Origin of the sequence: Paludibacter jiangxiensis, assembly GCF_001618385.1 — a bacterium.
GTDB classification, from domain to species: Bacteria; Bacteroidota; Bacteroidia; order Bacteroidales; family Paludibacteraceae; genus Microbacter; species Microbacter jiangxiensis.
Genome location: NZ_BDCR01000003.1, coordinates 519043 through 576713, shown reverse-complemented (window position 1 = coordinate 576713; position 57671 = coordinate 519043). Strand labels below are relative to the sequence as shown.

The 57671-nt window shown below is 43.9% G+C and carries 43 protein-coding genes (2 of these 43 only partly in view); 30 read left to right on the top strand and 13 right to left on the bottom strand.

Translation table 11 applies throughout. From position 1 onward, the window contains the following. The 16 genes from PJIAN_RS08915 to PJIAN_RS08840 all read left to right on the top strand — a co-directional run. Window positions 1-485, top strand: partial view of a phosphoenolpyruvate carboxykinase (ATP) gene (locus tag PJIAN_RS08915; RefSeq protein ID WP_068704176.1) — the 3' portion only. It extends 343 nt beyond the left edge of the window; 485 of the gene's 828 nt are visible here — the last part of the coding sequence; its start codon lies off the left edge, out of view; it ends in the stop codon at window positions 483-485. 71 nt (window positions 486-556) lie between these two features. Further along, window positions 557-823, top strand: coding sequence for a PqqD family protein (locus PJIAN_RS08910; protein ID WP_068704174.1), 267 nt, complete (start codon window positions 557-559; stop codon window positions 821-823). After that, window positions 820-1242 carry a lasso peptide biosynthesis B2 protein gene (locus tag PJIAN_RS08905; RefSeq protein WP_068704172.1) on the top strand — a complete coding sequence of 141 codons (423 nt, stop codon included), beginning with the start codon at window positions 820-822 and terminating at the stop codon, window positions 1240-1242. The genes PJIAN_RS08910 and PJIAN_RS08905 overlap by 4 nt, the downstream gene beginning before the upstream one ends. Window positions 1243-1273: 31 nt before the next feature. Further along, window positions 1274-3139, top strand: coding sequence for an asparagine synthase-related protein (locus PJIAN_RS08900; protein WP_068704170.1), 1866 nt, complete (start codon window positions 1274-1276; stop codon window positions 3137-3139). 75 nt (window positions 3140-3214) lie between these two features. Continuing rightward, window positions 3215-4243 (top strand): nucleotidyltransferase domain-containing protein, encoded by a 1029-nt coding sequence (locus PJIAN_RS08895; protein ID WP_068704169.1) that lies wholly within the window; start codon window positions 3215-3217, stop codon window positions 4241-4243. Beyond that, on the top strand, window positions 4233-5963 hold the full coding sequence (locus PJIAN_RS08890; protein WP_068704163.1) for an ATP-binding cassette domain-containing protein: 1731 nt from the start codon (window positions 4233-4235) through the stop codon (window positions 5961-5963). The genes PJIAN_RS08895 and PJIAN_RS08890 overlap by 11 nt, the downstream gene beginning before the upstream one ends. A gap of 782 nt (window positions 5964-6745) precedes the next feature. Then, window positions 6746-13117 (top strand): Ig-like domain-containing protein, encoded by a 6372-nt coding sequence (locus tag PJIAN_RS08885; protein ID WP_068704162.1) that lies wholly within the window; start codon window positions 6746-6748, stop codon window positions 13115-13117. Between the two features lie 45 nt (window positions 13118-13162). Then, window positions 13163-14128 (top strand): PorP/SprF family type IX secretion system membrane protein, encoded by a 966-nt coding sequence (locus PJIAN_RS08880; protein WP_068704160.1) that lies wholly within the window; start codon window positions 13163-13165, stop codon window positions 14126-14128. Window positions 14129-14165: 37 nt separating this feature from the next. Beyond that, complete coding sequence (locus PJIAN_RS08875) at window positions 14166-16373, top strand: OmpA family protein (protein ID WP_068704158.1); 2208 nt, start codon at window positions 14166-14168, stop codon at window positions 16371-16373. Between the two features lie 191 nt (window positions 16374-16564). After that, window positions 16565-18412, top strand: coding sequence for a DNA mismatch repair endonuclease MutL (gene mutL / locus PJIAN_RS08870; protein WP_068704157.1), 1848 nt, complete (start codon window positions 16565-16567; stop codon window positions 18410-18412). Window positions 18413-18786: 374 nt separating this feature from the next. Next, window positions 18787-20748, top strand: a complete 1962-nt coding sequence (locus PJIAN_RS08865; RefSeq protein WP_172795597.1) for an LTA synthase family protein — start codon at window positions 18787-18789, stop codon at window positions 20746-20748. Window positions 20749-20946: 198 nt separating this feature from the next. Next, entirely contained in the window at window positions 20947-22596 is a 1650-nt protein-coding gene (locus PJIAN_RS08860; protein ID WP_068704683.1) for a diphosphate--fructose-6-phosphate 1-phosphotransferase, read from the top strand. 83 nt (window positions 22597-22679) lie between these two features. Next, window positions 22680-23165 carry a 2-amino-4-hydroxy-6-hydroxymethyldihydropteridine diphosphokinase gene (gene folK / locus PJIAN_RS08855; protein WP_068704154.1) on the top strand — a complete coding sequence of 162 codons (486 nt, stop codon included), beginning with the start codon at window positions 22680-22682 and terminating at the stop codon, window positions 23163-23165. 193 nt (window positions 23166-23358) lie between these two features. Next, a complete protein-coding gene (gene mscL / locus PJIAN_RS08850) occupies window positions 23359-23787 on the top strand; it encodes a large conductance mechanosensitive channel protein MscL (RefSeq protein WP_068704152.1) in 429 nt (142 codons plus the stop codon). A 92-nt stretch (window positions 23788-23879) separates the two neighbouring features. After that, a complete protein-coding gene (locus PJIAN_RS08845) occupies window positions 23880-24293 on the top strand; it encodes a DUF4878 domain-containing protein (protein WP_068704150.1) in 414 nt (137 codons plus the stop codon). Window positions 24294-24410: 117 nt separating this feature from the next. Further along, window positions 24411-24788 carry a hypothetical protein gene (locus PJIAN_RS08840; RefSeq protein WP_068704145.1) on the top strand — a complete coding sequence of 126 codons (378 nt, stop codon included), beginning with the start codon at window positions 24411-24413 and terminating at the stop codon, window positions 24786-24788. A gap of 75 nt (window positions 24789-24863) precedes the next feature. Here the strand turns inward: PJIAN_RS08840 and PJIAN_RS08835 are convergent, their stop codons facing one another. The 8 genes from PJIAN_RS08835 to uvrA all read right to left on the bottom strand — a co-directional run bounded on the left by PJIAN_RS08835 (window position 24864) and on the right by uvrA (window position 34292). Beyond that, complete coding sequence (locus tag PJIAN_RS08835; RefSeq protein WP_068704144.1) at window positions 24864-25913, bottom strand: DUF4831 family protein; 1050 nt, start codon at window positions 25911-25913, stop codon at window positions 24864-24866. 1 nt (window position 25914) lies between these two features. Continuing rightward, window positions 25915-27447 carry a bifunctional ADP-dependent NAD(P)H-hydrate dehydratase/NAD(P)H-hydrate epimerase gene (locus PJIAN_RS08830; RefSeq protein ID WP_068704143.1) on the bottom strand — a complete coding sequence of 511 codons (1533 nt, stop codon included), beginning with the start codon at window positions 27445-27447 and terminating at the stop codon, window positions 25915-25917. 77 nt (window positions 27448-27524) lie between these two features. After that, on the bottom strand, window positions 27525-27956 hold the full coding sequence (locus PJIAN_RS08825; RefSeq protein ID WP_172795596.1) for a DUF2750 domain-containing protein: 432 nt from the start codon (window positions 27954-27956) through the stop codon (window positions 27525-27527). 73 nt (window positions 27957-28029) lie between these two features. After that, the gene (locus tag PJIAN_RS08820) at window positions 28030-28932 is read right to left on the bottom strand and encodes a PhzF family isomerase (RefSeq protein ID WP_068704141.1); all 903 of its coding nucleotides are present in this window, start codon (window positions 28930-28932) and stop codon (window positions 28030-28032) included. Between the two features lie 60 nt (window positions 28933-28992). After that, window positions 28993-30078, bottom strand: coding sequence for a 5-aminoimidazole-4-carboxamide ribonucleotide transformylase (locus PJIAN_RS08815; RefSeq protein WP_068704140.1), 1086 nt, complete (start codon window positions 30076-30078; stop codon window positions 28993-28995). Between the two features lie 386 nt (window positions 30079-30464). After that, window positions 30465-30878: a 2-thiouracil desulfurase family protein gene (locus PJIAN_RS08810; RefSeq protein WP_068704138.1), complete on the bottom strand. Its 414-nt coding sequence runs from the start codon at window positions 30876-30878 to the stop codon at window positions 30465-30467. 56 nt (window positions 30879-30934) lie between these two features. After that, entirely contained in the window at window positions 30935-31285 is a 351-nt protein-coding gene (locus PJIAN_RS08805; protein ID WP_068704136.1) for a DUF3147 family protein, read from the bottom strand. A gap of 205 nt (window positions 31286-31490) precedes the next feature. After that, window positions 31491-34292, bottom strand: a complete 2802-nt coding sequence (gene uvrA / locus PJIAN_RS08800; RefSeq protein WP_068704134.1) for an excinuclease ABC subunit UvrA — start codon at window positions 34290-34292, stop codon at window positions 31491-31493. A 354-nt stretch (window positions 34293-34646) separates the two neighbouring features. On the opposite strand from uvrA, the gene PJIAN_RS14975 reads away from it, so the two are divergent. The 8 genes from PJIAN_RS14975 to PJIAN_RS08765 all read left to right on the top strand — a co-directional run bounded on the left by PJIAN_RS14975 (window position 34647) and on the right by PJIAN_RS08765 (window position 43494). After that, complete coding sequence (locus tag PJIAN_RS14975; RefSeq protein ID WP_172795595.1) at window positions 34647-34808, top strand: hypothetical protein; 162 nt, start codon at window positions 34647-34649, stop codon at window positions 34806-34808. Window positions 34809-34811: 3 nt separating this feature from the next. Continuing rightward, window positions 34812-35348: a GNAT family N-acetyltransferase gene (locus PJIAN_RS08795; protein ID WP_068704133.1), complete on the top strand. Its 537-nt coding sequence runs from the start codon at window positions 34812-34814 to the stop codon at window positions 35346-35348. A 117-nt stretch (window positions 35349-35465) separates the two neighbouring features. Continuing rightward, entirely contained in the window at window positions 35466-35939 is a 474-nt protein-coding gene (locus tag PJIAN_RS08790) for a hypothetical protein (RefSeq protein ID WP_068704132.1), read from the top strand. Between the two features lie 160 nt (window positions 35940-36099). Beyond that, window positions 36100-36438 carry a heavy-metal-associated domain-containing protein gene (locus PJIAN_RS08785; protein WP_068704126.1) on the top strand — a complete coding sequence of 113 codons (339 nt, stop codon included), beginning with the start codon at window positions 36100-36102 and terminating at the stop codon, window positions 36436-36438. A 96-nt stretch (window positions 36439-36534) separates the two neighbouring features. Then, window positions 36535-40365 (top strand): efflux RND transporter permease subunit, encoded by a 3831-nt coding sequence (locus PJIAN_RS08780; protein ID WP_068704121.1) that lies wholly within the window; start codon window positions 36535-36537, stop codon window positions 40363-40365. Window positions 40366-40416: 51 nt separating this feature from the next. After that, the gene (locus PJIAN_RS08775; RefSeq protein ID WP_172795594.1) at window positions 40417-41799 is read left to right on the top strand and encodes a TolC family protein; all 1383 of its coding nucleotides are present in this window, start codon (window positions 40417-40419) and stop codon (window positions 41797-41799) included. A 78-nt stretch (window positions 41800-41877) separates the two neighbouring features. Further along, a complete protein-coding gene (locus tag PJIAN_RS08770) occupies window positions 41878-43269 on the top strand; it encodes an efflux RND transporter periplasmic adaptor subunit (protein WP_068704117.1) in 1392 nt (463 codons plus the stop codon). Between the two features lie 18 nt (window positions 43270-43287). Continuing rightward, on the top strand, window positions 43288-43494 hold the full coding sequence (locus PJIAN_RS08765) for a heavy metal-binding domain-containing protein (RefSeq protein WP_084252340.1): 207 nt from the start codon (window positions 43288-43290) through the stop codon (window positions 43492-43494). A 69-nt stretch (window positions 43495-43563) separates the two neighbouring features. On the opposite strand, the gene PJIAN_RS08760 is transcribed toward PJIAN_RS08765, so the two are convergent. Beyond that, window positions 43564-44763 carry an L-serine ammonia-lyase gene (locus PJIAN_RS08760; RefSeq protein WP_068704115.1) on the bottom strand — a complete coding sequence of 400 codons (1200 nt, stop codon included), beginning with the start codon at window positions 44761-44763 and terminating at the stop codon, window positions 43564-43566. Window positions 44764-45428: 665 nt separating this feature from the next. Here PJIAN_RS08760 and gnd point away from each other — a divergent pair. The 6 genes from gnd to PJIAN_RS08730 all read left to right on the top strand — a co-directional run bounded on the left by gnd (window position 45429) and on the right by PJIAN_RS08730 (window position 50938). Beyond that, window positions 45429-46325 carry a phosphogluconate dehydrogenase (NAD(+)-dependent, decarboxylating) gene (gene gnd, locus PJIAN_RS08755; RefSeq protein ID WP_068704114.1) on the top strand — a complete coding sequence of 299 codons (897 nt, stop codon included), beginning with the start codon at window positions 45429-45431 and terminating at the stop codon, window positions 46323-46325. A gap of 12 nt (window positions 46326-46337) precedes the next feature. Then, complete coding sequence (zwf, locus tag PJIAN_RS08750; RefSeq protein ID WP_068704113.1) at window positions 46338-47867, top strand: glucose-6-phosphate dehydrogenase; 1530 nt, start codon at window positions 46338-46340, stop codon at window positions 47865-47867. Beyond that, window positions 47864-48565: a 6-phosphogluconolactonase gene (pgl, locus tag PJIAN_RS08745; RefSeq protein ID WP_101750739.1), complete on the top strand. Its 702-nt coding sequence runs from the start codon at window positions 47864-47866 to the stop codon at window positions 48563-48565. The genes zwf and pgl overlap by 4 nt, the downstream gene beginning before the upstream one ends. A 41-nt stretch (window positions 48566-48606) precedes the next feature. Beyond that, complete coding sequence (locus PJIAN_RS08740) at window positions 48607-49299, top strand: helix-turn-helix transcriptional regulator (RefSeq protein ID WP_153802533.1); 693 nt, start codon at window positions 48607-48609, stop codon at window positions 49297-49299. Continuing rightward, entirely contained in the window at window positions 49286-49843 is a 558-nt protein-coding gene (locus PJIAN_RS08735; RefSeq protein ID WP_068704110.1) for a response regulator transcription factor, read from the top strand. Before PJIAN_RS08740 ends, PJIAN_RS08735 begins: the two co-directional genes overlap by 14 nt. A 729-nt stretch (window positions 49844-50572) precedes the next feature. Beyond that, window positions 50573-50938, top strand: coding sequence for a hypothetical protein (locus tag PJIAN_RS08730; RefSeq protein ID WP_068704109.1), 366 nt, complete (start codon window positions 50573-50575; stop codon window positions 50936-50938). Between the two features lie 112 nt (window positions 50939-51050). Here the strand turns inward: PJIAN_RS08730 and PJIAN_RS08725 are convergent, their stop codons facing one another. The 4 genes from PJIAN_RS08725 to hflX all read right to left on the bottom strand — a co-directional run. Then, complete coding sequence (locus PJIAN_RS08725; protein WP_201787355.1) at window positions 51051-52172, bottom strand: mandelate racemase/muconate lactonizing enzyme family protein; 1122 nt, start codon at window positions 52170-52172, stop codon at window positions 51051-51053. Between the two features lie 117 nt (window positions 52173-52289). Beyond that, window positions 52290-55010: a pyruvate, phosphate dikinase gene (gene ppdK, locus PJIAN_RS08720; protein WP_068704108.1), complete on the bottom strand. Its 2721-nt coding sequence runs from the start codon at window positions 55008-55010 to the stop codon at window positions 52290-52292. 699 nt (window positions 55011-55709) lie between these two features. Further along, window positions 55710-56597, bottom strand: coding sequence for a S66 peptidase family protein (locus PJIAN_RS08715; protein ID WP_172795593.1), 888 nt, complete (start codon window positions 56595-56597; stop codon window positions 55710-55712). Window positions 56598-56636: 39 nt separating this feature from the next. Further along, window positions 56637-57671, bottom strand: the 3' portion of a protein-coding gene (hflX, locus tag PJIAN_RS08710) for a GTPase HflX (RefSeq protein ID WP_068704106.1). The gene runs 183 nt beyond the window's last position; 1035 of the gene's 1218 nt are visible here — the last part of the coding sequence; its start codon lies off the right edge, out of view — the gene reads right to left on this strand; it ends in the stop codon at window positions 56637-56639.

Here is a 57671-nt window from a genome sequence, read left to right as displayed (position 1 = left end):
CGGTAACAGCTGCTTTTTGCCAACAAGGGGCACGGTTTATTAACGATGATATTACACCGGTAACCATAGACGAGTTCGGAATTTGGATTATGCCGATCCGAACGCGAATCAAATTATGGGAAGATGCCTTAGCAAAACTCTCTATTGGGACTGAAAATTTGGAAAAGATCCGACCTTCCATGCAGAAATTCTATGTTCCGGTAGAAAATAATTGTCAGGAAAAACAGAAATTAAATACTCTGGTTGTGCTAGGGATTCACGATAAAGACCGGTATGAAGTAATGAGGCCTGTAGGTATGGAAAAATTCAACCTGTTGCGGAGTCATATCTATCGAAAAATTTATCTGAAAGGAATGCCTAAAGCAGAACGGAACCTCTTTTCGCAATTGCTAAAACTATCCCAATCGGTAGAGGTTCTGCAGGTCTTGCGCCCTCAAACAAGCAGTATATATGCTACCATGGAATTTATTCGGGAACAGTTATAACGAGGTGAGTGTTGCTGTGCCGTGTTTCGGGGAACAATCATTATTTACTTAGTCGAAAAATCATATACAACATGATAGAAAAATACTGCAAAAACCGTCAAATTATTGATGGTGAATTAGATGACAACCAGGTGATGATGCATCTTGAAAATGGTAAGTACTTCGGCTTGAATCCTGTTGGGAAAAGGATATGGGCGTTGCTGGATCAGCCCAAAAGTTTTGAAGAAATTATTGGCGTATTAATGACCGAATTTGAGGTAGAAGAGAAGATTTGTCGGAAAGAGGTGCTGGAGTTTTTGGATAAGGCTGTTAAATTCGAAATTGTTCAAAAAGTATGAATCGGTTGATTAGCTTACTGAGACTACCAACCCGAGAGAAGACGCTATTTGCAGAAGCAGTAGCGTTTCTTTTTTATGCTAAACTACTGCTATTTGTTCTCCCATTTAAAGATTGCATCAAACAATTTAAGATACTTCCACCTGTATCTGTCCCTGTCGATTTGAACGAGGCGCAAGTCATTGGTAGGGCAATATCGCGAGCCAATAAACTTGCTTTCTGGAAAAACAGATGTCTGGTAAGTTCTTTTGCCGCTCGCTTAATGCTCTCCCGACGGAATATTGCTTCGGTACTCTATTTGGGACTCCGGTTCGAAAACGACACTCAACTTAAAATGAATGCTCATGCTTGGTTGATGGTCGGTGAGTTGTTGGTAACACCAAAAGGTAGCGACGGGTATAAAGAAATATTTCGCTTCTGAAACGGGGCTTATGGCTAAAACTAATTGAACTATGGGTTTTATTTTTGGTATTGTAAATTTGAAGGGCGGTGCTATCAACCCGGAGAACGTCCGGAAGTTGGGAAAAGCAGTCCAGTGGAATGATTTTGAGAGCAAGATCGAAATAAATAGTTCGTACGGTTGGGGATATTGTTGGAACAAGAAGCGAACGCCGAAAGCTGGAATTTATACCAGCGAACGAGTTGCCGTGTTATGTGATGCCCGTATCTATAACAGTGAAGAATTTAAGCAGTCGTTTGAATTTGAACAACCGGAAGAAGCCTTTGCAAAAGCTTACCTGACATGGGGTGCTGGTTTTGCCGATAAATTCAATGGCGATTTTGCTGCCGTGATTATTGATTTTCAACAGCAGAAAGTCCTTTTGGTGCGTGACCATATTGGCGTACGTCCACTGACTTATAGCGTCAAAGAAGATTTATTAATATTTGCTTCTCATGAGTTTGGTATTGCAAAATCAAATCTGGCTAATAATACTTTATCTGAAGAAGCTTTAGTGAGAAATTTTAATTTACATAAAAGGAAAAAATATAAACTCACAGTTTTTGAGCACATCAAAAAAATTATTCCCGGATATGTGACAAATATAACTACAGGTAAGATAGTAAATACGAAATATTGGTGGCCAGAGAAAATAAGGACAAATAGGGGTCTTACTTTTGAGATGGCTGTGTCTTGTCTGCGGAAGTCTTTGATGAAATCAGTTCAGGTTCGAATGGAACAGGGAACAATTGGAGCTCATGTCAGTGGTGGAATAGATTCATCCGGGGTGGCTGCTATCCTTGCAGACAACATTGATAACAAAGCACGAATGAAAGGGTATTCCTGGTCTCCTGAATCAAAAGATGGAGATATCGATGGCTTGAACGAAAAAGAACTGGTGGATGAGTTTGCAGAGCAAAAAGGGATAGAGGTTGCCTATTTATCATACAAAGATTCGGCTAATATTGATGATTTTATTTTGCCTGAGTTTGAACAGATGCCTATTGAAATCCACACAATGCGTCAAGCTTGCAACGATGATATCAGTACGCTTTTCAGTGGATGGGGTGGAGATGAATTTGTGTCGTTAAGTTTGAGAGGATCCATTAATCATATTGTTTTTCGATTGAAATTATTGACTCTTTTCCGCTGGATTAAACGTTGGGGCTTAAAAGCGACAATAGGCAGAGTTCGTGGTGAAATATTACCTTCTATAGTTCCTTTTAGATTGTCGGAGATGGCAGTTTATAAACAAAATGGATGTAAATTTTTTCAGTCACACTTTGTAATAAAACACTGGAGAGCATTCTTTTTTCATACGGAAAAAAATATTTATGGGTTTGGAGATAGAAAAGGTTTCATGTTCAGACTTCTTTATCGATATCATCTTCCACAGAGAATGGATTCATGGGCTTTATTTGGTGAAAGGTATGGAATCGAGTATAAGTTTCCGCTTTTGGATAAAGATTTATTAGAATTTTGGATGACAATTCCAATTAAATATACGATCGAACAGATGTATCCCAGGCTTTTATATAGAGAGGCACTGAGAGGCATATTGGTTGACTCTGTTAGGTTAAGGCAAGGAAAAGAAGAAGCTGTGTTTTATAAAAACTGTGTAGATCGAGATATCCGCATAAAGAAAATGTTGGAAAAAAGTCCGAATTTATATACGACTTCGTCATTTTTGAGTTTTTTTAATGCGAATGAATTTTATAAATGCACAGTTAAAGAACCAGAAGATATGAAAGCATTTATTGTGGGAATGTATGATATCCGTTTCTTCCTCAGGTATAAAGGTTTGGTGGAAAAATATGTTGCTACCAATCCATACTGTATGAAGAAACATAAGCAGAATAGCGATTCGGAAAATTTGTGACGCAATAGAGCTTCACGGAGAAACTATCCTCAAAAAACATATCTTTGTATAGAAAGAGACATCAATACGTTATCCATGATTAGCGAAACTTTTACCAGAGAACGACTTCATGACCGACACCGGTTGAGCCATCAGCAAATTGATGGTTTGTTGGGAGAGAACAGGAGTCGGGAATTTCTGGCTGAAAAGATGCAGGTCTTGAATAAGATTCGCTATTTTATTCAGATTGTTGACCTGTTACAGCAGAACCAAATAGGTTTTATTTGCCTGAAAGGGCCGGTGCTTTCGCAACAACTATACGGAAATCCTTCGCTTCGTCTTTCCCACGACGTAGATATTTTGCTGACAGACAGGTCGGATATGACAAAAGTCAATAGCTTGCTAACGGAACACGATTATGTGGGTGTTGATAATTTATCATGGCCGGAGGAGTTATCCCGCCAAAAGATATTGATGGATTGTGTTCATCATTTGGCATATGAGCACAAGGCAAATCAATTCATGGTGGAAATCCACTGGTCGGTTTCCGAACCTTTCCCCCTCAAGGCAAAAATATTCAGGCAGATTGCAGAAAATAACCGTCAACAAATAGCATTTGGTGGTCGTGAAGTGGCGGTCTTTGCGCCAGAACTTAATTTGTTATATCTGGTTATCCATGGCTCTAAACATGGCTGGCAACGATTGAAATGGCTGGTTGATATCAAAGATTTTCCTTTTGAGACTATTAATGCCGACAGATGGCATGGTCTCGTGAGGCAATTGAAAGCCGGGCGGATGGTGTCGCAAATCGGATTCCTATTGAATTATTTTTTTCAAATCAATCAACCTTTATTTACGCAAATTCCAATTCCCCGTTTGCTGAAATCATATCCATTGGCATTAATTGATGAGGAGGTGCTACTCCAGCGTCCTATAAGTGATGGTATTGTAGGTATAAGATACAAATTTTTGTTGTGCAATACGTTGTCTTACAAATGGCGGGCATTCCTAACATCGGCTATTATTCCGATTGATTTGTTCAGGATTAAATCTTCTTTCCGAATTGTTTACTTTATCTACCGGCCCTACAGCTATATTAAACGCAGATTGAACTATGCAAAATAGCCGCCAGATTTTACATAGTTTCAGCTATTTTTACCGCAACAGACCTCTTCGGCTGGTTGGCGTTTTTATCCTTACTTTGCTGTTGGGACTGAATCAGGGCATATCCATTGTAATGCTTATTCCGTTGTTGAGCATGCTAGATAAAAGCTCACCGGCTTCTTCTCACAATCAGGTGGCAGACTGGATGAAAGGGATCGGCGAAAAATGGAATATCTCATTTTCGCTGGAGTTTATATTGATATGCTTTGTTATATTGCTCTTAATCATAGCTCTGCTCGGTTATTTGAAATCGAAGTGGCAATCGGAATACGAACAACAGTTTATCCATACGCTTCGTAGCCGGTTGTTCAGAAAAATCGTCTTGTCCGATTGGCAGCATCTAACCGGTAAAAGCCGGCATACCCACATTCAAATTCTCTCTTCAGAGATACCGAAGTTATCGGTCTATTATTTTGCCCTGATGAATTTAATCACTTCCCTGATATTAATCGGAGCAAATATTGCGCTTTCGTTTCTGGTTTCGGTTAAGTTCACGTTCTTGGTGTTGCTTGTGGGTGGAATTTGCTTCCTTATCCTCAAGAAATTCATTTTGCGCTCGCTTTCGTTAGGTGGCTTGAATATTGGGATTTTTCGTCAGATGTCGAAACAAATTGACGATTTCTGGACGATGGTGAAACAAGCCAAAGTGCATAATGCAGAAGCATTTTATTACCAGAAATACAGCGAAATGAACGCCCGCATGTTTTCGTTACAGCAAAAGCAAAATAAAAACAGAGCACTGTCTCAGTTTGTTTTCACCATCACAGGTATTATTGGTCTTGTTGTCATTATTTATACCGGATACAGGGTCGATTCAATGCCCCTCACTTCAATTTTTGTGCTGATCCTGTTGTTTGGCAGGCTATTCCCGCTGTTTACAAGTTGCAATAATTATCTGGATATGATGGCGACTAATCTTCAGTCGGTTAATCTGGTGATTGCAACAGATAATGAATTGGAAGATAAGTTCTTTGGAGAATTGTCTGTGCCACCGGCTAATGGCTTGAGCGGTAATATCCGATTTGAAGACATAACATTCGCATATCGTTCCGGCACTCCTGTTTTTGAAAAAATGCGACTAGAAATTCCCAATTGTGCCATTACGGGTATTATAGGGCAATCGGGGAAAGGGAAAACTACTTTGCTTGACCTTCTTACCGGGCTTTTGCAACCAACGGAGGGCGTAATTCTGGTTGGAGAAAATCAGCTTCAAAAAGATGAATCGGCCAACTGGAGGCAGCATGTTGGCTATTTGACCCAGGATGTTTGCTTTGTAGACGGAACTATCCGTGAAAATCTGGTGTGGGATACTCCGTATAAAGTTACTGACGCGCAAATAATGGAGATGCTGTCCAAAGTAAATGCCCTTGATATTGTTTTACGCGAAAAAGAGGGACTTTCTGCTAAAATAACCAATTTTCAATACCATTTTTCGGGAGGAGAAAGGCAACGTTTAGCGCTTGCACGTATACTGTTGAGGTTCCCTAAACTGCTTCTGCTGGATGAGGCGACTTCTGCCCTTGATAAAAAGACAGAAGGCCACATTATGCATTGTTTAAGTGTTTTAAAGAAAGAAATAACGATTGTGTTTGTGACACACAGGGAGAGCTTAATGCCTTATTTTGACCAGATAATTGATCTTGATGCCCTTGTGGTAAAGTCTGTAAAGAGCATAAACTGAAATTTTCTATTCGTATATTTTATTGAATTTATAATTTTGCGTGTATCTTTGCAGTAAGTAAAGCAAATATTATGTAAATATCTCATTCACTTAAGGTCTTTCCCGATCTTATAGTATTGAGTTTTTTTGGTTTATTGAAGATTATTGATGTTTATTCGGATATTTTTATTATCCGGGGTGTTGTTCCACGTTTTAGTGAATCTATTAACTTTCTTGAAGCGTGGAAATGCCGGTAAAATCTTCATTCTGCACTTTTTAATAATCTAGAGTACATTCCCCAAAATCCTAAGAGAAATAAGATTTATTCTTGTTTAAAGACGTTATTGTTTTGTCCTTTTTTGAGTGCAAATCAATTATTTGTGTCTTTATTAATGGACAAATAATAGCTTGTTTCTTTAGAATGTTTTCTGCTTGCATAATTATCCTGCCTATACAGGTTACGTGATAGTAGACTGCATGGAATTGTTGGTATCGAAAAATAGAGAGTCTCCCACAAGAAAAACGATTGCCTGTTTCGGGTAAATACCGAAATGCAAAGAAATCTCTGGTATAAAAAGATATTTCTTTGGTATATAATCTGTTATCTTAATCACTGCTATGGACGCGTTGATACTTATTTAAGATAGCAGTTGCAAAATGATAAGGCTTATTTATAGCTTGATCGGATGAAAAGTCGTATAAATTTTAAAAAATCAGTTGATATGGGGGGGTATGCTGGAGGTCTAAGATTCTTTCTTTTGTTAGCATTCATATGCTTTGAAAGCGAATGTTCATTCAATAGAATGTTTGGGCAAACGCATGTAGAGGCCGGCTTATCGGCTGTTGCTTTGAAACAAAATACCGCTTTTTCGTTTTCTCCACTTTCTACTCGAAGAACCAATGTATCAGAAGCAAACCATGATCCTGTAGCTTCGGCAGCTTCTGTTACTACTCTCGAAAATACTCCGGTTAACGGTAGTGTCACCGCTACGGATGCTGATGGCGATGTGCTGACATTCTCAAAAGTCAGTGATCCGGCACACGGTAGCGTAGTGGTAAATGCAGATGGTACTTTTACATATACCCCCTATCTCGATTATTCAGGATCTGATAGTTTTGTCGTGGGAGTAACCGATGGCAATGGCGGATCTGCTACTGCAACAGTAAACGTAACTGTAAATCATGTAAATCAAGTACCTGTAATTACTATCAGGCAAACGACCATGGAAGATAGTCCGATATATGATAGCGTTAGCGCTTCGGATGATGATGGTGATAATATGACTTTTAGTAAGGGTATTAGTCCTTTACATGGAGCACTTATAGTGAACTCTAATGGAGATTACCTTTATACTCCGGATAAAGATTTTAATGGAAAAGATAGTTTTACTATTACAGTCAATGATGGTAACGGGGGTATCTCAACCGTAAAAATTGTTGTGACGGTTCTTCCGGTGAACGACGATCCTGTTCTGACTGCAACACCAGTCACGACGCAGGAAGATACGCCTGTTAACGGTAGCGTAACCGCGACGGATGTAGATGGAGATGTGTTGACCATCACAAAAGATAGTGATCCTTTACATGGTACTGTAGTATTTAATCCTGATGGGACATACGCGTACACTCCGGCGCAGGATTATTATGGTGATGATAGTTTCACGGTAAGCGTTAGCGATGGTAATGGAGGTACGGCTACCGCAACGGTTACAATTACTATTACATCGGTAAATGATGCACCTGTTATTACCGCAACACCAGTTACGACACCAGAAGACACTCCTGTAAACGGAACTGCCACTGCAACCGATGTGGATGGAGATGTATTGACCTTTGCACTAGGAACAGCTCCTGCTCATGGAACGGCGGTGGTAAATTCAGATGGCTCTTATTCTTATTCTCCGGCAAAAGATTATAACGGAGACGATAGTTTTACGATTATTGTTAGCGATGGCAACGGTGGAACAGCTACAGCAACGGTAACAGTTACTATTACTCCGGTAAATGACGATCCGGTCCTCACAGCGACGCCAATCACAACACCGGAAGATATTCCTGTTAACGGCAGCGTAACGGCTACAGACGTAGATGGCGATGTGTTGACCATCACAAAAGATAGCGATCCTATTCATGGTATGGTGGTTTTTAACCCAGATGGAACATATACGTATACTCCGGCACAAGATTATCATGGCGATGATAGCTTCACGGTAAGTGTAAGCGATGGAAACGGAGGTACCGTCACCGCCACGGTAACAGTCACTATTACTTCGGTAAATGATAATCCGGTTCTTACAGCACCATCAGTAACCACAGACGAAGATACCTCTGTTAACGGCAGCGTAACGGCTACAGACGTAGATGGAGATGTGTTGACTATCACAAAAGATAGTGATCCTTTACATGGTACAGTAGTATTTAATTCCGACGGCACATATACCTACACCCCGGCGCAGGATTATCATGGCGCCGACAGTTTTACGGTCAATGTCAGTGATGGAAATGGAGGTACTGCAACCGGAACGGTTTCGATAACAGTAATCTCAGTAAATGACGATCCGGTTATTACGGTAACACCGGTTACGACGCAGGAGGATACCCCTGTAAATGGTACCGCTACTGCTACGGATGTGGATGGAGACGCGTTGACCTTCTCCAAAGGAAGTGATCCATCTCATGGAACGGTAGATGTTCATTCAGATGGAACATACACGTACACTCCGGTAAAAGATTATAACGGGGACGACAGCTTTACGATCAGCGTTAGTGATGGAAATGGAGGCGTAGCTTCTGCCACCGTTACAGTTACTATTACTCCGGTGAATGACGCACCGGTTCTTTCGGATACACCGGTTACGACGCAGGAAGATACACCTTTGAATGGTAGTGTAACCGCTACCGATGTAGATGGAGATGCCCTCACCTACTCGAAAGACAGCGATCCATCACATGGTACTTTGGTATTTAATTCTGACGGCACATATACCTACACTCCGGCGCAGGATTATCATGGCGCCGACAGTTTCACAGTAAGCGTTAGCGATGGCAACGGAGGTACTGCTACCGGAACGGTTTCGATAACAGTAATTTCAGTAAATGACGATCCGGTCATTACGGTAACACCAGTCACAACACCGGAAGATACCCCAGTAAATGGAACCGCCACAGCAACCGATGTGGATGGCGATGTATTGACCTTTGCCGTAGGGACAGCACCATCTCATGGAACGGTAGATGTTCATTCAGATGGAACATACACGTACACTCCGGTAAAAGATTATAACGGGGACGACAGCTTTACGATCAGCGTTAGTGATGGAAATGGAGGCGTAGCTTCTGCCACCGTTACAGTTACTATTACTCCGGTGAATGACGCACCGGTTCTTTCGGATACACCGGTTACGACGCAGGAAGATACACCTTTGAATGGCAGTGTAACCGCTACCGATGTAGATGGAGATGCCCTCACCTACTCGAAAGACAGCGATCCATCACATGGTACTTTGGTATTTAATTCTGACGGCACATACACTTACACCCCTGCAACGGATTATCATGGCGACGATAGTTTCACTGTGAGTGTCAGTGATGGCAATGGAGGTACTGCTACCGGAACGGTTTCGATAACAGTAATCTCAGTAAATGACGATCCGGTCATTACGGTAACACCGGTTACGACGCAGGAGGATACCCCTGTAAGTGGCACTGTCACTGCAACCGATGTGGATGGAGACGCATTGACTTTCTCCAAAGGAAGTGATCCATCACATGGAACGGTAGATGTCCACTCAGATGGCTCTTATACTTATACCCCTGCAAAAGATTATAACGGCGACGACAGTTTTATGATCAGTGTTAGCGATGGGAACGGAGGCACCGCCACCGGCACTGTTACGGTTACTATTACTCCGGTAAATGATGATCCTGTTCTTGCTGCAACACTGGTTACCACTCAGGAAGATATACCTTTGAATGCCAGTGTAATCGCTACCGATGTAGACGGAGATGCCCTCACCTACTCGAAAGACAGTGATCCATCACATGGTACTTTAGTATTTAATTCTGACGGCACATATACTTACACCCCAGCGACGGATTATCATGGCGACGACAGTTTTACGGTAAGTGTTAGTGATGGCAATGGAGGTACTGCCACCGGAACGGTTTCGATAACAGTAATCTCTGTAAATGACGATCCGGTTATTACGGTAACACCGGTTACGACGCAGGAGGATACCCCTGTAAGTGGCACCGCTACAGCAACCGATGTGGATGGAGACGCACTGACCTTCTCTAAAGGAAGTGATCCATCACATGGAACGGTAGATGTCCATTCAGATGGCTCTTATACTTATACTCCTGCAAAAGATTATAACGGTGACGATACCTTTATGATCAGTGTTAGCGATGGGAATGGAGGCGTAGCTTCTGGCACCGTTACGGTTACTATTACTCCGGTAAATGATGATCCGGTAACTACGCTGTTGTCAGTGTCCACACCTGAAGATACTCCATTGGTGAGCACAGTCATGGCGGGCGCAACCGATGTCGACGGGGATGTTCTTACGGTTACCGGCTTTACCATGGATGGGACAAATTATTTGCCAGGAACGGCAGTGGTTATTTCGGGGAAAGGTACATTTATCTTAAATGCCAACGGAGATTTTACTCTTACTCCCGATAAAGATTATAATGGCGCTGTGCCTTCAGTTACTTATACAGTGGTTGATGGGAACGGAGGTACTGCGGTCGGAACTCTAAATCTTACCGTTATTGCGGTAAATGACGATCCTGTCATTACGGTAACACCGGTTACAACACAGGAGGATACCCCTGTAAATGGCACCGCTACAGCAACCGATGTGGATGGAGACGCATTGACCTTCTCCAAAGGAAGTGATCCTGTACATGGAACGGTAGATGTCCACTCAGATGGCTCTTATACTTATACTCCGGCAAAAGATTATAACGGTGACGATAACTTTACGATCAGTGTTAGTGATGGGAATGGAGGCACTGCATCAGCCACCGTTACAGTTACTATAACTCCGGTGAATGACGCCCCGGTTCTTATCGCAACACCGGTTACTACGCAGGAAGACATACCTTTGAATGGCAGTGTAACTGCTACGGATGTAGATGGGGATGCCCTCACTTTCTCGAAAGACAGTGATCCATCACATGGTACTTTGGTATTTAATTCTGACGGTACATATACCTACACCCCGGCAACGGATTATCATGGAGACGACAGTTTCACGGTAAGTGTTAGCGATGGGAACGGAGGCACTGCTACCGGGACGGTTTCGATAACAGTAATCTCAGTAAATGACGATCCTGTTATTACGGTAACGCCGGTTACGACGCAGGAGGATACCTCAGTAAATGGTACTGCTACAGCAACAGATGTGGATGGAGACGCATTGACCTTCTCCAAAGGAAGTGATCCTTCTCATGGAACGGTAGATGTTCATTCAGATGGTTCTTATGTTTATACTCCGGCAAAAGATTATAACGGAGACGATAACTTTACGATCAGTGTTAGTGATGGGAATGGAGGCGCAGCTTCCGCCACTGTTACAGTTATTATAACTCCGGTAAATGATGCTCCGGTTCTTACTGCAACACCGGTCACGACGCAGGAAGATATTCCGGCAAATGGCAATGTGACCGCTACGGACGTAGACGGGGATGCGTTGATTTTTACAAAAGACAGCGATCCTTTACATGGAACTGTAGTATTTAATACCGACGGTACATATACCTACACCCCTGCAACGGATTATCATGGCGCCGACAGTTTTATGGTAAGTGTTAGCGATGGGAACGGAGGGACTGCTACTGCAACTGTTTTGATAACGATTGTTTCGGTAAATGACGATCCTGTTATTACGGTAACGCCGGTTACGACGCAGGAGGATACTTCAGTAACTGGTACCGCTACTGCAACCGATGTGGATGGTGATGTGCTGTCCTTTGCCGTAGGAATAGCATCATCTCATGGAACGGTAACTGTCAATCCGGATGGAACTTATACCTATATTCCGGCAAAAGATTATAATGGAAATGATAGTTTTACGGTTACAGTTAGCGATGGAAACGGAGGCACAGCTACCGCCACCGTTACGGTTACTATTACATCAGTGAATGATGTTCCCGTTGCTAAGGACGATGCGGTGAGTGTCGTAGAATGTACATCTGTGTCGGGAACTGTGGCCGGGAATGATACTCCTAGTGGAGATGGAGGTAATGTCTGGAGTGTGAACAAAAATCCGTCACATGGAACGGTAACTCTGAATGCGGATGGAACATATATTTATATTCCAACACCTAACTATCACGGAACGGATACGTTTGTATATACGCTGACGGATGTAGACGGCGACCAGTCGACAGCTACGATGTCGATCACAGTTACTCCATTATCTGAAAAACTTTTGATTATAAAGCAATCCACTAAGCCCCAACAGACCAGTGATGGGTCGTTTATCTGGAAGTATACTATCTCACTGACCAATCTTCAAAATATCATCGTGGATAATATTCAGGTGGAAGATGACCTTTCAAAAGTCTTTACTCATGGAGAAAGCTTCAAGGTGACAAATATTACGGCATCCGGTAATTTAAAGGCTAATGGCCTGTATGATGGGTTAAATTCAATGTCTACGCTATTGTCCGGTAGTTATCTTGCTCCGTTATCTAAAGATTCGATTGTTATAGAAGTACAGGTATATTCTCATAATTTCATAGGTAACGTATATAATCAGGCTTTGTTTGAAGGCTTTTCAAATAGTACGGGTCAAATAAAGGATGCCCAGTCGGACGATCCATTAAATACTGAGGCGAGCCCGAGCAGTCCGCGTACGACAATTACTTTCATACCTGAAGTAGAACTGCATATTCCGGAAGGCTTTTCACCGAACAAAGACATGTATAATGATACTTTTGAGATTGTTCATTCGGGCAACGTCACTCTGGAAGTCGAGGTGTTTAACCGTTGGGGTAACAGGGTTTATCGCAGTACGGACTACCATGACGATTGGGATGGCAAGGGTGCGGATAATCTTTTGGGAAAAGATCTTCCGGAAGGTACCTACTTTTACATTGTGACAACGACAAATAAAAAGACCTCGGAGGTTAAGAAAATCAAAGGATCTGTTACGCTACGTCGTTAATTCATAATCCGTCCAATTTTAAGCACTTTATAAAACCAAATAAACATGTCATCGGCTAAAAAGGTAATTTATCAGTTATCAGTTCTTTTACGCAGGAAGACGCTTTTTCTTGTTTTGAGCGCACTTACATTAACGGGCACTCTTCATGCACAGCAGGAGCCCATGTATTCTCAGTATATGTTCAATATGTTGAATATCAATCCGGCATATGCGGGTAACCGTGCCTCGGACAATATTACGGTTCTTTACCGTAACCAGTGGGTCGGATTTGACGGAGCGCCCAAAACGGGAACCGTTTCATGGGATCGTCGCAACGAGGATAGTAATGTGGGTTACGGCCTTCAGTTGTATGAAGACCGTTTGGGTATAGAAAAAACCACCGGTGTGCAGGCCTTTTACTCTTATCATGTACCCTTCGATAACTCTTTTCTGGCCTTCGGATTAAGCGGGGGCGTTCTCAATTATCGGGCCAATTATAGTGAAGTGAGTACCATTAGGGGTGGTGACCCTGTTTTTCAGGATGATGTGAACGGGTGGCTTCCTACAGCGGGATTTGGTATTTTGTATGCTTCGGAGTATTGGTACATGGGTTTATCAGTTCCGGCTCTGCTTCATACCAAGATTCATGCGATTAATTATCTTAATCAGAATAATTTTGGAGCCAATAATCACTATTTTCTGACAGGAGGTTATACGTTTGATATGAGTGACAACGTAAAACTTAAACCATCAGCATTACTCAAGGTGGTTAAAGGTGCGCCCTTACAATGTGACTTCAGTATGAATGCCTGGTTTCAGAATGTGCTGGGGATAGGGGTGAGCTACCGTACTGGAGATGCCCTGGTAGGTTCCATCGAGTTTCAGTTGTTGCCGGAGCTGCGACTGGGATATGCTTACGACTACACGTTGTCTGATTTGAAGAATTACAACCGGGGAACCCACGAGATCATGCTGCGACTTGAACTCAAGAGCGACCATAACGGGTTGATTCTTTCTCCCCGTTATTATTGATATTAACCAAATAAAGTAACCATAATATACAGTTCGTATGCAAAATATCATAACAAAGAGTGGTAAATTGGTACTGTTCCTCTTTTTTTTGTTGGGAGTGTCTTATGTGAACGGTCAAACTCCGGGACAACTTCAGAAAGCAGATTTAGCTTACCGGGGACTGAAGTTCTCAATGGCCGCTGAATATTATGAAGCATATCTGAGTCAGGGAGCGACAGCCAGTCCGGGCGTATTACAACGCCTTGCCGACAGTTACTGGCAGATGCGTAACTATCCGGAGGCTCTGCGGGTATATACCAAACTTTATCCGAATGGAAAAGGAACCTCTACTGCTCAGGAGCAGTTCCGCATTGGGGAGCTCTACGCTCGCCGGGGCGACTACGAAAATGCCACTAAATGGCTGTCGGGTCTGCCGAGCTTTGCTGATAAAATCAAAGCTTATCGTCCGGAAAGGTTGCTAATGGCCAAAGGAGACACGTTGCTATGGAGTGTTAGTTACCTGACAATGAACAGTGCCTATCGTGAATTCTGTCCTTATCTGTACGATCAAGAGTTATTATTCAGTAGTAACCGACCTATGGCAACAAAGGAGAAAGCTTTTGGTTGGGACGGTGGTTACTACTCCCGCCTGTGGCAGGTTCCTGTTGCTCAATTGCAGGCTCAGGGAACGGTACCGTCTCCGGAGCAGGTGTCTAAGGCAAAAACAATAAAAATGTTGCAATCGAAAATAAAACGTTTGTCGGGAGTCTTTTCAGGTAGCGATGTCGATGCATCAGTCCGGACAAGGAGCGCATACCTGAAAGCTGAATACATCCAGGCGGATAAGGTATTTTCAGGAACATTGATTTCTGGCTTGGATAAACTTCATTATAATTCGGGTGGGCTCTCCATTGACGATGCGGGGATAGTTTATTTTTCGGCTAACTATAACAAACCGGATAAGCATGGAGTGAACCGCATTCGCCTGATGGAGGGTCGCTACAGTGATAATGCCATCAAGCATGTAAAAGCATTGCCTTTTGGCGATCCGAAGAGTTACTCTGTGATGCATCCGGCCATTAATAAAGATGGTACGATTTTGGTTTTCAGCAGTGACAAAAAAGGTGGTCCCGGACGATATGATCTCTATTTTAGTAAACGCTCAGACAGAAATAAACATTGGATAGAACCCTTCGTGATCCCTGGGAAGGTGAATACACCCGGTAACGAGGTTTTTCCGTCTATCTCCGCTGATGGTTACCTGTATTACAGCAGCGATGGCAAGGAAGGCCTGGGAGGCCTGGATATCTATCGGGTCAAACTGGAAGATGCTATCATGGGTGTTGGCATTCCTGAACATATGCCATCTCCGGTCAACAGTACCAGCGATGATTTTGGGTGGACTCAGGCTCCGGATGGAAAGCTGGGTTATTTTACTTCCGACAGGGTTAGCAGCGAAGATAATATTTATTCGGCTCGTTATAATGAAAAAGAAGGTCTCAGAGTAGAGCTTGCTAATGAAAACAAAACACTTGCGGGTTTTGTGCGAGATCGCCAAACGATGGAGTTACTCAGGGGAGCAACGGTGTTTCTATGGGATAAAAGCGAAAACAAAGTTTACGTAGCCAAGACTAATAAAGCCGGAAAATACGCCTATATTGTCAATAAGAGTTGTGATGTGGTGATTCTGGGAACGGAAAAAGGTTATGGAAAAGATTGTCTGGAGATGAAAACATCTATAGATAAGTCATCTGAAGGGTTGGAACAGATGGCTCCACATGATCTCTTGCTGGATAAATTTCCGCAGAACTTCAAATGGAGGTTGAGCAATATACATTACGACTTCGACAAATGGAATATTCGAGCTGATGCCTGTCCTATACTCGATAGTTTGGTTGCTATCCTGAAATCTTATCCGATCAAGGTAGAGTTGGGTTCGCATACCGATTCCCGGGGATCTTTCTCGTATAACGACGCTTTGTCTCAACGAAGGGCTGAATCGGCGGTTGCATATATCGTTTCAAAAGGTATTGATCCGACCAGGATTATTGCCAAAGGGTATGGAGAGCATCATTTGCTGAACAAATGCGCCGACTGTGTTCCTTGTAGCGAAGTAGCTCATCAGGTTAACCGTCGTACGGAAATTAAAGTGTTGGTTGGTCAGTCTACCGATGTGCCGCAAGGATTCGATGCGTCGGGCTACAAGACTGGTGATGTGATAGATGTCGATAGGTTGCCGGCTACATTGTTCGAAAAATGTAAATAGAAGTAGTTTTAAGGTAAGAGAATTGTGTCTGGTTTTTTAATGAATTGGAGTAGAGGTCGCTATTTTTGATGGCGGCCTTTCTCTTTTTAGCCCACTTCTGTGGTTATTGTTCTATGCAAATTTTAGCTACCTTTGCAACACCTTTACACAAAGTGAAGAGGAAACAAATATACTTATCTGTCAGTTGATTAATGAACGATATCATTCACCTTTTGCCTGATTCTGTAGCCAACCAGATTGCTGCCGGCGAAGTAATTCAACGTCCGGCTTCAGTGATAAAAGAGTTGGTGGAGAATGCAATTGATGCAGGCGCCGGCAATATTCAGGTGGTCTTGAAAGATGCAGGACGAACACTGATTCAGGTGACAGACGATGGTAAGGGAATGTCAGAAATGGATGCCCGTATGGCATTCGAACGTCATGCTACTTCAAAGATCAGTTCGGCTGCCGATTTGTTTGCCCTGCGTACGATGGGATTTCGGGGAGAGGCGCTCGCTTCTATTGCTGCCGTAGCGCAGGTCGAATTGAGAACACGCCGTAAAGAAGATGAACTGGGAACTTTCATCAATATTGCAGGGTCGCAGGTTGAAAGCCAGCAGCCGGGCAATTGTCCGACAGGGACTTCTTTTTTTATTAAGAATCTCTTTTTTAACGTTCCGGCCCGAAGAAAATTTCTCAAATCGAACGAAACCGAGCTCCGGCATATTATCACGGAATTTATACGGATTGCCTTGGTATACCCGGAATTGCATTTTTCGCTAACACACAACGATACGGAGATTTACGAACTTGCTGCCACTAACAGAAGACAGCGAATTGCGCATATTTTTGGTAACAAAAACAATAATTTTAGCCGCCAGCTTCTTCCGATTGACACCACTACCACGTTAGTCAATATCTCGGGTTATGTGGGGACGCCAGAAACTGCCCTGCGAAATGCCAATCAATATTTCTTTGTGAACGGACGGTATATGCGCCATCCCTATTTTCACAAAGCGGTAATGCAGGCTTACGACAGGCTTTTGGCAAACGATGCAGGACCAAACTATTTCATCTATTTCGATATTGATCCGGGTAGCATCGATGTGAATATTCACCCGACAAAGACAGAAATCAAATTTGAGAATGAAGCTGCTATCTGGCCGATTATTACCGCTGCAATCAAAGAAGTGCTCGGCAAGTCGAATGCGGTACCAAGCATTGAATTTGATGTGGAAGGTGCCATCGATATTCCTGTAATCGACAGGAGCCGTCCTGCTATTCCGCCTCAGATAAAGGTGAATCCTGCCTACAATCCGTTCGAGACTCATTCGGAACGACCTAATTATTCCCGTCCGCCTATGAATTGGGAAAAATTGTATCAGGATTTCGAAAAGCCGGTATCACAGCCATCGTACGAACCTCCGGTTGCCGAAATGGAACCGATGGTTGTACCTTCTTTACTTTCGTCAGTGATAGATCAGTCCGATCCTTTGCCGGAGACAAGCAATTACCTTTTGTACAAAGGCCGTTACATCATTACCGGCGGTAAATCAGGCGTAATGCTCATTGATAAGCAAAGAGCCCATGTACGTGTGTTGTTCGAGCAGTTTATGGAACAGCTCAACAGTCGTCATGGTATTTCGCAGCAGTTGCTTTTCCCCGAAATAGTGGAACTAAATGCTGCAGATGCCCTTGTGTTACAGACGGCTATTGACGAACTGGGGTGCGTTGGTCTTGATATAGCATTGTTTGGTAAACAAACGTTCTCAATCAACGGTATTCCGGCCGGACTCGAAGGTAAGGATGTTCTTCCTATTGTGGAGAGTATCATTGACTGCATCAAAAATAAAGATGCCAATGTGAAAGAGGTATTGCACGAAAACATAGCCCTTACACTGGCCAAAGCGGCTGCGGTAGGCTATGGCCAACCAATGGCTTTTGAAGAAATGGATCATTTGGTGGGGCAGCTGTTTGCCTGTTCAAACCCCAATTATACTCCGGATGGAAAGAAAATTGTGGTGGTGCTGAGCAACGAAGAGATTGAAAAAAAATTCTGATAATGGCAGTGTCGTGATGACGCTACCAAAGATTACGTATTTGAGATTTTGGCAAATAATAGACACTGAATTTCGAAAGGATGCTACGTCAGATTAGGATCGGCCTTGTCCGGAGAGCCAAAAAACCAGAGAGGCAAGCGTAAAATTGTCCATTGTTTGAAGCTCCTGACGAAAGGAAGGAGCAAGTTTGGACAATTTAGCTTGACGAGCGCCGGTTTTTTGAGCGAAGCGGGCATAGCCTTGACCTTTTTGCTTCCTTTTTGTGGCAAGACAAAAAGGAAGTCGGGGTCAAAGGGGCGGAAGCCCCTTACATAATTCTGAAATGCGTAATTTCTGATGACGCTGTACAATTAATGACTTCGAAAAGAAATAAGATGAGAGATAATAAATTCTGGAAACGTTTTTGGATCAACCCATTGATAATAAGTAATGCTAACGTCATGATCGCCTGGCGTTTCCTGGTAGTGATGCTGCTTTTTTCGGTAACCAGATTACTGTTTTATGTATTCAACCGGCATTTGTTTGTAGATATGACGCCGGGTCATTTGGGTGAGTTGATGTTGCAGGGGTTGCGTTTCGATTTGGCGGGTGCTCTTTATGTCAATATTCTCAATATAGCCTTGCAATCCATCCCTTTGCGGATACGTTATCACACTATTTACCAGTCTGTCACCAAGTGGCTCTTCTTTATAACCAACGGGGTGGCCATTATGGTCAATTTGATTGATATTGCGTACTTTCCTTTTACGTTGCACCGTACCGACTGGTCGTTCTTTACCGAATTCGGCAATAATAACAATCTTCTCTCCATATTGGGCGCCGGTTGCCTTCAGTATTGGTATCTGGTATTCATCTTCATCTTCTTCATGGTGGTGCTGGTGAAAAGTTACGGCAAGGCAGAACCTTCCAAACTGACGAAGAAACCGGTGCTTTTTTATCCGGTCACGCTTGCCGTTCTTTTATTGGTCATCGGCTTGTCTGTTGCCGGAATCCGTGGAGGGTTTACCCGCACCACACGTCCGATCACGTTGGCTGATGCCGGTGCCAAGGCGAATAATCCTGCCGAACTGGGCATTGTGCTCAATACTCCGTTTTCAATGCTGCGTACCATCAATGCGAAAGTGCTGGAAGAAAAGCACTATTATTCGGATAGTGAGGTTGAGTCAATTTATTCTCCTATACATAAGAATCTTACGGATGAAAAATTTCAGAAAAAGAATGTAGTGATTCTTATTCTCGAGAGTTTTGCCCGCGAAAACGTAGGATCGATGAACCGTTACCTTGAAAACGGTACCTACAAAGGTTATACTCCATTTCTCGATTCTCTGATTTCGGTCAGCCACTCATACTACGATGCTTTTGCCAACGGCCGCAAGTCGATTGAAGCTATGCCTTCGGTTCTGGCGAGCGTTCCTTCTTTGTATCAGCCTTTTGCTATTAGTCGCTATGCCAGTAATCACATGAAAGGTTTGGCGGCACTACTCAAAGACGAAGGATATCAGACTGCATTCTTTCATGGTGCCCCCAATGGTTCAATGGGTTTTGATGCGATGTCAAAATTGCTGGGATATGATGCCTATTACGGGATGAACGAATATGGTAATAATGCCGATTTTGATGGCTTTTGGGGGATAAAAGACGAGGAATTTTTGCAGTATTTTGCGAATAAAATGGGAAGTTTTCGTCAGCCTTTCCTGACAACCGTTTTCACTCTTTCGTCGCATCATCCGTTTCACGTACCTGAAAAATACCAGCATGTATTTCCCGAGGGAAAAATTCCTTTGCACAAATGTCTCCGCTACTCCGATTATGCTTTGCGACGCTTCTTTAAAACAGCTTCGCAACAATCATGGTACAAGAATACAATTTTCGTAATCACTGCTGACCATTCGTTGCCGGCAGTTGTTCACAACGAATATAAGAACGGCTTGGGCGATTTCGCAATTCCTATTGTGTTCTTCACGCCCGATCATTCGCTGCCACCGGTGCAGGATACCCGGGTGATGCAACAGCTGAATGTGATGCCTACGCTTTTGGATTACCTGCATTATCCGAAACCCTATTTTGCCTTTGGTGCCGATATGCTTGATAAGAATGGAGCTCCTTTTGTGGTGAACGACGATGGTGGGGTAATGCAATATATGGAAGGCGATTATATGTTGCGGTTCGACGGTAAAAATCCGATCGGGCTCTATCGCTTCAGAGAAGACGTAATGCTAACCAATAACCTGTTGAATAAAGAACCAGTCGTGGTAAATCGGATGACGCAGAAAATCAAAGCGATACTTCAGCAGTACAATAACCGGCTTATCCGTAATCAGATGGTAGCTCGGTAAAGAAACAGCCGATGAACCGGAGATGAGATCATTCGGATAAAAAATCGGCGTTTTTTGCGTTTTTCTGTTGGAAAATTAGTAAATTCGCAATCATTTTTCAAACAAACCTAACAACTCATAACCAAATGAGAACCATTGACTTTTACTTGTCTATATGGAACTTATCCGGTTATATAAATTAAATTTATGATGAAATCCATCGAAAAAAGTCCGTTACAGATTTCCCGGTCACTTTATCACCCAAAAATGCCAAAAGCATTAGGTGGCCCTGTTGTCCTGAAAGAAGGCAAAGCAACCGAATCGGTAGCCGATCAGGCTGCAATTAAAGAACTTTTCCCGAATACGTACGGAATGCCATTGATCACATTCGAACCGGCAACTGAAAAAGTAGCTGCTCCTGCAGTGAATGTTGGCGTTATTCTTTCCGGTGGTCAGGCTCCCGGTGGTCACAACGTTATTTCAGGTATTTTCGATGGTATCAAAGCCCTCAATCCGGAAAGCAAACTCTACGGCTTTTTGGGCGGCCCAAGCGGATTGGTTGATCATAAATATGTTGAACTGACAGCAGATATTATTGACGAATACCGTAATACCGGTGGTTTTGATATTATCGGTTCTGGTCGTACAAAACTCGAAGAAACTGAACAGTTTGATAAAGGTGCTGAAATTTGCAAAGAATTAGGTATCAACGCTATCGTGATTATCGGTGGTGACGATTCAAATACAAATGCTTGTGTTCTTGCAGAATACTATGCACAAAAGAAAACCGGTATTCAGGTGATTGGTTGCCCTAAAACAATTGACGGTGACCTGAAAAACGAAATGATCGAAACTTCTTTTGGTTTCGATACCGCTTGTAAGGTTTACTCTGAGTTGATCGGTAACATTCAGCGCGATGCTAACTCTGCAAAAAAATATTACCATTTCATCCGTTTGATGGGTCGTTCTGCTTCGCACATCGCTCTTGAATGTGCTTTGCAAAGCCAACCTAACGTTTGTATTGTTTCGGAAGAGGTAGAAGCAAAAAATCTGACACTGAGCGATGTTGTTGAACAAATCGTAAAAGTGATTGTAGACCGTGCAAGCCAGGGTCTTAATTTTGGAACGATCCTGATTCCGGAAGGTTTGATAGAATTCATCCCTGCAATGAAGAAACTGATTGCTGAGTTGAATGACCTGTTGGCTCACAACGATGACTTCAATGCGCTGGAAACAGAAGACGAAAAACGTCAGTATGTGAAAGGTTTGCTTTCTCCTGAAAGCCGCGAGGTTTATCGTGATCTGCCTAAGGGTATTGCGCGTCAGCTTACACTCGATCGTGACCCGCACGGTAACGTTCAGGTTTCTTTGATCGAAACAGAAAAATTATTGATCGAAATGGTGGCTAAACGTTTGGCAAAATTGAAAGCAGCAGGCTCTTACAAAGGGAAATTCTCTGCAATCAACCATTTCTTCGGTTACGAAGGACGTTGCGCTATCCCATCTAATTTTGATGCTAACTACACCTATTCATTGGGTTATACAGCAGCTCTGTTGATTTCTGCCGGCAAAACCGGTTACATGTCATCTGTACGTAACCTGACTGCTCCTGCAGAAGAATGGATCGCAGGCGGTGTGCCTATCACAATGATGATGAACATGGAACGTCGTCACGGGGCAATGAAACCTGTAATCCAGAAAGCATTGGTGCTTTTGGATGGTGCTCCTTTCAAATATTTCGCTTCAAAACGCGAAACATGGGCAACCACTACAAGTTTCGTTTATCCTGGCCCTATCCAGTATTATGGTCCTGCTGAAGTGTGCGAACAACCTACCCGCACGCTGCAACTGGAACATAACGCTGAATAATCCGGTATTCAAATAAATTTCTTCGATAGTGAACAAATGGCGGAAGCCTGTTTGTTCACTATCTTTTTTTACCACCACGCATTATGAGCAAAGTCTATCTTAGTCTGGGATCCAATCTGGGCGACAAGCAACGTAATCTTCGTTTTGCAATCAGCGAAATAGAACAACGTTGCGGAAAGGTTGAATTGTGCTCTTCCTTCTACTCTACTTCTCCATGGGGTTTTGACTCCGATAATGAGTTTGTCAATATTGCTCTTTCAATAACAACGGCTCTTGAACCGTTGGCTTTATTGAATGCTTTGAAGCATATCGAACAGGATGCCGGACGTCAGCAAAACGCGAAAAGCGGTTATGAAGACCGGCCTTTGGATATTGATATATTGTTTTACGACAATTCGATAATTGATTCGGAGTCACTCACTGTTCCTCATCCACGACTTCATTTGCGGTTGTTCGTTTTGGTTCCAATGAACGAAATAGCGCCACAGCTGATGCATCCCATATTACACAAAACCATCAAAACTCTGCTTATGGAGTGTGATGATGCGACCCTGATTCGTAAAATGTAGTTGTCAGAATTGTGTATTTTGTAAAATTAACATCAAATATCAAAATACAATATTACACGTTTCACTTGTTTTGCTGAAAATAATATTGCATTTTTGCAAATAAATTAATGTTTAAAATTAAGGACAATAAATAATAATTTGTCGCGTTTTGTTTGTAAAGTCTTCAGTTGTAAACCTTCTAAATCATAAGTCTATGGGATTAATTAAAGAGTTCAAGGAATTTGCCATGAGAGGGAATGTGATCGACCTGGCAGTCGGTGTGATCATTGGTGGCGCTTTTGGAAAGATTGTTGATTCTGTGGTAAACGATTTGGTTATGCCATTGATATCTGCAATTATCGGAAAACCTGATTTTAGCAGCCTTTATATTGTTCTGAAGGGAACTATTGTTGAGGGAACTCCTTTGGCAGAGGCTCGTAAAGTTGCCGGATCTTCTATTTTTGCTTACGGTAACTTTATTACTATCGCTATCAACTTCATGCTTTTGGCGTTAGTGATATTTTTATTGATAAAGGGTATTAATACTCTGAAAAAGAAACAGGAAGCAGCTCCTGCCGCGCCTCCGGCTCCTACGGCACAGGAACAACTCCTTGCTGAAATACGTGATTTGTTGAAAAAATAAATTCTCCGTAGTCTCATCTTTTAAAGGAAACTGAAAGCTTCGGTTTCCTTTTTTTATTTTTGAAGAATATTTTACACCTAAATCCACGCTGTATGAAACTTTATCCGGGATTGCTTGTTGCGTTTTTTGTTCTTGTTTTAGTTGGTTGTGTGGGTATTACACCTTCATCTGCAGTCGAAAATTTGGCTGAATGTATGCAATCGGGCGAGTATGAACGGGCAGCCGAAAATCTTGCAACGTCCCCTGATGCGACACCCGCTCAGAAAGAGCAATGCAAAAAAGAATTTATTGCTACTCTGAAAGAAAAGAGTGCAAAATATTTTGCTAAAAATGGTGGTTTGACAAGTTATACAGTTGTTGATGAGGCCGTAACACCCGACGAATCGAAAGCGTTTGTCAGAATTAGATATGAACTGGGAAACGGATCTTCTTTAGACGAAATCATTCCGTTGGTAAAATCGGGAGGTCGGTGGAAATATATTTGCGAAGAAAGTAAAGCTAATTGAAAATATATTTAAGTTAAATTAACTATTAAAACCTTGAAAGAAGTATTTACCGGAAAACAATTTGTGATTTTTGAATGTATTTTTGTTCCGCATGTTTAACCCTTAAAATTGTATCGAATGAAAAAATTAATTGTTTCCGTAATGGTTGCTGCAGCTTTCATTTTTGCTGCTAATGCACAAACCCCAAAAACTGCTAAAGATGCAGCTAAAGCTACAGTAACTCAAACAAAGAAAGACGCTAAGACAGTGAAAGAAGCAGCAAAAACAGACGTGAAAGCTGCTAAAGAAGTAAAAAAAGCAGAAACTAAAAAAGCTGCTGAAGCAACAACCAAAACTACCAAGGAAGCTGCAAAAGCTAAAGCAGGTGAAGTGAAAAAAGCAGGCGAAGTTAAAGCCGTTGAAACAAAAGCAGGTAAAAAAGCAGAAAAAGCTACTGAAGTAAAAAAGAGTGCAGACAAAACTGTAAAAGCTGCAAAAGAAGCTGTTAAGAAATAAGCACTCATCTTCAGAGAAAACAAACAAGGCGCCTTCCTTTATCGGGAAGACGCCTTTATTTTGCCTGCTCTCAGGCTATTTTTCAATTGAAATCAATGCGCCTGTGAGAGGATCGAATTGGATTTTAACTGTGTTTTTGTTGAAGATTGAAGCGGATAAGGCTTGTACCGTACCAAATTGTCCCAGATTTATTTTTTTGTTGATGAGGACATTGCCTGTCGGGTCAATCACAGAAACGTCTGCCACTCCGGGTATTCTGTAATACAATCCGCTTGGACCGCTTTTTTCTCTGACCTGAATATTCTTGTCGGAAATATCCAGCACGTTTATATAGTAAGGTTGTCCGCTGAGATCATCTTTTGATACCACGCCTCCTAAGGTTGAAAGTCTGAATAGTACCTCATTCTTCATCTGTTTCTCCGGTGTCACGTCAAATGTGATGGTTGACGATACGGATACTGTTTTACCAACGAAAAGGGCAGTCAGCTCTTTTTCCGATTTGTCGAGATTAGAAAGCATCAGAGCAAGAGCGTCTCCGTCGGGTAGTTTGTCGTTGTCGCCGGTAATCAGGTTAAGACGGCTGTCGCGGATGCGGTAGATCTGTTTGGCCGAAAGTTCTGCCATTTTTGCGACCGAATTGGCCTGCAATGCTTCTTCATTTAGCACAGCCCCGCTGAAACTAAGGTTCGGATTAGTGTCATTTTGTGGAGCCGGAGAAGCATTCATTTTGTTCTGATTGAAAGGAATATTTACTCCAAACAAAGTGCCGTTGGGGGTCAGGGTTATATACGATGCACCGGATGCAGGATCCAGTTTTACCATGAAACTGTTGTTAGGATCCGGTTTTGACTTGAGCACTATTTTAACCGATTTTACCGACCAGGTAGTGCTGTTCTCGGTAATTACATCTTTTGTACCCAGATACCGTTCCGAATAGCGGTAGTATGGTCCTGCCAGTTTGATCGTTTTTACAGCTTCCACTTCAACCCCTAAAACCGTTTTGGGCAAATTGTAGATGACTCCATTGGAAAATCCGGCTCTTTCCTGACTGCTTACCACTTCTGTCTGAGCAAACAGAAAGGGTGCAACGCACATTGCTGCAGTTAACAAATAATATTTTATCATATCAACTATGTTTGTTTGATGTTTTACTTCTCAATTCATTGAATGCAAATCCGAGACTGGCCGTTATGTCGCTTGCTGTAATGCTTTCAAAAGCAATGGTTCGGGCAGCTATGTCTCCTGCCAGTCCATGCAGGAATACACCCAGTCGGGCGGCATCGAAAGCCTGGTATCCTTGCGCCTGCAAAGCTACTAAAATTCCTGTTAAAGTGTCGCCACTGCCGGCGGTTGCCATGCCCGGATTACCGGTGCTGTTGAAACTGACTTCTCCGTCTGCGTTTATAACTGCGGTATAGGCTCCTTTGAGAACTACCGTTACCTTGTTTTTAGCGGCAAAATCGCGCGCTTTCTCCAAACGCTCGTAGCCCGTTGCCGATTTTCCGGCCAAGCGGTCGAACTCCGCAGGGTGGGGTGTCAGGATGGAGTTTGTGGGGATCAGTTTTATCCATTCCGGATGTTGCGCCAAAATATTCAACGCATCGGCATCTATCTCCATCGGTTTGTCGCAGGTTTGCAGCAGTTGATGCAATGCCTGTGCCGCCTCGACCGATGTTCCCATGCCGCAACCGATTCCCACCGCATTGATTTTTTCTCCTATTTGCACAGCCGTGATGGTATTTTCTCCTTCATCGGGTATCGTCATTGCTTCCGGAACGCTGATCTGTAGAATGTCGTTGCCCGAAGCAGGAACCTGTACCGTTAGTAAACCTACACCGCTTCGAAGGCAACTCTTAGCAGCCAATACGATGGCGCCAATTTTCCCCTTACTGCCACCAGCGAGTAGGGCATGACCGAATATTCCTTTGTGGGCAAATTTGTCTTTCGGTTTCAGCAACTGCGCCATTTCCTCGCGAGTCGCAAAGTTATAAGCTGTCTGGCACTTCTCGATTGCCTTCGGGTGTAATCCGATAGGCAATACCTGCCAGTCGCCGACTACTTTGCTGTTTTCGGCAAACAGGAAAGCGAGCTTCGGAAACTGAAACGATAAGGTGTAAGTCGCATGGATGCAATGCTCCGGATTGTTTTGCCGGTTATCCTCACCAAACAGGCCCGAAGGTATGTCGATGGAAACGACTGTAGCGTCAGAGGTGTTGATATGCCGGATCAGTGAAACAAAAGGCTCCTCCAAAGGACGGTTTAGTCCGGTGCCGAAAAGTCCGTCGATCACCCACTCATCCGCTTTGATATCTGGACGGAACCCCGGGTCGGTGACCTCTGCAAACCGAAGGTTAGTTCTTTTTGCGATTTCTTCCTTGTAAAAAGCGCAATCCGGAGATAATTTCTGTGAATAATTGAATAGAAAACACTCGACGTTGAAACCGGCTTTGGCTAACAGCATAGCAACCACCAGAGCGTCGCCGCCATTATTGCCGTTGCCGGCCATTACCTTAAACGAGGTGTCATATTCCACGTGTTGCCATAACCATTCGGCAACTGTTCCGGCGGCCCGCATCATCAGGTCGGCCGAAGAGACAGGCTCGTGCTCGATGGTATAAGCGTCGATGCCCTTTATTTGATAAGATGCCGGAATTTTCATGTAACTAAATATTTAGGAATGAATAAGCTTCATCAATAAAAACAGGGAATGTTTCAGCAGATAAAGATAACTCATTTTTACTCGTTCAGAATCTTTTCGACTTCGGTCACAAGGTCGTTCAGGTGAGCGTAATTTTGAAGTACAAGTGTTTTCTCCTGAGCATTTAGTTCTTTTGCCAGTTCTACAATCAACTCAAGAGGGTCGATTTCAAAGCCGTGCATATTCGGATCGAAATCGGGGCCAGCCATCATGTTGTCGTTGGCCATACCGATGCACCAGGTTTCAATAAATTCACCCAGCGAAATTTCAACCGGTTCGTAACCCGACCATTCTTCTTTTGCACATGCTTTGGCAAGGGCTTTCCCCGACCAGAAACAAATCAATGGCAAGGGTTCTCCGCTTTCATCTTCGTAGTCGTTCGAGCCTGTGACTGCAAATCCTTCTTCGCTTTGAAGTCCCCATACAATTCCGGATTCACATACCGTCTGAATAAAACGGTCGCGTTGCATTTGCGTTATTATTTTGTCTTGTAGCATAGTTGTTTTTGCAGTGTTTAGAAGAATATAGCTTCAATCAATAGATTTATATTTCGATTGTCGTTTTGAAAGCCACAGTTGCATCGCCTTTGATCTGTATGGAAAGATGATCATCATCGGTGGCAGTTACTTTTACGGCAATGATGCCCGGTCTACCTATTTGTTCACCTTGCATTCCGTTGAATTCAAAAACGGAGTTGTCAGTTTTGGCCAGTTTGTTGGCAATCAGGTAACCGCCTAAAGGTCCGTTTGCATTTCCGGTTACCGGGTCTTCATTGATGCCGATGGCTGGCGCAAACATACGGCCGTGGGTCAGTATATTTTCGGTGTTCGAGTCAAAGGTAAATGCAAAAAAGCCATTGCAATTGATTACTTTGCTTAATGCTGCCAGATCATTAAAATTGGGCGTCAGGCGATTCAGGGCTTTTCGGCTTTTGATACCAATCATCACTTTGGAATGCCCGGTTGAGGCAATTTGTATCGGACACCTGCGGTCGATGTCATCGTCGGTCAATCCCAATGCGGTTACAATTCGTTGAGCCGTTTCGTGATCAAACAAAGGACTTAATTCGAATTTGCCTTGGGTCATAATAACCTGATAATCTACGTTATTTCGGATGATTTCAAAGGGAAGAATGCCGATCTGTGTTTTGTATTTCAGCGCACATGAGCCGAGATTTTCTTCCAACGCCCTGGCATACATGGCTGCAATGGTCGCGTGTCCACAAGTGGGAACCTCTCTGGTGGGCGTGAAATAACGAATCTTTCCGTCGCAGCTGCTGTCGTCGGAAGAAAACAGAAAGGCCGTTTCGGAATTATTCAGTTCTCTTGCAATAGCGAGCATCTCTGTTTCGCTCAACCCATCGGCATTCACGACAACGCCTGCCGGATTTCCTTTGAATTTCTCTTTGGTAAACGAATCGATCTGATAGACCGTAAGCTGTTTCATAAGTTTTGTTTCTATGAAAATGGGTGCCGGGTTTACTTACACAACCCGGCACTTACAGAATTAGTGGTGGAACAACCGCACACCGGTATTGATGAGCGTGATACCCAGCTTATCGCAAGTATCGATGATTTCCTGATCGCGGATGGAACCCATCGGCGTGGCAATATATTTTACACCGTATTTGTGAGCCAGTTCGATGTTATCTTTCTGCGGGAAAAATCCGTCCGACAACAGGCAAGAGTCTGGAAGCTGGTTCAACATGATTTGGTTGCCGAAAGCCTCTTCGCGTTTTTGCTCGATCAATTGGTCGAGGTCGGTGCGTTTCAGGTCGGTCTGTTCGTTCAGAAACGAGTAGTCGAGTTGCGACTTCTGATACCAGATATTGGCTTTGCCCAGTGCCAGTCCCGAGCAGAGGATGCGCGACTGCTGGCCGGAGCCGATACCGATCACATGTCCGTTGTTGACCACGCAAATGGAGTTCGACATGGTATATTTCAGGGTGATGAAACCCAGTTTCAGGTCGTTCAGAATTTTAGCCGGTACGTTCTTGTTGGCGGTAACCACTTTAGAGAACATTTCGTCCGACACGTGAAGGTTGTTACGTTTCTGCTTTACGGTGATGCCGAACACTTCACGCGATTCCACCTCTTCGGGTTCATAGGTAGCATCGATTTCGAATACCACGAAGCCTCCCTTTTTCTTGGCGGCAAGAATTTCCAAAGCTTCGGGTTCGTAGCCCGGAGCCACGATGCCGTCGCATACTTCCGACTTGATAAGCAGCGCTGTTGCCTTATCCACCGGATGGCTGAGGGCTATAAAATCGCCGAATGATGCCAGTCGGTCGGTACCGCGTGCCCGGGCGTATGCCGATGCCAGCGGTGAGAGCTCGTTCTTAATCAGGTAGGCCTGCTTTTCGGCTTCGGTCAGCGTTTTCGCAATTGCTACACCCGATGGCGTTACGTGTTTGAACGAGGTGGCTGCTTCGGTGTTCAGCGTAGCGCTTGCCTCTTTTACCAGTTGCCACGAGTTGAGGGCATCCAGCACGTTAATTACACTCGGGTTGCCGTTTTTCAGCGTCAAAGCACCTTTCGGGTCAATTATTTCCGCATAATCCTGATAAGGATTCATTCCGTATTTCAGTTTCATAATATAGTGAGGTTTATGTTGTTGTTTCTTATTTTACCATTAAGAAATTGAGGTGATTAAGTGATGTTCTTTATTTCCTAAATGCCTTAATGGTTGAAAAATGTTCTTTTGTATGTATGAGCTTTTATACGTCTTGTCAAAAATAAATATTCATCAGCATAAAGTCGTTTTCAAGGGGCGTAGCCCCGGCATCTTGGTAGCTCCAATCGACACGTCCTATTTTGAGGGGCTTTAGCCCTGATGTCTCAATTTTAATCTGTTTGATATTCCAGACGACAGGGCTATGCCCCTTGGATATCTGTTTTTGTCTTTTCTACCAAGACAACAGGACTCCGTCCCTGATTTTTGTCTGAATAGATTAAAGCTGTAATGGTTGAAATGAACTCTTACAAATCTTCTTCCGTCAGCACTTTCACTCCGTTTTCCAAAAGCAGCTTTGCTGTGATTCCATTGCCGGGGACGACCGATCCAGAAAAGGTGCCGTCGTACACTTGTCCGCATCCGCATGAAGGGCTTCGTTGCTTGAGAATTATGGTGTCAATGCCATACAGCCGTGCAATTTCCAGTACCTGACGGGCTCCAGCTTCAAAATTCTCGGTTACGTCTTCTCCGTCGGCGGTAACCGCGCGGCCGTTTTTGAGCTCTACCGCCGGACGAGGTGTGGACAAGCCGCCCATCTGTTCGGGGCAGACCGGTATCAATACCTCTTCTTTGGCCAGACGCAATACTTTTTCAGGGGGAACGCTCTCGCCGTTATATCGGCAGGCAAGTCCCAACAGGCAGGCACTACAAAGTTTCATGCGATGGTTGTTTGAAAATAATTATTTTTGTGTATCTCTTGGTTCTGTTATTCTTCTCACAAATTCACCCCGCACCTTTTCAAAAGATAGATCATTCCAAAATAGAACAACACCATCACCAGAGTGGAAAGCGTTAGCGATAGGTAAAAGTTCATCCCTTTGCGCAGCAGTACCGGAAACAGGATAAAAAAACTCAGTGACGGTATCACCAGCCAAAAGATGCCTGACGAAAGGTCGGCAATTTTATGTACATCCTTGGTGTCGATATGCATCCACACGAAAGCCATCAACGAGAGGAGTGGGATGGAAGCAAAGATGCTGCCTACCAGCGAACTTCGTTTCGATATTTCGGAGATGGCCACAATCAGGATGGCCGAGATCAATACCTTGATGATGTAATATGCCATGTCTTTTACCTTCAGGTTATTCTATTTAGGGCTATGTTTATTTGCCTGATACACCTATGCTTTGTGTGCTTTGCGCATTCTCAGCGTTCTTTGCGGTTAATCTCAGATTTTTACCGCAAAGAACGCAAAGTTTTTCGCAAAGACCGCTGAGGAAAACGAATATAATGGATGCGTTTTATTTCGGTGTAATATCCAATAATTTCTTTTATTTCAACTCCTTTTCCAAAAACAGTCCGGTATGCGACTTCTCACACAGTACCAATTTTTCGGGAGTTCCCTCGAATACAATTTCACCACCACCGGCACCGCTTTCGGGACCGAGATCGATAATGTGGTCAGCGCATTTAATCACCTCCATGTTGTGCTCGATGATGATGACCGTGTGTCCGCGGTCGATCAGGGCGTCGAAGGCTTTCATCAGCGTCTTGATGTCGTGGAAGTGCAACCCGGTGGTCGGTTCGTCGAACACGAAGAGCATCGGCGATGTTTTCTCTTCGGAGAGGAACGAGGCCAGTTTCACGCGCTGGCTTTCACCGCCAGAGAGGGTGCTTGATGCCTGTCCCAGTTTGATATAGCCAAGCCCCACGTCTTGCAGAGGTTTCAATCGTTTTACAATTTTCTTTTCGGTGAGTCCTTTGCCTGCGGCGAAGAACTCGATGGACTGGTCGACGGTCATCTCCAGCACGTCGAAGATACTGGCACCGTTATACATCACCTCCAGCACATCCGATTTGAACCGTTTGCCATGGCAATGTTCGCATTCGAGCGTGATGTCAGCCATAAACTGCATCTCTACAGTGATTGTTCCCTCGCCCTGGCACTCTTCACAGCGTCCGCCCTCCACGTTGAATGAGAAGTGCGATGCGGAAAAGCCCATCTGTTTGGCCAACTGTTGTTCGGCAAAAAGACGCCGGATTTCGTCGTAGGCCTTCATGTAGGTCACTGGGTTGGAGCGCGACGACTTGCCGATCGGATTCTGATCCACAAACTCGATGTCATTAGCGAGGTGCATACTGCCGTCGAGTTGGCCATACACGCCCACATGTTCGGCCACGCCGCCGTAATGTTTTTTCAGGGCAGGGTACAGAATGTCGCGCACCAGCGACGACTTGCCGCTACCGCTCACGCCGGTAACCACCGTCATCACGTTGAGTGGGAAGCGTACTGAAATATTTTTCAGGTTGTTTTCATTGGCTCCCTTTACCTCAATGTAGTTGTTCCACTTGCGGCGCTTGGCCGGTACCGGAATCTTCTCTGTTCCGGCAAGGTAATTGAGTGTGTGCGATTGTTTTGTTTTGGCAATGGTCTCCTGCGGTACCGGCAGGGGCGACGTCAGTACTACTTCTCCGCCCAATCGTCCTGCATTTGGACCGATGTCGATGATGTAGTCGGCAGCACGGATAATATCTTCGTCGTGCTCCACTACCACAACGGTGTTGCCCAGATCACGCAACTGTTTCAGTACTTTCACCAGCAGGGCAGTGTCGCGCGAGTGAAGCCCGATGCTCGGTTCGTCGAGGATGTAGAGAGAGCCCACAAGGCTGCTTCCCAGCGAAGTGGCTAAGTTGATGCGCTGGCTTTCACCGCCCGACAGTGTGTTGGAGAGCCGGTTTAGGGTGAGGTAACTTAATCCCACATCGAGCAGGAACTGTATGCGGTTGTTGATCTCGATAAGCAGTCGTTTGGTGATCTGCATCTCTTGTTCGTTCAGTTCCAGCGTGTCGAAAAACTGCTTGAGTTCCGACATAGGGAGTTCTACCAGCTCGGAAATGGATTTGCCGCCGATTTTTACCCATTGAGCCTCTTTTTTCAGGCGGGTGCCGTGGCATTCGGGACAAATGGTTTTGCCTCTGTAACGAGCCAGCATCACCCGGTATTGGATTTTGTACTGATTGGTTTCCAGAAAGCGGAAGAACGCGTCTATCCCTTCAAAATATTTGCATCCTTCCCAAAGCATCTTTTTCTCCTCTTTGGTCAGGTCGATGTAGGGATGGTGAATAGGGAAACCTGCTTTGCGGGCTCCAGCTACCACCTGTTTTTTCCATTCGCCCATCACCTCACCGCGCCAGCAAAGCACGGCGTCTTCGTATACCGAGAGTTGTTTGTTAGGGATTACCAGATTTTCGTCAATGCCGATCACTTTGCCGAATCCTTCGCAACGGGGACAGGCACCTACCGGGCTGTTGAAACTGAATAACTGTTCCGATGGTTCTTCAAAGGTGATGCCATCGGCCTCGAACGATTTCGAGAAGAGTTGTTGGTGGGTTTCTTCTTCGCCCAGTACTTCAAGGACGCAACTGTTTTTCCCTTCAAAGAAGGCAGTTTCGACGGAGTCGGCGAGTCGGCTGAGGGTCTCTTTGTCGGTTTGTGATGCAAGGCGGTCGACCACCACAAAAATCCCGGCTTTCGTTTTCAAAGCTCCGTTTTTTACGGCATCGGCAATACGCATAAACTCTTCACCAACTTTCAAACGGTTGAAACCTTCCTTTTGTAGAATTTCCGCGTGTTTTTCAACTGTTCTGCCTTCGGGAACAATAAAGGGCACCATGACAATGACAGGAGTCCCTTCCTGTAAGGCGGTGAAATAGTTAATCACGTCTTCCACCGTGTGTTTCTTGACCGGTTCGCCCGATACGGGTGAATAAGTTTTACCAACGCGGGAGTAAAGCAGCTTGATGTATTCGTAAATTTCGGTTGAGGTTCCTACCGTGGAGCGCGGATTGCGGGTGTTTACCTTTTGCTGAATGGCAATGGCGGGGGGGAGCCCTTTTATGTAGTCAACTTCGGGTTTGTTCATACGCCCCAAAAACTGACGGGCATATGAAGAGAGACTTTCTACGTAGCGGCGTTGTCCTTCGGCATACAGCGTGTCGAACGCTAATGATGATTTGCCGGAACCGGACAGTCCGGTGATGACTACCAGAGAGTTGCGGGGAATCTCAACGTCGATGTTTTTGAGATTATTGACTCTGGCTCCTTTGATTATAATATTTCCTTTATTGGACATGGATGCTTGATTATGAAACATGCAAAGTTACGCATTAGTTTTCAATAGAGGTTGTTGCTTCCTGCTTTTGGAATCTTATGCGGGGGAGTTTTTGATAGCGTTTTTGAACTTATGTTTTCTTAAATTTCTATTCTTTAAAAACTACAAACGGGATGTGTTTGCCAATTTTATAACGGACAAAATGTCAATTAATTGATTTTAGCCATTTGTTGAAATGTATGCGGATATTTTTAATTCAGTTTGAATTAGTTAATGTTTTTTGCATGTCCTGGTGCTCTATTTTTTGCAATACGGCAACATCATTGTAAACTATTTGCTGTAATTTTGTCCGACTTTTTTCATCTAACCAAAAGTATGACCAAACCGAACAAAGAAACTCCCGTGTTGAAAGGGATTGATGCGATTAATTTTATCAATGAAATGAAAGAAGCAGATGTGAATAAAGCATGTCGTGTGGAAAAAGAACGCACATTTAATCACTTTGCTCAGTTAGCTGCTATTTCTAATTTTCGATAAGCCATGGATTTTTCCACATGCAAGATGATTCGTCTTACTCAGGATCTTCAATTGAAGCCTTTCGATTGTGGACGTGAAGACGTTAATTCATACCTTTTTGACGGAGCCAAATCGTACGACAAACAGTTGTTGTCGGTTACTTATTTAATAGAAAACGCTGACGAAACAATTGCTTTTGTGGCTCTGACAAACGACAGAATTACGCTTGAGTCGACGCCAATCACCGGTAGATGGAAAAAATATTTTTTCGAATACCTGCCTATCGGGAAAAAATATATTAGTTATCCGGCAGTGAAAATGGTTCAGCTGGGTGTTTCCAAATATTATCAAAACCAACAAGTCGGTACGGCCGTGGTCGATTTTGTGAAACGCTGGCTGATGACAAACCGCTTTACAGGTTGCCGTTTCCTTACGGTGGAAGGAATCAAGGAATCGCTTCCCTTCTACGAAAAAAACGGTTTTTACTACATTACCAACGACGACGTAGACTCCGATGCCCGCATCATGTACTACGATTTAAAGCGTTTGGAAGAATTATAATGAAGGTCCCGTTTATCGGGACTTTTTTATTTTTCACTCCTCCTTTTTCTCAAAAAAACATAAAAGCATACCGGTTGTTTATTAATAGCCTCTTTCCGGAATGTATCTTTGCACCCGATGAAGCAATTGTTCCGATATTTAACCATCACCTTGCTGGCCGGTGTTGTATTTCTGGTAGGCAGTGGTGTCAACTACATTCATTACTGTTGTCATGAATGCAGCGCAAAGGGTATTGGTAAAATTGCAAAGGAGCTTTCCATGGCCAGTCAGCCGGCTGCGCCTGTCGAAAAAACTGCTGACCCCGATTGTTGTGCAGCAAAGCACTCGACCCCAAAACCGATGTCGTGCGGACATATGTCACACGCCGGAACGAAAGATTGCTGTAAAATCACCCGACTGCAAATAGATCTGAACGATCAGATAGCTAAGATTTCCGTCAATGCCGATTTTACGTGGCATGTTGATTTACCCAGCAGTCAGCTGTTATCTGCAATTTTCGAATGTCCGGTCGTAACGACAGAACACGTTTATCCACCCCCTTTATACTCCTCCAGGCACCTGCTTAGCCTGAAATCCGTCCTTTTGATTTGATTGAATGATTATTCGGATTGTACCGATCCGGAATCTCTTGTTGTATCTTCGCGTGTAACACGTCGAAGCAATACGTTATTTTTATAATTCAACAAACAAGAATCGAACTCAATAGTCTTGATTCTTATGTCTTGACTCTTGGTTCTAAAAAAAAATAATCATGAAATCAATCAAATTTATCCTCGTAGCCATAATCGTGGCATTTTCAGCTCAACTCAACGCTCAGAAAACAGTGCAAACTGCCTCCCTGAAAGTATCCGGCAATTGCGAATCGTGCAAAGTCCGTATCGAAAAGGCAGCCAAAACAGCCGGTGTGACTACCGCCAACTGGAGTCAGTTGACTAAGGTGCTGAAAATTACTTTCGATGCCAGTAAAACCAATATCGATAAAGTAAGCAAGGCAATTGCAGCTGTCGGTCATGATACCGAAAAGTATAAAGCCGATGCGAAAACCTACAATGCGTTGCCTGGCTGCTGCAAATATCCGAGAGGTAAATAAATGTGCTAATGCTTTAATATGCCAATGTGCCAATTGAATTTGCGTAATGTGAATGCAGATTTAATGGTACATGGTCAATTGTAAATCGTACATTTTATGAACAATCGGATTATCGGTTTCTTTCTCCGGAATAAACTGATAACGATCATTTTGCTCGTTATTTTTGTTGTCTGGGGAATTATTACGGCTCCCTTCGATTGGAACATCTCATTTCTGCCGCGCGATCCGGTACCGGTGGATGCCATACCGGATTACGGGGAGAATCAGCAGATTGTAGCCACCGAATGGATGGGACGCTCACCGAAAGACATTCAGGATCAAATCACTTATCCTTTGACAACTGCGCTGATGGGAATGCCCGGCGTGAAAACGATACGGAGTACTTCCATGTTCGGCATGTCGTTTATCTACATCATTTTCAAGGATAACGTTGAGTTTTACTGGAGTCGTTCGCGGGTGCTCGAAAAGTTGAGTTCGCTGCCGCCCGGCACATTGCCCGAAGGCGTCAAGCCCTCGTTGGGCCCCGATGCTACGGCACTCGGACAGGTCTATTGGTATACGCTCGAAGGGCGGAATCCCAAAACCGGCAAGCCCACCGGCGGGTGGGATCCGCAGGAGCTACGTACCCTTCAGGATTATTATGTGAAATATTCGCTCGCATCGGCCGACGGAGTGTCGGAAGTGGGTAGCATCGGAGGTTATGTCAAAGAGTATCAGATTGATCTCAATCCCGATGCCATGAAAACCTATGGCGTGACGGTGATGGACGTAATGAAAGCGGTGCAAAATTCCAACCTCGACATTGGTGCCGAAACCATGGAAATGAACCAGGTGGAGTATGTGATCCGAGGATTGGGATATGTCAAATCGCTGGCAGACATTGAAAAAGCCGTTGTTGCCGTCAGTGAAGACAATACGCCGATCACGATCAAACAGATTGGGAATGTTACATTCGGACCGGCAACGCGTCGTGGCGGATTGGATAAAAACGGCATCGAAGCGGTCGGTGGAGTGGTGGTGGCGCGCTACAAATCGAATCCGCTGGAGGTGATTTCCAATGTCAAAAAGAAGATTGCGGAAATGGAGCAGTCGCTGCCGTCGAAAACCCTGCCTGACGGAACGGTGAGCAAAGTGACGGTTGTGCCGTTTTATGATCGTACAGGCTTGATCCGCGAAACCATTGGTACGCTGGAAACGGCGCTAACGCACGAAATCCTGATATGTATCATTGTTATTATCGTACTTGTCACCAACCTGCGGGCATCGGCCATCATCTCGGGGCTCTTGCCAATTGCTGTGTTGATGACCTTTATTGTGATGCGGTTGGTCGGGGTGGATGCCAATATCGTGGCGCTGTCGGGTATTGCCATTGCCATCGGAGTGATGGTCGATATTGGCATTGTCTTTACTGAAAATATTGTCCGGCATCTCGAACTGCCTGAAAACAAAAATCTCTCGAAGAAACAATACGACGACCTCATTCTCACGGCAACCACAGAAGTGGCTCCGGCAATCATAACGGCTTTGCTGACCACCATTATCAGCTTTTTGCCGGTATTTGCCATGGAAGCCGCCGAAGGAAAACTGTTCCGGCCGTTGGCTTTTACCAAAACCTTTGCCATTGTGGCGTCCATGCTGCTTGGTCTGATGGTATTGCCGACCCTTGCCAAATGGATATTCTCGTTTAAATTGAATACCCCTAAATTGCGAAAAATCGTCAACGGTATTTTGATCGTAGCTGGACTCCTTTTCTCCATCGTTTGGGGAACCTGGACGGCTTTGGCCCTGACCTTGGTCGGTATCAATAATCTGACCGCTCACTTGTGGAAAGAACCATGGCAACGGTATCAGAAGTATGTCAACCTGGGCATCGCCATTTTGTTTGCACTGTATTATCTGACGGAAGAGTGGTTGCCTTTGGGCGCTCAAAACCATTTTGCGCTCAATTTTATCTTTATCATTCTGATAGTTGGCATTGTGCTGACCCTGTTGTCGTTGATGGTACATTACTACGAACCGGTGTTGCGCTGGTGTCTGGCGAACAAAATGAAATTTCTGGCAATTCCGGTAATTACACTTTTGTTTGGCATTGTGATATGGTTGGGTGTCGATCGTATTTTGGGTTTTGCTTTCGACGGCATTGAAAAAACGGGCTGGCACATTCGCCAAAGCAATGGTTGGCAAAAGGCGACTTCCGTTTTTCCGGGTATTGGCAAGGAATTTATGCCATCGCTCAACGAAGGTTCGTTTTTGCTGATGCCTACCAGTATGCCTCATGCCGGAGTGGAACGCAATATCGAGTACGAAAAACAACTCGATCGGCGATTGGCTTCTATCCCCGAAGTGGAGATTTCGGTTGGAAAATGGGGGCGTGTCAATTCCGCACTCGATCCGGCGAACACTCAGATGTTTGAAAATGTGATCAATTACAAACCGGAATATATTCTGGATCAGGACGGACATCGGCGTCGGTTCAAGACAAATTCCTCAGGTGCGTATGTCCTGAAAAATAATATGACCTACAATCCAGAAAAACAGGGCTTTGCTGTTATCGATACATCGTTGTTGATCCCTGCGGTTCATGGCAATTACTTTCGTCAATGGCGGCCGCAGATTCATAAACCGGACGACATATGGCAGGAGATTGTAAAGGTGACGCAGTTGCCGGGGCTGACTTCGGCTCCAAAACTGCAGCCGATTGAAACGCGTTTGGTGATGCTTTCCACGGGAATGCGCGCACCGATGGGCATTAAAATCTATGGGCCTGACTTGGAGACGATAGAAAAGACGGGCATTGCCATCGAACAGCATCTGAAGCAGATGCCATCCATCGAAGCTTCGTCCGTTTTTGCCGAACGCGGGGTTGCAGCGCCTTATCTTTTGATAAATATTGATCGAGAGGCGATTGCCCGTTACGGATTGAGTGTAAAAGAGGTGCAGGATGTGATTCAATCGGCTGTGGGCGGAATGGCCTTGAGCACTACCGTGGAAGGCCGCGAACGCTTTCCGGTACGGGTGCGCTATGCCCGCGAGTTACGCTCTACACCCGAAGACCTGAAGCATATTCTTGTTCCGGCCATGACCGACGGTTCGCAGATTCCGCTGGGAGAACTGGCTAAAATTGAGTATGCCAGTGGCCCGCAGATGATCCGGAGCGAGAATACGTTCCTGACCGGATATGTTACTTTTGACCGCAAACCGGAATTTGCAGAAGTGGACGTGGTCAATCAGGCCGATAAGTTCCTGAAGCAGCAGATCGACGCAGGCAAGCTCAAACTCGGCAAAGGTGTTACCTATCAATTTGCCGGAAATTACGAGCAGGAGATCCGTGCAACCAAACGGTTGTCGATTGTTATTCCGATCAGTTTATTGCTGATATTCCTGATTTTGTACCGACAATTCAAAACCATAACTGCCTCATGTATCCACTTTTCGGGTGTTTTTGTGGCTTTTGCCGGAGGATTCATTTTGCTGTGGCTGTATGGTCAGGGATGGTTTCTCAACTTTTCGTTTGCCGGAGTCAACATGCGCGACCTCTTTCAGATGCATCCGATCAACCTGAGCGTGGCGGTTTGGGTCGGTTTTATTGCCCTGTTCGGACTGGCTACCAACGACGGCGTGATTATGGGAACCTACATTCATCAGATTTTTGAAGAACGGAAACCCGACTCTGTGCTTGCCGTTCGTGAAGCGGTGGTGGAAGCCGGTAAAAAGCGGGTGCGTCCTGCAATGATGACGGCCGCCGTGGCTATTATTGCCTTATTGCCTGTTCTGACATCGACCGGCAAAGGTGCCGATATAATGGTTCCGATGGCTATACCAACCTTCGGGGGTATGATTATCCAGATCATGACCATGTATGTGGTGCCGGTTTTGCAGGCAATTTGGAGAGAGCGGGAAGTGAAAAACAGCAATATACACCATTAAGGAATTAAGAAAATTCTTAATGTCTTAATGGTTGAAATAAACAACTTGAAAATGAGAACGATATTAATTTTTATGCTATTTGTTTTTATTGCTGGAACGACTAAGGCGCAGGATTCATTGGATGGCTATTTGAAGATTGCCGCTCAAAATAATCCGGCATTGAAGTCTAAGTACAACAAGTACCTGGCTTCGTTGCAGAAGGTGCCTCAGGTAGGTGCATTGCCCGATCCCGATCTGTCGTTCGGTTACTTTATCGAACCGATGGAGGTGTTGGGAGGAAAGCAGCGGGCGCAGATCCAGTTGATGCAGATGTTCCCATGGTCGGGTACACTGAAAGCAGCTAAAAACGAGGCGGCTCAGATGGCGCAATCTGATTTTGAGGCTTTCCGTGCCGAGAAAGAGGAATTGTTCTACAACGTAAGAAAGAGCTATTTTCAACTCTGGTTTACCGACCGGCAAATCATCGTCAATGATTCGACGTTGGTGCTGCTACAAAGCCTCGAAAAATTACTGCTGGCGAAACTGGGCAGTGAGAATGGCAGTATTGCGGCAACCGCTTCGAGATCAGCAACGAGCGAACTGTCGCCGCAAAAAGGGGCTATGGGCATGAATCCCGATGGTAATCCCGACAATAGTGTCCGTCCGTCTCCGGCAATGGGAGGAGGAAGTTCTATGAGCAAAGCAGGTTCGGCTTTGAATGATTTATTGCAATTGCGGACAGAAACTGGAACACTCGAAAACGCGATTGCTTCGTTGAAACAGCGCCGGATGGTGATGGCAACGCAGTTCAATTTGCTGCTCAACCGACAACCGGATGCACCGGTCGATTTGCCGACAGAGCTTGCTGTACCTGATGGCGATTATCAGAGTGCTGCTTTGTTTGATTCCATCAAGCAGAACAATCCTATGCTGAAAATGCCACAATCCGATATTGCAGCCTATCGCTACCGTCAGGTGATGAACCGGAAAATGGGGTATCCGATGGTGGGACTTGGACTGAATTATACGGTGGTGCAAAAGAGTGAGATGAGCACTTCGTCGATGAATGGCAAGGATATGGTGATGCCTATGTTGTCGGTCAAGTTGCCGCTTTACCGGAAAAAGTATACGGCTGCAGTGCGTGAAGCGCAATTACTGGAGCAATCGGCCTCTGAAAATGCAGTGAACGTGCAGAATATGCTTTTTATGGAATTGACTGATACGCAGCTGGCCATCGACGAAGCCAACCGAAACCTGCGGCTTGCAACGCAAAACAGTGAATTGACGCAGCAACGGTTCAATCTGCAGCGAACGCAGTTTGCCGTTTCCGGCAGTGGTTTCGACGAGCTGCTGCGCACGCAACAATCGTTGCTCGACTACCGGATCTCTTTGTTGCAGGCTCAAACCGACAAACGGATTGCATATGCGGAATTGCAGAAACTGGTGGCAAAATAGGGTCCGGTACTCAGTAAACAGTATTCAGTAAAATGACGGTCTTGAATCTTGGTTCTTGACTCTTTGATCTAAAAAATTATGATTCGAAATAAATATATCCAATGGGCGTTGATTTTTGTGGTCGGGCTGGGATTGGGATGGTTGTTCTTCTCTCATTCATTCCAAAATAATCCGGTTACCGCTCAAAAGTCCGAAAGCGCCAAACAAATATGGACTTGTTCCATGCACCCGCAGATCCGGCAGGATCATCCGGGGAAATGTCCTCTTTGTGGCATGGATCTTATTCCGTTGCAGCAAAACAGTGAAGCTCAGAATCCGGCAGTGATTACTTTGTCGGAAGATGCTGTGCAGATGGCCAATATTCAGACTTCACAGGTTATGAAAGGCGCTGCAGCAAAAGATATCCGGCTTTACGGGCGGGTGGAAAATGACGAACGTGCCGTATCGGTACTACCGGCGCATCTACCGGGGCGCATCGACAAACTGTTGATCAATTTTACCGGCGACAGGGTAGTGCAGGGGCAAACCATTGCCATTGTCTATTCACCCGAACTGGTACAGGCTCAACAGGAATTGCTGGAGGCGAAGAAACTCAACGGCAGCGTGCCCGGAGCATTAGAGGCTGCCCGCGAAAAGCTTCGCCAGTGGAAATTGACACCGGCTCAAATCAACGTGGTGGAAAATGGCGGGCGTCCGGTGACGGAGTTTGCCGTAAAAGCGACTACCTCGGGTGTGGTTACCAAAAAAATGGTCAATCAGGGCGATTATGTGTCGCAGGGAGCCGCATTGTATGAGGTGACTGATTTGTCGCGGCTGTGGGTGTTGTTTGATGTTTACGAAACGGATCTGCCCTGGATTAAGGCAGGCGATAATCTTTCGTACGAACTTCAGTCGATGCCTGGTAAAGAGTTTTCCGGCAGAGTGTCGTTCGTCTCTCCGATGGTCGACAGCCGTTCGCGCACGGTCAAAATCAGAGTGGAAGCTCCGAACCGAAATTCACTTTTCAAACCGGGAATGCTGGCTTCGGGCGTGTTGAAAGCAAAGTTGAAAGGCAATGCTTCCGACCTGATCGTTCCGCGTTCGGCAGTGCTTTGGACCGGCACACGCTCGGTGGTTTACGTCAAAGTGCCGAATGCCACTACACCCTCTTTTGAAATGCGGAGTGTAACTCTCGGCACCGATTTGGGCGAGAGCATTATCGTAACGGCGGGTTTACACGAAGGTGAAAATGTGGTCACCAACGGTGTGTTCAGTGTCGATGCGGCAGCACAATTGGCCGGTAAACAGAGTATGATGAACCATCCTGAAACGGCGCCTGTGGTTGTCGGTGAAAAGCCGGCAAAGAACAAGAGCACACAGCATAAAAAGATTGTTTACGTTTGTCCGATGAAAGAAGATGCTGACGTTGTCTCGGATCATCCCGGCAAATGTCCGAAGTGTGGTATGAGCTTGGTGAAGAAAGAATTATAAATTGTAATGCAAATAATTATGAAGACTAAAACAATTTTCATGATGATGGCAATTGCGGGTGTGGTTGCAACTGCTTCTTGTAGCAAATCGGCTCAAAAAAGCGAGGCTGTCAAAGAATCGGCTCCAACCGCAAAGGTGATTTATACTTGTCCGATGGATACGGATGTGGTATCTGATCATCCCGGCAAATGTCCGAAGTGCGGCATGGATCTGGTTAAAAAATAAATGACAGAAAGGGAAAGGCGGCTAACTTAAGTATAAAAGTTAGCCGCATTTTTAAATTTAGGCTGGCAATCAGCAGATATTCTTCAATATAGCCAGACCACCTTGCGCTGTTTCTTTATATGATGCGGCAAGATCTTTGCCGGTACGCAGCATCGTTTTGCAAATTTGGTCGAAGGAAATACGGTGTTTCCCATCCGAAAGCAAAGAATAGGTGCAACAGTTGAAAGCACGATCGGCAGCCATAGCATTTCTCTCTATGCAGGGGATTTGTACCAATCCTGCCACCGGATCGCAGGTGAGCCCCAGATGATGCTCCATGCCCATTTCTGCTGCATATTCTATTTGAGTATTTGTGCCTCCGAAAAGTTGGGTCGCCGCGGCTGCTGCCATGGAACAGGCGGTGCCTATTTCTCCCTGACATCCTACATCGGCACCCGAAATGGAGGCATTTGTTTTCACTAAATTTCCGATCAGGCCGGCAGTTGCTAAAGCTCTTAAAATGCGGGCTTCGGAGAAGTTGTGGTATTTTTTTAGCTGGTACAGTACAGCCGGAACTACCGCACAGGCACCGCAGGTAGGAGCCGTTACGATAAGTCCTCCCGCTGCATTTTCTTCGGCTACTGCCAAAGCAAAGGCATATACCATTCCACGGCGTTGCAATGATTCGCTGTATCCTTTTGCTTTCACATAGTAGTTGGGTGCTTTCCGTTGTAGTTTTAATATGCCGGGCAACGTTCCTTCGTTTTCAATTCCCCGTTCCACGGCATCGCACATGGTTTTCCAAACCTTCTTGAGAAAATCATTGATTGAAGTCCCTTCAAATTGTTCAACGACTTGCCAGAATGCCAGTCCTTCTTTGTCGCAGTAATCAAGAACTTCTTCCATGGTGGTGAATGGATAGATCGCGTTTTTAATTTGGGATTGCCCTTCTTCTGCAAGAGCTCCGCCGCCTACGCTGAAAACCTGCCAGCTGTCTGTGATGTTTTTATTTGCATCCAGAGCGTCGAATTTCATGCCATTCGGGTGGAAGGGTAGGAATATTTTTGGTTGCCACTCAATCTCTACCTGTCTGCCTTTCATCTGGTCGATAATCGCTTTGTCGGTAAGGTGCCCTTTGCCTGTTGCAGCCAGACTTCCGTATAAAGTCACTCTGAAATGGTCAGTTTCAGGATGTTTTTCCATAAACATGGCAGCTGCTTTTGAAGGAGCCATCGTGTGACTGCTGGAAGGTCCGTATCCTATCCGGTATAATTCGGTAATTGAATCCATTCTGTATATTTTTTCACAAAAATAGAGGTTTTTCGACCATTATCAAATTTATTCTGCAAAGTAGTCTGCGGGTATACATTTCAGGGAAAATGGAATAATAAATTTTTGATTGCTGTGGCAGATTAGGATCGACCTCGTCCGATGAGCCAACCAACGGTCAGCGCAAGCTAAAAACAAAGTGAGAGAGCGGGTAGAGTCGCTCTTGTTTGAAGATTCCGACGTAAGGAGGAAGCAAGTTTGAGCGACTTCCGCTCATGAACGCCTGTTTTTTGAGCGAAGCGGGCGAAGTCTTGAATTTTTTGCTTACTTTTTGTTTTAAGACAAAAAGTAAGTCGGGGTTATAGGGGCGGAAGCCCCCTTTTCAAAGTAATAAATCAGGGATGTATGAGAGGTAGATTTCTGACTGGTTCTTTACGTTTTTTTACCCTTCTAAATTGCATTTCGCTTCTCCGTAACGTATCTTTGTATCACTCATCCGGCTTGTTTTAGGCAATGCCGGAATATTTTTTATCGGGTAAATCCCGTTCAATATTTATTGTATAAAAGATTCGTAACAATGAAACGATCATGTTGCGTTAAAATACCTAAGGGTTCCCGATGACTATCGGGGAATAATTTGAGCAACATGGAGTTCCATGCTACTTTAAACAAAAAATTATTATAGTATGAAAATAGGATTTATAGGTTTAGGCAAGATGGGCGGTAAGATGGTACAACGCCTGTTGAATGATGGTCATCAGGTGGTGGTATATAATCTTACTCAACCCGAAGTCGATGAGGCTGTTGCAGCCGGCGCTATAGCAGCTTCCGGTCTGAAAGATTTGGTTGGCAAACTGGAAGGTAAAAAACTGGTATGGCTGATGGTACCTTCCGGGAAACCGGTGGATATCAATTTGGAAGCATTGTCAGAATTGCTTCTGGAAGGCGATATTATTGTGGACGGAGGTAATAGCTACTGGCGCGATTCTGTTGCTCGTGGAGAGAAACTTAAAGAAAAGGGAATTCAGTATATCGATTGCGGTACCAGCGGTGGTGTGTGGGGCTTGCAAAACGGTTATTGTCTGATGTATGGCGGGCCAAAAAAGGCTTGCGATTTTGCAGAACCAATCTTTAAAAGCCTGGCTCCCGAAAACGGATATATCTACTGCGGCGAAGGCGGTGCCGGTCACATGACCAAGATGGTGCATAACGGCATCGAATACGGTATGATGCAGGCCTATGCCGAAGGTTTTGAAATAATGAAGAATTCGCCTTACAATGTCGATTTGGAAAAGGTGGCTAAAGTCTGGATGAACGGTTCGGTAGTGCGTTCGTGGCTGCTCGAACTGATCGGAAATGCGCTTGAAAAAGATCAGGAATTGAGCGATTTGCAACCATGGGTGGCTGATAGCGGCGAAGGTCGCTGGACAGTACAAACCGCTATGGATTTTGACGTTCCCGCACAGGTTATCACCTCTTCGCTTTTTGCCCGCTTTCAGTCGCGTCAGGAAAATTCGTATGCCATGAAATTACTGGCAGCCATGCGGAATCAGTTTGGCGGTCACGAGGTGAAAAAATCATAAGGGAGGACGATTATGGGACAAATACAAGACCAGGTGCTGGTGATCTTCGGAGCATCGGGCGACCTAACTTATCGTAAATTGATTCCTGCATTGTTCGATCTCTTTATGCAGGATTTGTTGCCCAGAAATTTTACTATTCTGGGTGTGAGCCGCACAGAATTCACGGATGCGACTTTCCGCGACAAAATGAACGATGGCATTCGTCAGTTTGCCTACTTCAAAAATCCGAGCAAAGAAAAGCTTACCGTTTTTGATGAAAAACTTCATTATCTTGCCATTGAAACGAAAGAAGCAAGTGAATATGTAAAGCTGCAACATAAACTCAAAAAAATTGACCACGACCATCAAACAGGAGGAAATTATCTGTTTTATCTCTCCACGCCACCGGCTTTGTATGGTTTGATTCCTCAGTTTCTGGCAAAATTCGGACTCAACAAAGGACACAACGGTTTTCCGCGGCTGATTATTGAAAAACCGTTTGGTGAAGATGTTTATTCGGCTTTCCAACTCAATAAATTATTGCTGGAGTTTTTCAAGGAAGAACAGATTTACCGCATCGACCATTATCTTGGCAAGGAGACTGTTCAGAATGTGCTTGTAACCCGTTTTGCAAATGGTATTTATGAACCGCTTTGGAATCGGAACTATATCGATCGGGTGGAGATTACCGCGGCCGAAAGTCTCGGTGTGGAAGGTCGTGGGGGCTATTACGACCACGCGGGAGCGCTTCGTGATATGGTGCAAAATCACCTGTTGCAACTGGTTGCCCTGGTTGCGATGGAACCTCCTACGGAAATAAGTGCCGGAGCTATCCGCAATGAAAAAATGAAAGTGTTTCAGTCACTTCGACCGCTGAAGGAACACGATTTATTCAACAGCGTGATACGCGGCCAATACATGTCATCGAACATTCGGGGTGGTCACTTCAAAGGTTATCGTGAGGAAGTCGGGGTCGATCCGATGTCGCGAACCGAAACTTACGTGGCCCTGAAATTCTTTATCGACAACTGGCGCTGGGGTGGGGTGCCGTTTTATATCCGTACCGGAAAACGTATGCCGACGCGTGTGTCTGAAATTGTCATTCATTTTAAGCCAACTCCGCATAAGCTCTTTGTAAGCAATCCCGATTTCTGGACAATGGGCAATCAGCTCGTACTGCGCATTCACCCCGATGAGGGAATTCTGTTGAAAACCGGCATGAAAGTGCCCGGTGCCGGCTTTGAGGTGAAAACCGTGAATATGGATTTTCATTACAAAGACTTGCAGGAGACCTATGTGCCGGGAGCTTACGAACGTCTTTTACTGGATGGAATGATGGGAGATGCAACGCTTTATACCCGTGGCGATGGTTTGGAGGCAGCATGGTGTTTCGTACAGCCTATTCTTGATTTTTGGAAACACAATCCGAATGCTCCGCTCTATGGATATCCGGCTGGAACATGGGGACCTGATTGTGCCGATAAATTGATTGGAGGAGAGAAACAAACATGGCGTTATCCGTGTAAGAATCTTGCAGATGATGGAATTTACTGTGAATTATGATGAAGGGAGTTTCGATATTTGAAACCAGCGACGAATTGAACCGGGAAGTGGTCAATTTGGTGGATTTTCTACTGGAATCCAGGCCGGTGGTCAATATCAGTCTTTCGGGAGGTTCTACCCCGAAAGCACTGTTTGATTACTGGGCTAAGGTAAAACAAGAACCTGGCTACTGGAAGCGGATTTGTCTCTTTTGGGGCGATGAACGTTGTGTGCCTCCTGATCATGAAATGAGTAATTATGGCATGACAAAAACGCATCTGCTCGATGAAATTCCCATTCCGGCGGAAAATGTCTTTCGCATCATGGGTGAGAATGATCCGGAGAAGGAGGCTGCGCGATATGCCCATCTAATCGAACAGAAAACCCCTTCTTTTGATCTGATTCTTCTGGGGTTGGGAGATGATGGTCACACCGTTTCCATTTTTCCTTCGTCAATAAAGCTTTGGAATGATCCGCATATTTGTGTCGTTAATTCGCATCCTGATAGTGGGATGAAACGGATAACGATTACAGGAAAGGTGGTGAATGCAGCCAATTATGTGGCTTTTTTGGTGACGGGTAGCAATAAAGCAATTAAAGTGAGAGAAATAGTATTGCAAAGGAGGAACTGTTTTAATAAATATCCGGCAGCCAAAGTGCATCCCGCATCCGGCAACCTGCTCTGGCTGCTGGATAAGGACGCGGCTTCTTTGCTGTGATTTGAAGCATTTCATTACCTTTGCAACAAAAATGATTTGATATGTCAATGATTTTATCGGATATGAAACTCAGCGAGGTAATCCTTCAGCATTATGTGTTGATGCCGGTTATTCGTCGTTTTAATATCAAACTGGGTTTTGGAGAAAAAACGATTAAGAGGGTGTGCGAAGAATATAATCTGGATACCGACCTTTTTTTGGCAGTAATCAATTTGTATATTCAGCAAACGTACGTGATGGAGCGTCCACTGACGGTTGGTCAGGTTGCTGCAACGGTCGAATATCTTCAAAATACCAACAATCTTATCATGCAATCGCAGTTTCCTAATGTGGAGCGGCACTTGCGTGCGCTGATGTCCAATAGTTTTGAACACAACAAGACAATTGGGGTGATTAATAATTTCTTTCAGGAAATAAAAAGCGAGTTGTTGGCTGGAATTGAATATGATAACAAGCAACGATTTCCTTATATCGAGCTTTTATGTAGTGGCAAGCCGGAGGCATGGGCGCAAAAGCCAGCCGATTCTCCGGTAAAAGAACCGGTGGATGAAAAAATATTCGATCTGCGCAGTATGTTGATGAAGTACCTGACCGGTGAGGCAGATCAAAATCTTTGCTATGCAGTCTTCTTTGCCCTGTTTACCCTCGAAAACGATATTCGCCAGTACAACAAGATCTGCGAACGGCTTCTTAATCCGGCTATAAATAATCTTGAAAAGAATGCTGAAAGATAGAAAAATAGCTGTTATTACAAGCCATTTTCTGGAAGGCAGGGGATTGTGTTCTCTGCTGACCGAAAATTTCAGTGGAATCGGGATTCGGTTATTGACTTCTCCGGTAGAATTGTCAGATTCTGAGTGTAATAGCTGTGATCTGTTTCTTGTGTCTGCAGACTTGTTTGTTCTTCATTTTGAGTATCTCTTGCCCAGGAAAAACAAAGTTGTTGTTTTTGGAAATACCTTTTCAGCTGAACTTCAGCACTCTTCATTGCCGTTTCTCAATGTAAATACTTCTGAGTCTGATTTTGTGAAACAGATTGATAACTTGCTTAATAAGTCTATTTCTCAGGATAATAATGATGGATTGACTGTTCGTGAAACAGAAGTGTTGACGTTGGTCGCCAAAGGACTGCTTAATAAAGAAATTGCTGATCAGTTGGGGATAAGTTTGCATACTGTGATTTCGCACCGAAAGAACATTGCATCCAAACTGGGTATTAAAACGGTTTCGGGTTTTACGATGTATGCTGCCATGAATGGACTTATTTCTTTAAGCTGATGCCTGCTTCTCAAGCAAGCATTGAATTCCACCTTCTTCTCTATTCCTGCGATGAGGACTATCTTTCAGGTTCTTTTCTCCTTTTTTGCAGGACAAATTACGGAATAACATATACATAGGAATACAACCTGTCTGATTTTACCAATCAGAGCGTCGGTTTAAGCGGGACTTTCAAGCAAAAGGAAGCCTCGCTTGTTTTTTGTATGACGATTGGAAAATGATCGGACTAAGCGTTTGATAGCATGGGGATTCTTGCGGTTTATTCAATTTTTCCGGCAAAATGGTCAGCATGTTTGAAAATGGAACAAATATGGCATAAAGTGAAATGTCAAATGGATATTGAATAAATTTCGATTGTGTTAAAATGATATTAATATATTATTAAGAATGGAAATGTGTCAAAATTGGCCTCTGTTTGCTGTTTTTATAAGTGTATATGATACACTATATGTAAAAGTGTGTAATGTATTGATATGTAATAATATATGTCAAAATTATAAATACTAACGAAAAATAAAAAACAGGATATATAGCAAATAAAACAAAAAATATTTGGAAAACATGTTGTACAACATATAAATTTGCATTGTCAAAAAGAAACAAGTAGTTGATAGATTTCTAATACAAAGCTTACCTGAAAAACACCGGGTGAACTTTGTATTTTTTTTTAGATTGTAGTTTTATTTAGTTTTAGACAAAAAGATTGTGTAACTTTTAATTATTTAGGTTATGAAAAAGATGATGTTAGTTTTAGTAGTGTTCGTAGCAGGTGTAGTTTCAACTTATGCCATTAACCCGGTAGAAACAGGAGTATTTTATACCTTTAACAACGAACCGGTATTTAATCGTTTGATGAAGTATTTGAATGTGGATGACGAACAGGCTGATAACCTGAAGTATATCTTCGAAACAACTGCAAGTAAAATGCAAACAGCAGCCAAAAGCGACAATGACGTTGCTTATAGTAAAGCTGTAAATTTCAATCTTGCAAATGCCAGAAATATTCTTACTCATTCTCAGTACATCAAATATCTGTCAATGATTAATATTACACTTACAAACAGATATCAGGAAATAGCTCTTGGTGAAAAGTAAAAATTATGAATGGTAAAATGCACTGTCAAGGCCCGGCTTTGCCAGGGTTGATAATTGGAAATCTTATAAATGGGTATGCGAGACGTTCGGATACCCATTTTTGTTTTTGATCTTAAATGCTCGTTTTCTCCAGTTTGGAAAGATAGTCATCTTCCATTCTGGCTCCAAGCCCGGGTGTTTCGGGCAAAGAGACTTTTCCGTTTTCTCCATAAACGATTCCGCCTACCACCGGATCTTCAACAAACATCAGTGGTGTGTCGAAATCATAGTGGATAATTAAATCGCTTGTTAATGCGAGATGGGCAGAGGCTGTAAAGGCAAGTCGCGATTCCAGGAAGCCCCCAATTTGAATTTGCGTGTTGTTTTGTTTTGCGATGTCAATTATTTTCAATGCTTCAAAAATTCCTCCCGACTTTCCAAGTTTGATGTTGAAAAAATCGCAGGCGTTTAGTTTGTTCAATCGCTTTGCATCATAGCTGTTACAGCACGATTCGTCAGTCATTATCGGTATGGGGCTCATTTGTTTGATACGTGGTAATTCCATGAATTCTTCCCGAAGGATTGGCTCCTCACACAGTTGAATATTATATTGCTTCATGGCTTGCAATATTTCAGCTGCTTCCTCAGTTTTCCATCCCTGGTTGGCATCTATGCGCATGGGCAACTCCATTCCAATGGCTTCCCTGATTAGCCGTATGCGTTCTATATCAGCCTCTTTTGATTCTCCCAACTTGATTTTGATTACAGTAAAGCCTTGCTCTTTTATCTTAATTGCATCTTGCACCATCTTTTGCGGGTTGCCAATGCTGACTGTATAGTCGGTGTATATGCTTTTAGTTTTAGATCCTCCAAGGAATTTGTAGAGAGGTAAACCGGCATGCTGGGATACAATGTCGTATAAAGCAATATCAAACGCGCTTTTGATGCTGTAGTTTGCATAAATGGTTTTAGTCATGGTTGAGGTACATCCGGCAATGTCGAGGGCATTCTTTCCTTTCAAAGCCTTTGCAAGATACTGCCCTACGATAAATCCAGTCTCCATGCTCTCTCCATTGATAGTCATGAACGGACTGCATTCTCCAAAACCGGAAATTCCTTTGTTGGTGTGAATTACTACGACCACATTTTGTGCATGGGTCAATGGCCCGAGTGATATTACAAACGGTTCTTTTAATTTGATAGGCGATTTGTAGATGTCAACACCACTTATGATCAACTCTTCATTTTCTTTCATCGTCTTTTGAAATTATGTTATGTGTCAATAATGGAAAATACGCGTTTGTTTGGTCTGCAAAAGTTTAAAAAAAAGGCCACCTCTGTATTCAGAGGCGGCCTTTGGCTATATTGACGCTTAGCGTACTGCGGCTTGTGCTGCGGCTATGCGTGCAATGGGCACACGGAAAGGTGAGCAACTTACGTAGTTCATGCCAAGGGTGTGACAGAATTCTACAGAAGAAGGTTCTCCGCCATGTTCTCCGCAAATACCCACTTTCAATTCGGGCTTCGTGGCACGTCCTCCGGCTACAGCCTGACGCATCAGGCCGCCAACGCCTTCCTGATCAAGGACTTCAAACGGATCATTCTTCAGAATGCCTAAATCCTGATAAACTTTCAGGAACTTGCCGGCATCGTCACGTGAATAACCGAAGGTCATCTGAGTGAGGTCATTGGTTCCGAAAGAGAAGAATTCGGCAACTTCAGCAATTTTGCCTGCTGTAACTGCTGCGCGGGGAACTTCAATCATTGTGCCAATTTTATATGCAATGCGTTTACCTCTTTCGGCAAATACTTTTTCGGCTGTCTCATTGATGATTTGAGCCTGAAGTTTCAGCTCTTCAATAACACCAACCAAAGGTACCATGATTTCAGGATGAACGTCAATGCCTTTTTCTTGTACATTCAAAGCAGCTTCGATAATGGCACGAGCCTGCATTTCCGTAATTTCAGGGTATGTGTTTCCTAAGCGGCATCCACGGTGTCCGAGCATTGGGTTAAATTCTTCCAGCGAATTGCAGGCAGCTACAACTTCGTCGAGAGTTAAGCCCATTTCTGTAGCAAGCTCTTTTTGAGTAGCCAGTTGGTGAGGAACAAATTCGTGAAGAGGAGGATCGAGCAAACGGATTGTGACACCAAAGCCGTCCATTGCTTCAAAAATACCTTCAAAGTCACCTCTTTGCATTGGCAACAGCTTTTTAAGGGCTTCGCGACGTCCGGCTTCATCTTTCGAAAGGATCATTTCGCGCATTGCTTTGATGCGGACTCCTTCGAAGAACATGTGCTCTGTGCGGCATAATCCGATACCTTTTGCACCGAATCCACGAGCAACTCTTGCATCGTTAGGGGTGTCAGCATTCGTGCGAACATCCATTTTTGTGTATTTGTCGGCCAATGTCATGATTTCAGCAAAGTCGCCACTAACTTCGGCATCTTTTGTATTTACTTTACCATCATAAACATCACCGGTAGATCCATTCAATGAAATCCAGTCACCTTCATTATAGGTTGTGCCACGCATTGTAATTGTACGGGCTTTGTAATCTATTTTTATTTCTCCGGCTCCGGAAACACAGCATTTACCCATGCCTCTTGCAACAACGGCAGCGTGAGAGGTCATACCTCCACGGGCTGTAAGGATACCCTGAGCGACGTGCATACCACGAAGGTCTTCGGGAGATGTTTCAATACGAACAAGGATAACTTTTTCGCGTTTTTCGGCCCATTCTTCAGCGTCATCGGCAAAGAAAACGATACGGCCGGTAGCAGCGCCCGGAGATGCAGGTAAACCTTTTGCCATCACTTTGGCGGATTTTACTGCTTTAGGATCAAAAATAGGGTGCAAGAGTTCGTCCAGTTTCTGAGGTTCAATGCGCAAGAGGGCTGTCTTTTCGTCAATCATTCCTTCTTTTAACATTTCATTGGCAATGCGAACCATAGCCGCACCGGTACGTTTCCCGTTACGGGTTTGGAGTAACCACAGTTTACCGTCCTGAATAGTAAATTCGATATCCTGCATATCAGCGCTATGGTTTTCCAGTTTTTGCTGAATTTCATTTAGCTCTGCATATGCAGCCGGCATAGCTTCTTCAAGCGATGGGTATTGCTCTTTGCGCACATCTTCACTGATGTTTTGCAGAGCAGCCCAGCGGCGTGAACCTTCTATGGTAATTTGTTGAGGCGTGCGGATACCGGCTACCACGTCTTCTCCCTGAGCGTTGATAAGGTATTCACCGTTAAAAAGATCTTCTCCGGTGGATGCGTCACGGGTGAAAGCAACACCTGTAGCTGAGTTATTGCCCATGTTACCGAATACCATCGCTTGAACATTTACGGCAGTTCCCCATTCTGCAGGAATTTTATTCAGTTTGCGGTAGAGAATTGCACGTTCGTTCATCCAGCTGTCAAATACAGCCATAACGGCTCCCCATAGTTGTTCCCATGGATCGGTAGGAAAGTCTTTACCGGTATTTTCTTTTACGGCAGCTTTGAATTTAACCACCAATTCGCGGAGATCTTCAGTTGTGAGATCTGTATCGTTTACTATGCCTTTATCGTGTTTGGCTTTGTGGATGATTACTTCAAAAGGATCTTCATCTTCTTTGCTGACGGGTTTCATTCCTAAAACAACATCACCATACATTTGAACAAAGCGACGGTAAGAGTCCCATGCAAAACGGGGATTGCCGCTTTTAGCAGCTAAAGTTTCCACAGCGGCATCGTTCAAACCGAGATTGAGGATAGTGTCCATCATACCCGGCATGGATGCGCGTGCGCCTGAACGTACAGAAACGAGTAAAGGATTGGTATTGTCTCCGAATTTCGGACCAGCAACAGCGTCCTCAACTTGTTTCATCGCGGCTTCTACTTCCGGTTTGATAAGTTGAACAACAGCATCTTGCCCGATTCTATAATATTCATTACACATTTCGGTAGTAATGGTAAAACCCGGAGGTACCGGAATTCCGATTAGATTCATTTCAGCCAGATTTGCACCTTTGCCTCCAAGCAAATCTCTCATCTTTCCGTCTCCTTCGGCGGTTTTATTACCGAAAGAATAAACATTTTTTGTACTCATAATAACGTGTTTGTGATAATTAGAAAGTATTGGTTAAGATTAAAAAGTCACACAGGTCGTAATGCTGAACCATAATATTTCGGATTATACATTTTTTGTATATCCTTTTCATTATTATGGTATTAATATCTGAAGATGATATTGTTGTAGTAAAGGTGCGTTTTTTGCTAAATTTTGAGTCCTTACCTACAACTTACTTATCTACAGCTTTCAAGAAAATCATAGTTTCAAAAGTAGCAAATTGTTTGGATAAACGCCGATTCTTTATTCTTTATTAATGTTAAAATTGATATGGTGTAATTGGATGTCTATATACGTTTAAATATCAGTAAAACAGGCTTGTAAATTGGGATACCACTTTATAAAATCCGAACGATGATAAGAATGTAAGTTATGTTAACAGATTTAGGTCTTTATACTTTATATAGAATTGGGAAGATGATACTGATCAATGGATTTTAGATTGTATCTATAATCATGAATACCCGGATTTGTGCAAGTACAAATTAGAAATGTAATAGCCTTCAACGACAGAAAAAATTAAGTAGAGCGCCAGATATGAGTTTTATGGATTTTACAACTTCGATTTCAGGAAGGTTACCCTAAATTGGCCCCATAAAAAAAGAGACCTGAGTTATGTGCTCAGATCTCTTTGTGTAATCTAGTGTCAGATGGACTTTTCGTGCAGAAAAAGGGAATTTAGAATTTCAATATAGCCCCATCATTTGTGACATTCATTGTGGTTTGAACTCCAAAGGGAATTGAACAATTATCGTCAATATGTCCTGCCGGAAACCCAAAGATGGTAGGATAGTTGTACTCAGCGACAGCATCAGCTATTAGCTCGTAAACTGTAGTTTTCATATCTTCATCTTCGTCATATTCATTAAATTGACCAACAATGAGACCTGAAATTTGTTCAAAAATGCCTCCAATTTTAAGATTCCAGATAAACCGGTCAATTTGATATGGTTGTTCTCCAATATCTTCAATAAATAGAATTTTCTCTACCGGATCCAGGTCGAAATGTGTTCCTCTCATGCCGCACATTACAGACAGATTTCCTCCTATTATTTTGCCCTGACACTTCCCGGTTCTGTTTAGCGGATGCGGGGTAATGTCCGAATATTCCGACAGTTCACCAAAAAGTAATTGTTTCAGACGGTCAGCCGCCTCTCCGTTAGCGCTAATGTCTTTTGCCATAACGCCATGAAGCGAAGATATGTCATAAGCAGCAATTGCAAGATGGAGAATAGTGATGTCACTAAAACCGATTAACCATTTGGGATATAGTTCAAAATGAGAAAAATCGACATCGTCAATTATCTGCACAAGACCATATCCACCCCGGCTGCAAAGTACAGCTTTAATGTCTTTTTGGTCAAAAGCCCATTGTAGGTCTTCCAATCTTTCATCACGGGTACCGGCGTATCTTCCGTATTGATTTTTAGCATTTTTACCTATTACGGGAGTCAATCCCCAGGATTCAAGCACACCGGCAGCATTGTCAATCAGGGTCGGATCAATATTTCCGGATGGTGATATAATGGCGATCTTATCACCATATTGTAGATATGGAGGTCTCATGGTCATATGTTTTTTACAGTTTGAAGAGAAAGTTTATCGTTATTCAAAATCCTCTTCTGTATAATTTTGATATAGAAAGTCGTTGTAAGGAAAACGGGTAATATGAATTTCTTTGACCTTCCCATAGAAAAGAGACCTTAAAGCTTCTATGTTTGTTCGGTTTTTGGCAGATATAAAAATACAATTGTCGTGCATTTTTGCCATCCACGTTTGCTCTAATTCTTCAAGGCTAATGTTCTCTTTTGTGAGAGGAGTGAGGTCATCTTCTGCTTTTGGCGTGTATGTGAATGCGTCAGTTTTATTAAAGACAACAATAGTTGGTTTTTCTTCTTTATTGATGTCAATAAGCGTTTTATTCACAATCTCATACTGTTCTTCAAAGTTCGGATGCGAAATGTCGACAACATGTATGAGTAAGTCAGCTTCACGCACTTCATCTAACGTTGATTTGAACGATTCTACCAGATGGTGGGGGAGTTTTCTTATAAAACCAACAGTATCGGTCAGAAGAAATGGTAAGTTATCAATGATGACTTTTCTGACGGTGGTATCAAGAGTGGCAAATAATTTGTTTTCTGCAAAAACATCCGATTTGCTCAATAAGTTCATCATGGTAGATTTCCCAACGTTGGTGTAACCTACTAAAGCAACCCTCACCATTTTGCCTCTGTTTTTTCGTTGAGAGGCCTTTTGCTTATCAATAGCTTTAAGTTCTTCCTTGAGTAAGGAAATCTTTGTGAGAATGATACGTCTATCGGTTTCAATCTGAGCTTCACCCGGACCACGCATACCGATACCACCTCTTTGACGCTCAAGGTGAGTCCACATTCTGGTCAGACGGGGTAACAAGTATTGGTATTGGGCAAGCTCCACCTGGGTCTTGGCATGAGCCGTTTGGGCTCTCTTAGCAAAAATGTCCAAAATCAGATTTGTTCTGTCTAAGACTTTTATTTGGAGAGCGTCTTCAATATTTTTGAGTTGTGCCGGAGTAAGTTCATCATCAAACACAATCATTCCGATCTCTTCATTGTCGATGATGTAATTTTTAATTTCCTCCAGTTTTCCTTGTCCCAC

Coding starts and splice junctions, on each gene's coding strand:
- PJIAN_RS08740 (WP_153802533.1), top strand. CDS start 48,607: ATGTCAATGATTTTATCGGATATGAAACTCAGCGAGGTAATCCTTCAG.
- gnd (WP_068704114.1), top strand. CDS start 45,429: ATGAAAATAGGATTTATAGGTTTAGGCAAGATGGGCGGTAAGATGGTA.
- PJIAN_RS08810 (WP_068704138.1), bottom strand. CDS start 30,878: ATGAAACTTTGTAGTGCCTGCCTGTTGGGACTTGCCTGCCGATATAAC.
- PJIAN_RS08730 (WP_068704109.1), top strand. CDS start 50,573: ATGAAAAAGATGATGTTAGTTTTAGTAGTGTTCGTAGCAGGTGTAGTT.
- PJIAN_RS08735 (WP_068704110.1), top strand. CDS start 49,286: ATGCTGAAAGATAGAAAAATAGCTGTTATTACAAGCCATTTTCTGGAA.
- PJIAN_RS08885 (WP_068704162.1), top strand. CDS start 6,746: ATGTTTGGGCAAACGCATGTAGAGGCCGGCTTATCGGCTGTTGCTTTG.
- PJIAN_RS08715 (WP_172795593.1), bottom strand. CDS start 56,597: ATGAGACCTCCATATCTACAATATGGTGATAAGATCGCCATTATATCA.
- PJIAN_RS08905 (WP_068704172.1), top strand. CDS start 820: ATGAATCGGTTGATTAGCTTACTGAGACTACCAACCCGAGAGAAGACG.
- PJIAN_RS08880 (WP_068704160.1), top strand. CDS start 13,163: ATGTCATCGGCTAAAAAGGTAATTTATCAGTTATCAGTTCTTTTACGC.
- PJIAN_RS08820 (WP_068704141.1), bottom strand. CDS start 28,932: ATGAAACAGCTTACGGTCTATCAGATCGATTCGTTTACCAAAGAGAAA.
- PJIAN_RS08875 (WP_068704158.1), top strand. CDS start 14,166: ATGCAAAATATCATAACAAAGAGTGGTAAATTGGTACTGTTCCTCTTT.
- PJIAN_RS08795 (WP_068704133.1), top strand. CDS start 34,812: ATGGATTTTTCCACATGCAAGATGATTCGTCTTACTCAGGATCTTCAA.
- PJIAN_RS08890 (WP_068704163.1), top strand. CDS start 4,233: ATGCAAAATAGCCGCCAGATTTTACATAGTTTCAGCTATTTTTACCGC.
- PJIAN_RS08865 (WP_172795597.1), top strand. CDS start 18,787: ATGAGAGATAATAAATTCTGGAAACGTTTTTGGATCAACCCATTGATA.
- PJIAN_RS08775 (WP_172795594.1), top strand. CDS start 40,417: ATGAGAACGATATTAATTTTTATGCTATTTGTTTTTATTGCTGGAACG.
- PJIAN_RS08770 (WP_068704117.1), top strand. CDS start 41,878: ATGATTCGAAATAAATATATCCAATGGGCGTTGATTTTTGTGGTCGGG.
- PJIAN_RS08895 (WP_068704169.1), top strand. CDS start 3,215: ATGATTAGCGAAACTTTTACCAGAGAACGACTTCATGACCGACACCGG.
- PJIAN_RS08780 (WP_068704121.1), top strand. CDS start 36,535: ATGAACAATCGGATTATCGGTTTCTTTCTCCGGAATAAACTGATAACG.
- PJIAN_RS08765 (WP_084252340.1), top strand. CDS start 43,288: ATGAAGACTAAAACAATTTTCATGATGATGGCAATTGCGGGTGTGGTT.
- PJIAN_RS08840 (WP_068704145.1), top strand. CDS start 24,411: ATGAAAAAATTAATTGTTTCCGTAATGGTTGCTGCAGCTTTCATTTTT.
- PJIAN_RS08725 (WP_201787355.1), bottom strand. CDS start 52,172: ATGAAAGAAAATGAAGAGTTGATCATAAGTGGTGTTGACATCTACAAA.
- PJIAN_RS08815 (WP_068704140.1), bottom strand. CDS start 30,078: ATGAAACTGAAATACGGAATGAATCCTTATCAGGATTATGCGGAAATA.
- zwf (WP_068704113.1), top strand. CDS start 46,338: ATGGGACAAATACAAGACCAGGTGCTGGTGATCTTCGGAGCATCGGGC.
- folK (WP_068704154.1), top strand. CDS start 22,680: ATGAGCAAAGTCTATCTTAGTCTGGGATCCAATCTGGGCGACAAGCAA.
- PJIAN_RS08900 (WP_068704170.1), top strand. CDS start 1,274: ATGGGTTTTATTTTTGGTATTGTAAATTTGAAGGGCGGTGCTATCAAC.
- PJIAN_RS08830 (WP_068704143.1), bottom strand. CDS start 27,447: ATGAAAATTCCGGCATCTTATCAAATAAAGGGCATCGACGCTTATACC.
- PJIAN_RS08910 (WP_068704174.1), top strand. CDS start 557: ATGATAGAAAAATACTGCAAAAACCGTCAAATTATTGATGGTGAATTA.
- PJIAN_RS08835 (WP_068704144.1), bottom strand. CDS start 25,913: ATGATAAAATATTATTTGTTAACTGCAGCAATGTGCGTTGCACCCTTT.
- uvrA (WP_068704134.1), bottom strand. CDS start 34,292: ATGTCCAATAAAGGAAATATTATAATCAAAGGAGCCAGAGTCAATAAT.
- PJIAN_RS08785 (WP_068704126.1), top strand. CDS start 36,100: ATGAAATCAATCAAATTTATCCTCGTAGCCATAATCGTGGCATTTTCA.
- mutL (WP_068704157.1), top strand. CDS start 16,565: ATGAACGATATCATTCACCTTTTGCCTGATTCTGTAGCCAACCAGATT.
- ppdK (WP_068704108.1), bottom strand. CDS start 55,010: ATGAGTACAAAAAATGTTTATTCTTTCGGTAATAAAACCGCCGAAGGA.
- mscL (WP_068704152.1), top strand. CDS start 23,359: ATGGGATTAATTAAAGAGTTCAAGGAATTTGCCATGAGAGGGAATGTG.
- PJIAN_RS08790 (WP_068704132.1), top strand. CDS start 35,466: ATGAAGCAATTGTTCCGATATTTAACCATCACCTTGCTGGCCGGTGTT.
- PJIAN_RS08805 (WP_068704136.1), bottom strand. CDS start 31,285: ATGGCATATTACATCATCAAGGTATTGATCTCGGCCATCCTGATTGTG.
- PJIAN_RS14975 (WP_172795595.1), top strand. CDS start 34,647: ATGACCAAACCGAACAAAGAAACTCCCGTGTTGAAAGGGATTGATGCG.
- PJIAN_RS08825 (WP_172795596.1), bottom strand. CDS start 27,956: ATGCAACGCGACCGTTTTATTCAGACGGTATGTGAATCCGGAATTGTA.
- PJIAN_RS08760 (WP_068704115.1), bottom strand. CDS start 44,763: ATGGATTCAATTACCGAATTATACCGGATAGGATACGGACCTTCCAGC.
- pgl (WP_101750739.1), top strand. CDS start 47,864: ATGATGAAGGGAGTTTCGATATTTGAAACCAGCGACGAATTGAACCGG.
- PJIAN_RS08845 (WP_068704150.1), top strand. CDS start 23,880: ATGAAACTTTATCCGGGATTGCTTGTTGCGTTTTTTGTTCTTGTTTTA.